Source organism: Pseudomonas sp. 2FE, from assembly GCF_005503735.1.
Taxonomy (GTDB): Bacteria; Pseudomonadota; Gammaproteobacteria; order Pseudomonadales; family Pseudomonadaceae; genus Aquipseudomonas.
In genome coordinates, this window is the sequence record NZ_SCMO01000003.1 from 1 (window position 1) to 56,946 (window position 56,946).

Here is a 56,946-nt window from a genome sequence, read left to right on the forward strand (position 1 = left end):
CTCTATGCATAACGTAGGGCGGACTCAGGAGCGTAGCGAACAGTCCGCCGTTCGAAACCGCTGGCGTACTGCTTCGCGAGTACGCCCTACGGAGCCGACGCTCATCCGCAGCCGGCACTGGAGGCTGTATGCGTAGCCGCGGCGTGTTGCAGACCGAGGTCGAAATCCTCGTGCCGTTCTTCGACGTCGACTCAATGGAAGTGGTCTGGCACGGCCATTACGTCAAATACCTGGAGGTCGCCCGCTGCGCCCTGCTGGACAAGCTCGCGCACAACTACACACAGATGCGCGAGGCCGGCTATGCCTGGCCGATCATCGATATGCAGCTGCGCTACATGCGCGGCGCGCGTTTCGGCCAGTTGCTCAGGGTACGTGCCGATCTGGTCGAGTGGGAGAGCCGCCTGAAGATCAACTACCTGATCAGCGACGCGCAAACCGGTGAGCGCATGACCCGCGGCAGCACAGTGCAGGTAGCGGTGGAAATCGCCACGCGGGAAATGCTGCTGGCCTCGCCAAAAGTATTCGTCGAGGCGGTTGAGCGGGTGTTGCGGTGAGCATGCGAGCAACTCCATTCGCGTTCCTGCTGCTAGCGCTGTTCTGTGCGCCCCTGGCCCAAGCCTTCGACCTTGAGCAGCTCGCCGCCCAGCTGACCAAAGCGGCGGTGGTGCGCGGCGAGTTCATTCAGGAGAAGCACCTGCGCGCGTTGCCGCAACCGCTGACCAGCACCGGCCATTTCGTGCTGGCCAAACAGCACGGCCTGCTCTGGCTGCTGCAAAGCCCGCTGCAACAGGACTATCGCATCAATGCCGCGGGCATTTCCCGGCGCGCGGCCAATGGCTGGCAAGCCCTGCCGCAACAAGGTGCCAGCGCTCAGCAGAACCGCCTGTTCCTCGCCGTACTGCAAGGCGACAGCAGCGGCCTGCAAGATGATTTCGACCTGGCCCTGAGTGGCGACACCGGCGCCTGGCAGCTGAAATTGACGCCGCGGGCCGCACTGCTCAAACAGATATTCACCACGATCCATATCGAAGGCGGCGCCCTGGTACAGCGTATCGAGCTGCTGGAAACCCAGGGCGACAGCACCGTCATGCGCATGCCGGGCAGCGTTGCCGACACAGCGCTGAGCGATGCGGAGCGGCACGACCTTGTTGAATAAAAGCAGGGGGGTGAATAAAGGCTGGAAACTGGCTGAGCGCTGGCTGCCGCGCCTCTTCGCCCTGCTGTTGCTGGCACTGCTGGCGCTGGCCGGTTGGCAGTGGCGCAACGGCCCGCCGGTCTCGGCCAACCTGCTGGAGCTAGTGCCCACAGACGCGCCCGACGCCTTGGAACAGCGCGCCGAACAGCGCATGCAGGAGCCGCTCAACCGTGAGCTGGTGGTACTCATCCGCCACGCCGACAGCCAACGCGCCATCGCCATGGCCGCCGAACTGGGCGCCGCCTGGCAAGCCAGCGGGCTGTTCGAAAAGGTCCAGTGGAACCTGCAAGCCGACTTCCCCGCCCTGCGCCAACAACTGCTGCAAAGCCGACTGGCGTTGCTCGGCGCCGCCGACCGGCAATTGCTGATCGACGCCCCGCAGGCCTTTATCGAGCAGCGTGTGCAGGCGCTGTACGACCCCTTCGCTGGTTTCAGCCTGGTCGGCGCGGACCAGGACTGGCTCGGCCTGACGCAACTGATCCAGCGCAATCTGCCGCGCAACGGCAACGTGACCATCGACCTGAACGGCGCCTTGCTGGCGCAGAGCCAGGGGCAAACCTGGGCCTTTCTACGCGCGCGCACTCTGGGCAGCGCCTTCGATGGCAACCTGCCGCAGCAAGTCGCAGAGCGGGTGGCCAGCGCGCGGCAATTGGTGCAGGCGCAAGGTGGCGAATTACTCGCCACCAGCGGCCTGCTCTATGCGGCCAATGGCCAACGACAGGCCAGCCATGAGATGAGCCTGATCGGCGGAATCGCCAGCGCCGCCGCCCTGTTGCTGATGCTGTTGCTGTTTCGCCGGGTACGCATAGTGCTGGCCTTTATTCCGGCGCTGGTCGGTGTGCTCGCGGGACTGGTCGCCTGCGTCGCGCTGTTCGGGCACATCCATGTACTGACGCTGGTCCTTGGCGCCAGCTTGATAGGCGTGGCCATCGACTACCCGCTGCATTACCTGTCGAAAAGCTGGACCTTGCAGCCCTGGAATAGCTTGACCGCATTGCAAGTGACCCTGCCCGGGCTGAGCCTGGGTTTGGCGACCAATGCCATCGGCTATCTGGCGCTGGCCTTCACCCCATTCCCGGCGCTGCAACAGGTGGCCCTGTTCTCGGCTGCAGGCTTGCTGGGCTCCTACCTCTGCTCGGTGTGCTGGCTGCCGGTATTGATTGGCAACCAGCCGCTGCGCCCCTGGCCGGCGCCGTTGCGCTGGGCAGACCGCCTGCTGGCATTACGTGCGAGCTTGCTAGAGCGCATCGGCACGCCTTGGCTACTCGGCGCCTTCCTGCTGTTTTGCGCCGCTGGCGTGGCACAACTGTCGACCAAGAACGACCTGCGCCAATGGATCAGCAACCCGCCGCAGCTGCTCAGCGAAGCCCAGGCCATCGGCCGCATCATCGACTTCCAGCCGACCAGCCAGTTTTTCCTGGTCCGCGCCGCCGATCAGCAACAACTGCTGCAACGCCAGGCGCAGCTCGGCCAGCGCCTCGATCGACTGGTGGCCCAGGGCCAGCTCGGCAGCTACCTGGCGTTGAGCCAGCTGCTGGCCCCGGCCGCGGAGCAACAACGGCTGCGCCAGGCGCTCGCGCAGTTGCCGGCCCATGCCCAGGCGCTGCAGGCACTGGGCGTCTCGGCACAGGCGTTGGCGGCAGAAATACAGCAGCTGCAGGCATTGCCCGAGCAGGACCTCGAGCAAGCCTTGGCCGGGCCGCTGGGCGAAATCTGGCGGCCGCTATGGCTGGGCGAAGACAGCAGCCAGGCAGGCGTTGCCGGCTTGGTCAGCCTGCAGGGCTTGAGCGACACCGGTTTGCTCGCCGCCCAGGCGCAGGGGTTGCCGGGCGTGCAGCTGGTGGATCGGCTGGGTGAGCTGAATCACCTGTTCGCCAGCACCCAGATCAGTGCGGCGCAACTCAAGCTGCTGTCCTGTCTGTTGATCCTCGCTTTGCTCTGCCTGCCGTTCGGCCTGCATGGCGCGCTGCGTACCTTGGCCGTGTCGCTGCTCGCCGCCTTGGCCAGCCTGGCCAGCCTCGGCTGGCTCGGCCAGCCACTGACCTTGTTCAGCCTGTTCGGCCTGCTGCTGGTCACCGCCATTGGCGTGGATTACGCGATCATCATGCGCGAACGGGTCGGCGGTGCGGCCACCAGCCTGCTCGGCACCCTGCTGGCGGCGCTGACCACCTGGCTATCCTTCGGCCTGCTGGCGCTGTCGAGTACCCCGGCGGTGAGCAATTTTGGCCTGGCCGTCGGCCTCGGTCTGGTGTTCAGCTTCCTGCTGGCGCCCTGGGCGGCCAGTGAAGAACAAGCGCAAGAACAGTTGCAGCCGGAGCTGGCGCGATGAGCATCGGGCTGTTCTGGCTCGCGCTACTGGCGCTATTCGCCGTCGCCACCTGGCTCGGCGCACGGTTCAAGCTGATCCCGATCGTCAGCCAACTCCTGCTGGCCAGCCTGGGTGTCCCGGCCTTGTTGCTGTTCTGGGTCGAGCCGCACTGGCAACTGAGCGCCGCGCAACTGCTCGCACCGGCCTGGCTGCAAGCACTCTACGGACTGAGTTTCGCCCTGCTGCTCGGCCACATCCTCAGCGATGTGATCGACCTGGAGCTGAGCCCGCAAAGCCTGAAGATCGCCCTGCCGAGTTTCGCGCTGCCGTTCTGCTGCGGCCTGGGCTGCGCGCTCTGGCTAATGCCGGCGCAGTCCTGGCCGACGCAGCACTGGCTAAGCAGCGTGGGCATCGGCCTGTTGTTTTCGATCACCGCGATTCCGGTGCTCTACCTCTATCTACAGAACATCGACTACCCGCCGGCCGCCACCAAGCGCCTGCTGCATGCGGCGATCCTGATGGACGTGCTGTGCTGGAGCCTGTTCGCCCTGGCCCAGGGCAGCAGCCAACCCGGGCACCTGCTCTGGCCCCTGCTCGGCGCACTGTTGCCGCTGTTGCTGCACAAAGGGCTGGGGCTGCGCCATGGGCTGTTTTACAGCCTGCCGTTCTTCGCCTTGATGCTGCTATTGCAGCAACTCCAGCTCAACGCCCTGGTCTTCGGCATCGGCTACCTGCTCTGCCTCGCCGGGCTGCAACAGCCCTTCCAACTGCCGCTGCCGAAACCGCTCTGGCAGTGGCTGCAGAACGGCTTGGCGATCCCGCTGATCCTCAGCTGTGGTGTGTTACAGGTCGACTTCGACAATGCCTGGCAAGACTATTCCTGGCTGTACCTCGGCGCCCTGCTGGTGCTGCCGGTACTGAGCAAGTTGGCCGGCAACTGGCTGGGCCTGAGCTGGGCCGATCCGACGGCCTGCCGGCGGGTGAAGTGGCGGGAAAGCCTGCTGCTGAATATCCGCGGGCTGACCGAGATCGTCTTCCTCAACCTGCTCTTGCAACAACAGCTGATCGACGCCCAGGTGTATTTCGGCCTGCTGCTGATGAGCCTGTTTTCCACGCTGCTGCCGGCCCTGCTCGGTATCCGCAAATCACCCGCCGAACAACCCGCGGCAAGGAGCTCGTATGGTGCCGTTTGACCGGGGGCCGAAGCCGCGATGAGCCGCCTGCTCTGGCTGCCCCTGCTGCTGTTGCTGTTGCTGACGGCCTGCGCCCAGCCAGCGCCGTTGCCTAGCGCCGCGCCGGCACTGGCGTGGCCGCTGCAACTGCATGTGCAGCGCGAGCAGGCCGGGCAGACCCAGGACTGGCTATTGGTGGTGCAGAAAGAAGGCCCGGCACTGCGCTGGTCGCTGCTCGACCCACTGGGAATTCCGCTGGCCCGTCAGCTATTGAGCGGCAGTCAGTGGCAAAATGACGGCCTGCTGCCACCCAACCAAGAAGCCCGTGAGCTGTTCGCCGCCCTGCTGTTTGCCCTGACCCCGGAAGTAGAACTGGCGCAGCGCTATGCCGCCGCCGACTGGCAGGTACAGGGCCGGCAACGCAGGCTGCGCGAGGCCGGCAACCCACGCTGGCAGATCCGTTACCAGCAACCCCTGAATTTTCGGCTCGAGACCGCCAAGGGTTTGAGCTATCGCGTCGAGACGCTGCAATGATCAAGCAAGTCCCATCCCGATGACCGCGTACCTGAATGCCCTCGGGCTGCTCTGCGCGCTCGGCAGTGGCAAGCAGGCCGTGGCCGAGCGGCTGTTCGCCGGCGACGCCTCGGGCCTGCGCCGCCAAGACGGCTGGGTGGCGGAACGCAGCCTGCCGGTCGGCGTAATCACCGGCGCCTTACCCGAGCTACCCGGTGTCGGCACGGCACAGGCGACTCGCAACAATCGGCTACTCATGGCGGCCGCCCTGGAGATCGACACGGACATCCAGCTGGCCATCGCCCGCTATGGCCGCGCGCGGATCGGGGTGATCCTCGGCACCAGCACCAGCGGCATCCATGAGGCCACCCAAGGGATTGCCCGCTACCGGCAGGACGGCGAGTTCCCCGCCAGCTATCACTATGGGCAACAGGAACTGGCCGCCCCAGCCGCCTTCCTTTCCGACTGGCTGCAACTGAGCGGCCCGGCCTATGTGATTTCCACCGCCTGCACCTCCAGCGCTCGCGCCCTGCTCAGCGCCCGCCGCCTGCTCGACTCCGGCATCTGCGATGCGGTGCTCTGCGGTGGAGTCGACTCGCTCTGCCAACTGACGCTGAATGGCTTCGGCTCGCTGGAGGCGCTGGCGAGCGAACGCTGCAATCCGTTCTCGCGCAACCGCGCCGGCATCAATATCGGCGAAGCGGCGGTGCTCTTCCTTATGACCAGAGAGCCGATCACGAACGAGTTGAGCCAAGCAGCCGCACCGATAGCCCTGCTCGGCGCCGCGGCCAACTCCGACGCGCACCATATCTCCGCGCCGGACCCCCAGGGCCGGGGCGCCCAGCAGGTGATGCGCGCGGCCCTGGCGGATGCCGGCCTGGCGGCCAAGCAGATTGCTTATCTGAACCTGCATGGCACCGCCACCGGCCATAACGACGCCATGGAAAGCCTGGCGGTCGACGCGGTGTTCCCGGCGGGCGTGCCCTGCTCTTCGACCAAGCCGCTGACCGGCCACACGCTGGGGGCGGCAGGTGCATTGGAGGCCGCGTTCTGCTGGCTGAGCCTGGCCACCGAGAACCACGAGCAGCGCTTGCCGCCGCACCTGTGGGACGGTGAGGCCGACCCGCAACTGCCCGCCCTCAAGCTGACGACGGCGCAGAGCCGCCTGGCTGGCGCCGCGCCACGGCGGATGATGAGCAACTCCTTCGCCTTCGGCGGCAGCAATATCAGCCTGATACTCGGCAACCCAGCGGAGAACACGCCATGAGCCTCTGGCCCATCGTCGAACTGCTGCCGCACGCCGGCGACATGATCCTCCTCGACGAAGTACTCAGCTTCGCCGCGGAAGAAGTGACCACCCGCCTGCGCGTGCGCCCCGGCGGCCTGTTCAACCGGGCCGACGGCAGCCTGCCGGCCTGGGTCGGCATCGAGCTGATGGCGCAGAGCATCGCCGCCTATGCCGGTTGCCAGGCGCGGCAGGCCGGGGCGCCGGTGGAGCTGGGCTTTCTCCTCGGCACCCGCAGTTTCCAGTGCAACGTCGAGGCCTTCCCGGCCGGGGTGGAGTTGCAGATCCACGCCAGCCGCTCGCTACAGGACGACAACGGCATGGGCGTTTTCGAATGCCAGCTGAGCGGCCCCGGTATTCATGCCGAAGCCCGCCTGAATGTGTTTCGCCCACCGCACGTGGCCAGCTACCTTGAAGAACCTGCACATGACTGAATCGATTCTGGTAACCGGCTCCAGCCGTGGCCTTGCAGCCCGCGGCACGAGCCGTCACCGTCAAGACCTTGAAGAGCCTGCACATGACTGAATCTATTCTGGTGACCGGCTCCAGCCGGGGTATCGGCCGCGCCATCGCGCTGCGCCTGGCCCGTGCCGGCTATGACCTGGTGCTGCACTGCCGCAGCGGCCGTGCCGAAGCCGAAGCGGTGCGCGCACAGATCCTCGACCTCGGCCGCCAGGCGCGCATCCTGCAATTCGACGTGGCCGAGCGCGCCGCCTGCCGCGAACAGCTGGAAGCCGATGTCGAAGCCCACGGCGCCTACTACGGGGTGGTCTGCAATGCCGGCCTGACCCGCGACGGCGCCTTCCCGGCGCTCAGCGAAGAGGACTGGGACCTGGTCATGCGCACCAACCTGGACGGTTTCTACAACATCCTGCATCCGCTGATCATGCCGATGATCCGCCGGCGCAAGGCCGGGCGGATCGTCTGCATCACCTCGGTGTCCGGGCTGATCGGCAACCGTGGCCAGGTCAATTACAGTGCCTCCAAGGCCGGCGTGATCGGCGCGGCCAAGGCCCTGGCGATCGAGCTGGGCAAGCGCAAGATCACCGTCAACTGCGTCGCCCCCGGGCTGATCGACACCGCCATGCTGGATGAGCAGGTGCCGGTCGAGGAACTGCTGAAGATGATCCCGGCCCAACGCCTGGGCACGCCGGAGGAAGTCGCCGGCGCGGTGAATTTTTTGATGTCGGATGAAGCGGCCTATATCACCCGCCAAGTCCTCGCGGTCAACGGCGGGCTCTGTTAATGAAGCGCGTGGTCGTCACCGGCATGGCCGGCATCACCTCGCTCGGCAGCGACTGGGCCAGCATCGAGGCGAATTTCCGCGCCAACCGCAGCGGCATTCGGCGGATGCACGAATGGGATCGCTTTACCGAGCTGAACACCCGCCTGGCCGGGCCGATCGACGATTTCGCCGTGCCCAAGGCCTGGACCCGCAAGCAACTGCGCAGCATGGGCCGGGTCTCGCGGCTGGTGGTGCTGGCCGCCGAGCAAGCCCTGGCGGATGCCGGGCTGCTGGATGATGAGTCGATCCGCGACGGACGCATGGGGGTAGCCTGCGGCTCGTCCACCGGCAGCACCGACGAGATCAAGGCGTTCGGCAACATGCTGCTGAACTCGGTGGCGGACGGCCTCAACGCCAGCTCCTACGTGCGCATGATGCCGCACACCACGGCGGCCAATATCAGCATCTTCTTCGGCCTCAAGGGCCGGGTGATCCCCACCTCCAGCGCCTGCACCAGCGGCAGCCAGGGTATCGGCTACGCCTACGAGTCGATCAAGTTCGGCCGCCTGCCGCTGATGCTCGCCGGTGGTGCCGAAGAGCTGTGCCCGACCGAGGCGATGGTCTTCGACGCGCTCTATGCCACCAGCCTGAAGAACGATGCCCCGCACACCTCGCCACGCCCCTATGACAACGACCGCGATGGCCTGGTGATCGGTGAAGGCGCCGGCATCCTGGTGCTCGAAGAGCTGGAGCACGCCCTCGCCCGCGGCGCGCAGATCCATGCCGAGATCGTCGGTTTTGGCAGTAATGCCGACGGCCAGCACGCCACCAAACCGGAACAGCTGACCATGCGCCGGGCGATGGAACTGGCGCTGGAAGATGCCCACCTGCCGCCCGCCGCCATCGGCTACGTCAACGGCCACGGCACCGCCACCGAGCAAGGCGACATCGCCGAGACCCTGGCCACCAGCAGCCTGTTCGGCGCACGCATGCCGATCAGCTCGCAGAAGAGCTTTCTCGGCCACACCCTGGGAGCCTGCGGCGCGCTGGAGTCCTGGTTCAGCATCGAGATGCTCAACCGCGACAGCTACATCCACACCCTCAACCTCGAGCACATCGACCCGCGGTGCGGCGAACTGGACTACCTGCGCGGCGAGGTGCGGCGGATGAGCAACGAGTACGTGATGAACAACAACTTCGCCTTTGGCGGGGTCAACACCTCGTTGATCTTCCGGCGCTGGCGGTAAGCCCCCGACGGCCGTTGCGTGCAGCGCAGGTCCGGCACTGCCGGGGCGTTCGGGTTGCCGAGCTAGTACACTGAGAAGGATAGAGTCGAGCGGCCAGCGACTATGACCGGCAGCGCCCTCGCCACCGTCAGCCGCCGTCCCAGCAGAGGAGGTGCCCGATGTCCAGTCAGCACAGATTCGAGATCCACTATCGCTACCACGACGAACCGCACAGCCGCATAGTCGAGTCGGACGCCGGGCACCTCGACGCTCACCTCGCCGCGCTGCGCCTGATCGCGCTACACCACGCCGACGCCGAGAACAGCCTGCTGATGCCCGCCGCCGATGCCTCGCCCGCAGACATTCTGGAGCAGGCCGAGGTCCTGGGCATCAGCGGCATCCGCATCAACAAACTGCCCCGCGCGCCTAAGCCACACCCCTTAGGGCTCGCTTGACCGCTGCCTGGCGGTAGCCGCCCCGGGGTTATGCGGCGTGATATTGCGCCGAGAGCTCGTGCACCGCCTCGAGAAAGACGCCCGCGTGAGCGGGGTCGACTTCCGGGGTGATGCCGTGACCGAGGTTGAAGACATGGCCGCTGCCCTTGCCGTAGCTGGCGAGAATCCGCTCCACTTCGACACGGATCGCGGCAGGCTGGGCGTACAGCACGCTCGGATCCATGTTGCCTTGCAGGGCCACCTGGTCGCCGACGCGGCGGCGCGCGTCGCCGAGGTCGCAGCTCCAGTCCAGGCCCAGGGCGTCGGCGCCGGTGGCCGCCATCCCCTCCAGCCACAGGCCGCCGTTCTTGGTGAACAGGATCACCGGCACCTTGCGGCCGTCGTGTTCGCGGATCAGGCCCGTGACTATCTTCTGCATATAGGCCAGGGAGAACTCCTGGTACGCCGCAGCGGACAGGTTGCCGCCCCAGGTGTCGAAGATCTGCACGGCCTGGGCACCGGCGAGGATCTGCCCGTTCAGATAAGCGGTCACCGCCTGCGCCAGCTTGTCGAGCAACAGGTGCATGGCTTGCGGGTTGTCGTAGAGCATGGCCTTGGACTTGCGGAAGTCCTTCGATGAACCGCCTTCGACCATATAGGTGGCCAAGGTCCAGGGGCTGCCGGAGAAGCCAATCAGCGGTACGCGGCCATTCAACGCGCTACGGATGGTGCGCACGGCGTTCATCACATAGCCGAGGTCTTGTTCCGGATCGGGAATCGGCAGCGCCTCGACATCGGCCAGCGTACTGATGACCTTCTTGAAGCGCGGGCCTTCACCGGTCTCGAAATACAGCCCCTGCCCCATGGCATCCGGAATGGTCAGGATGTCGGAGAAGAGGATCGCCGCATCCAGTTGCGGGTAGCGATCCAGCGGCTGCAGGGTGACTTCGCAGGCGAACTCGGGGTTCTGCATCAGGCTCATAAAGTCACCGGCTTTGGCGCGGCTGGCGCGGTACTCCGGCAGGTAGCGACCGGCCTGACGCATCATCCACACCGGGGTGACGTCGACGGGTTGCTTGAGCAGGGCACGGAGGAAGCGGTCGTTCTTCAAGGCAGTCATGGCAGCGTCCAGCAAAAAAGTGTGGGCATTTTGTAGGGTGGATTAGCCGTAACACGGCGTAATCCACCACCCACAGGCGAAAAGATCAAGCATTGTCGCAAAGCACAAAACAAAAGGCACGGCGAGTGCCGTGCCTTTTGTCTATCGCGACGATTTGCCACGTGGGTTGCCAGCGGTGGACGTAGGGCGGACTCAGGAGCGAAGCGAACAGTCCGCCCCCGAGTCCAGGCTGGAGACCGCTGGCGTACTGCTTCGCGAGTACGCCCTACAACCCTGCAGGGCTCAGACCCCGAGGTAGTCGAGGATGCCTTCGGCGGCCTGACGGCCTTCGAAGATCGCGGTCACCACCAGGTCGGAACCACGCACCATGTCGCCACCGGCGAAGATCTTTGGGTTGCTGGTCTGGTGCTTGAACTGCGACTGTTCCGGCGCCACCACGCGGCCCTGGTTGTCGATGCTGATCTCGTGCTGCTCGAACCAGTCCGCCGGGCTTGGACGGAAGCCGAAGGCGATGATCACGGCGTCGGCCGGGATGATCTCTTCCGAACCCGGAATCGGCTCAGGGCTGCGACGGCCACGGGCATCCGGCTCGCCGAGACGAGTCTCGACCACCTTCACGCCTTCGACCTTGTCCTCGCCGACGATGGCGATGGGCTGACGGTTGTAGAGGAATTTCACCCCTTCTTCCTTGGCGTTCTTCACCTCTTTACGCGAGCCCGGCATGTTCTCTTCGTCGCGACGATAGGCGCAGGTCACGGCCTTGGCGCCCTGGCGAATCGAGGTGCGGTTGCAGTCCATCGCGGTGTCGCCACCGCCCAGCACCACGATCTTCTTGCCCTTCATGTCGATGAAGTCTTCCGCCGCCTTCTCGAAACCGAGGTTGCGATTGACGTTGGCGATGAGGAAGTCCAGGGCGTCGTAGACGCCCGGCAGATCCTCGCCGGGGAAGCCGCCCTTCATGTAGGTGTAAGTGCCCATGCCCATGAACACGGCATCGTAGTCGGCCAGCAATTGCTCGACGGTTACGTCGGTGCCGACTTCGGTGTTCAGGCGGAACTCGATGCCCATGCCGGTGAAGATTTCCCGGCGACGGCTGAGTACGGCTTTTTCCAGCTTGAATTCGGGAATGCCGAAGGTCAGCAGACCGCCGATTTCCGGGTGCTTGTCGAACACCACCGGACTCACACCATTACGCACCAGTACGTCGGCACAGCCGAGACCGGCCGGACCGGCCCCGATGATCGCGACCTTCTTGCCGGTCGACTTGACCTTGGACATGTCCGGGCGCCAGCCCATGGCGAACGCGGTGTCGGCGATGTACTTCTCCACCGAGCCGATGGTGACCGCGCCGAAGCCGTCATTGAGGGTGCAGGCACCCTCGCACAGACGATCCTGCGGGCACACGCGGCCGCAGACTTCCGGCAGGGTATTGGTCTGGTGGGCCAGTTCGGCGGCGGCCAGAATGTTGCCTTCCGAAACCAGCTTGAGCCAGTTCGGAATGTAGTTGTGCACCGGGCACTTCCATTCGCAATACGGGTTGCCGCACCCCAGGCAGCGATGCGCCTGGTCTGCAGCTTGCGCTGGCTTGAAGGGCTCGTAGATCTCGACGAATTCCTTCTTGCGCTGACGCAAGAGCTTCTTCTTCGGATCTTTGCGCCCGACCTCGATGAACTGGAAGTCGTTGTTCAGACGTTCAGTCATTTCAAAACCTCATCAAGCTGTAGGGCGTGGTCACGCTAATCACGAGTCGCGTTAGCTCTGCGACCACGCCCCCTAGGCGCAAATTATTGTGGGTTGGCACGGGTGCTGGAGAGCAGCGACCCAAGACTGGCAGCCTTCGGCTTGACCAGCCAGAACTTGCGCAGGTAGTCGTCCAGGTTTTCCAGAAGGTTGCGACCCCACTCGCTGGAAGTTTCCTGAACATACTCGGCAAGCACGCGCTGCAGGTGGCTACGGTAGGACTCCATGGCCTCGCCGCTGATCCGCTGGATCTCCACCAGTTCGTGGTTCACCCGGTCGACGAAGCTGTTGTCCTGGTCCAGTACGTAGGCGAAACCGCCGGTCATGCCGGAGCCGAAGTTGTAGCCAGTCTTGCCCAGCACGCAGACAAAACCGCCGGTCATGTATTCGCAGCAGTGGTCGCCGGTGCCTTCCACCACAGTATGCGCGCCTGAGTTACGCACGGCGAAACGCTCACCGGCCGTACCCGCAGCGAACAGCTTGCCGCCGGTGGCGCCGTACAGGCAGGTGTTGCCGATGATGGCGCTGTCCTGGGTCTTGAACGGGCTGCCGGCCGGTGGAACTATGACCAGCTTGCCGCCAGTCATGCCCTTGCCGACGTAGTCGTTGGCGTCGCCTTGCAGATAGAGGTTCAGACCACCGGCGTTCCACACGCCGAAGCTCTGCCCGGCAGTGCCCTTGAAGCGGAAGGTGATCGGCGCCTTGGCCATGCCCTGGTTGCCGTGCACTCGGGCGATTTCACCGGAGACCCGAGCACCGATGGAACGGTCGCAGTTGCAGATGCCCAGCTCGAACTCGGCGCCAGTCAGGCCGTCGATAGCCGGCTTGGCCAACTCGACCATGTGCTCGGCGAGCTGGCCGAGGTCGAACGGCGGGTTGCGATCTACCTGGCAGAACTGCGGCTTGTCGGCCGGGATATGGTCACTGCCGAGCAGCGGAGTCAGATCCAGATGCTGCTGCTTCTCGGTTTCGCCCGGCAGCATTTCCAGCAGATCGGTACGCCCGATCAGTTCTTCCAGGCTACGCACGCCAACTTTGGCCAGCCACTCACGGGTTTCCTCGGCGACGTAGGTGAAGAAATTCACCACCATGTCGACGGTGCCGATGAAGTGATCCTTGCGCAGCTTATCGTTCTGGGTGGCTACGCCGGTGGCGCAGTTGTTCAGGTGGCAGATACGCAGGTATTTGCAGCCCAGGGCGATCATCGGCGCGGTGCCGAAGCCGAAGCTTTCGGCGCCGAGGATGGCCGCCTTGATCACGTCGAGGCCGGTTTTCAGGCCACCGTCGGTCTGCACCCGGACCTTGCCGCGCAGGTCATTGCCGCGCAGGGTCTGGTGCGTTTCGGCCAGGCCGAGTTCCCACGGCGCGCCGGCGTACTTGATCGAGCTGATAGGCGAAGCACCGGTACCACCGTCGTAACCGGAGATGGTGATCAGGTCGGCGTAAGCCTTGGCGACACCGGCGGCAATAGTGCCGACGCCCGCCTCGGCCACCAACTTCACCGAGACCAGTGCGGACGGGTTGACTTGTTTAAGGTCGAAAATCAGCTGCGACAGGTCTTCGATGGAGTAGATGTCATGGTGCGGCGGCGGCGAAATCAGGGTCACTCCGGGCACGGCATAACGCAGGCGCGCGATCAGGCCGTTGACCTTGCCACCCGGCAACTGGCCACCCTCACCGGGCTTGGCGCCCTGTGCGACCTTGATCTGCAGCACTTCGGCGTTGACCAGATACTCCGGCGTAACGCCGAAACGGCCGGTCGCCACCTGCTTGATCTTCGAGCTGCGCACGGTGCCGTAACGGGCCGGGTCTTCGCCACCCTCACCGGAGTTGGAGCGCGCGCCGATGCGGTTCATGGCTTCGGCAATGGCTTCGTGCGCCTCGGGCGACAGGGCGCCGAGGGAAATGCCGGCGGAGTCGAAGCGCTTGAGGATGGCGTCCAGCGGCTCGATGTCGTCGAGCGACAGCGGCTGGTCGGCGACTTTCACCTTGAGCAGGTCGCGGATCATCGACACCGGGCGAGTATCCACCAGGGTTGTGTACTCCTTGAACTTCGCATAGCTGCCCTGCTGCACTGCGGCTTGCAGGGTGTTAACCACATCCGGGTTGTAGGCGTGGTATTCGCCGCCGTAGACGAACTTCAGCAGGCCACCCTGCTGGATCGCTTTACGGTTGTTCCAGGCCTCATTGGCCAGCAGCTTCTGTTCGGCCTCGATATCGACGAAGCGCGCACCTTTGATCCGGCTGGCGACGCCGCGGAAGCTCAACTCGACCACTTCCTCGGACAGGCCGACGGCTTCGAATAGCTGCGCACCGCGGTACGAAGCCACGGTGGAGATGCCCATCTTCGAGAGGATCTTCAGCAGGCCTTTGGAGATGCCTTTGCGGTAGTGCTTGAACACTTCGTAGAGGTCGCCGAGCACTTCACCGGTACGGATCAGATCCGCCAGCACTTCGTAGGCCAGGTACGGGTAAACCGCCGAAGCACCGAAGCCGATCAACACCGCAAAGTGGTGAGGATCGCGGGCGGTGGCGGTTTCCACCAGGATGTTGCAATCGCAACGCAGGCCTTTTTCCACCAGACGGTGATGCGCGGCACCCACGGCCAGCGAGGCATGCATCGGCAATTTACCCGGAGCGATATGCCGGTCGGTCAGCACCAGCAGGGTCTTGCCGCCACGCACGGCCTCTTCCGCCTGATCCGCGACATTGCGTACCGCCGCCTCGAGGCCGAGGCTCTCGTCGTAGTTGAGGTCGATGACCTGCCGCTCGAAGCCCGGCGTTTCCAGGGCCATCAGCGAACGCCACTTGGCCGGCGAGATCACCGGCGAGCTGAGGATGACGCGGCTGGCATGGGCCGGCGATTCCTCGAAGATATTGCGCTCGGCGCCCAGGCAGATCTCCAGCGACATCACGATGGCTTCGCGCAGCGGGTCGATCGGCGGGTTGGTGACCTGGGCGAACTGCTGACGGAAGTAGTCGTAGGTGGAACGCACGCGCCTGGACAGCACCGCCATCGGCGTGTCGTCACCCATCGAGCCGACGGCTTCCTGGCCTTGCTCGGCCAGCGGGCGCAGCACCTGGTCACGCTCCTCGAAGGTGACCTGGAACATCTTCATGTATTGCTTGAGCTGCTCGGCGTCATAGCTGGCCACGCCATGGTCGTCTTCCATGGTCGCCTGAATACGCACAGCGCTCTTGCGCAGCCACTGCTTATAGGGGTGGCGCGACTTCAAGCGGTTGTCGATATCGTCGGTGCTCAGCACCTGACCGGTCTCGGTATCCACGGCAAGCACCTGCCCCGGGCCGACGCGACCTTTGGCGATCACCTCATCCGGCTGGTAACCCCAGACGCCGATCTCGGAGGCGATGGTGATGTAGCCATTGCTCGTGGTGACCCAACGCGCCGGGCGCAAGCCGTTGCGATCGAGCAGGCAGACGGCATAGCGGCCATCCGTCAGCACCACGCCGGCAGGGCCGTCCCACGGCTCCATGTGCATGGAGTTGTATTCGTAGAAGGCACGCAGGTCGGCATCCATGGTTTCGACATTCTGCCATGCCGGCGGAATGATCATACGGATGCCGCGGAACAGGTCCATGCCGCCGGTGACCATCAACTCCAGCATGTTGTCCATGCTGGAGGAGTCCGAACCGACGCGGTTGACCAGCGGCCCCAACTCGTCCAGATCCGGCAGTAGATCGTTGCTGAATTTGGTGCGCCGGGCCTGGGCCCAGTTGCGGTTGCCGGTAATGGTGTTGATCTCGCCGTTGTGGGCGAGAAAACGGAACGGTTGGGCCAGCGGCCACTTCGGCAGGGTATTGGTGGAGAAGCGCTGGTGGAACACGCAGATCGCGGTCTGCAGACGCTCGTCACCCAGGTCCGGGAAGAACTGAGCGAGGTCGACCGGCATCATCAGGCCTTTGTAGATGATGGTCTTGGGCGAGAGGCTGCAGATGTAGTGCTCGCTGTCGGCCGCGTTGGTCACCGAGGAGCGACGCCGGGCGCAGAACAACTTGATCGCGAACTCTTGGTCGCTGAGGCCTTCGCCACCGATGAACACCTGCTCGATCTGCGGCAGGCGCTCCAGGGCCAGGCGGCCCAGCACGCTGATATCCACTGGCACCTTGCGCCAGCCGATCAATTGCAGACCGGCCGCCTGAATCTCGTGATTCATGTTTTCACGGGCGGCGCTGGCCTTGGCTTCGTCCTGATTGAGGAAAACCATGCCCACGGCGTACTGCTTCGGCAGCTCAACGCCGAACTGCTGCTGGGCGATAGCGCGCAGGAAGGCATCCGGCTTCTGCATCAGCAGGCCACAGCCGTCCCCGGTCTTACCGTCGGCGTTGATCCCGCCGCGGTGAGTCATACAGGTCAAGGCTTCGATGGCCGTCTGCAGCAAGTGATGACTCGCCTCGCCCTGCATATGGGCGATCAGGCCGAAGCCGCAGTTATCCTTGAACTCATCAGGATGGTACAGACCTGCTTTCATAGGGACTCTCACCAGGCAAACTTTATCTATTTCAAACACTTACCTTGCGCGCAGGTCATTGCGCCAGCTTTGCGCAGGCAAAAGGGGGGTCATTGTACACAGCCACACAGGGGCTCACAAATGCCTCGCGGCGACACCGCGAAACCTTATGTCGCCTTTTTAAAAGAAAAAGACCGAATGGTCATGCTAAGGACCATCCGGTCATCACGATCAGCGCGCCTGAGCCTCCTGCTGGATACTGGCGAAACTGCGCGGCCAGGGCTTGCTCGCCTGAACCTTGACTGGCAAGGCTTTGATTGCCGCTTGCGCAGCATTCCGAGTCGCAAAACTGCCATAGGTCACCACATACAGCGGCTGCCCTTGGTGCATTTTTTTGAAGTAGCGGTACTCGCCGCCCTGCTGACGCACAAACGCTTGCGCACTGCTCTCCGAACGAGTCCCCAAAATCTGCAGCGCATATTTCGTCCCAGCCTGACTGCGATACCAGACCGCTCCTGCCGCTGGCGCGCTAACGGCCGGCTTTTCCACTGGCTTAGCGACTGGCTTCACCGGCACTGCAACCGGTTTAGGCGCAGGAACAGGAACAGCGGCTGCCGGCTTGGGCGCCGCAGCCACAACAGCGCCTGCCGGCTGGCTCGACACAGGCGCGAGGACGGACGCGGCAACCGGCACAGGCGCAGTCGGAGCCGGCCCCGCCACAACACCCAGCGGCGGCGCGATGCTGGTCGCCGTCAGTGGCGCCAAGCTTGTCGCCGGTTCAGTCGCACCCGCTTCTTCGCCATCCGCCAACCCAGCGGCCTGAGCCAAAGGCTCGCGAATGACTGGCTGCGCTTCACCCACTAAAGGCAGCGGCAACGGTTGAGTCGAGCCGGCAAATTCGATAGCCGGGCCATTTTGATTCGACTCCACTGCTGGCGCTACGCCCTCCGCCACCGGAGTGGCCGTGGAGCCAAGCGGCAATTGGGCCACCGACGGAGCCGTCGGCTCACTATCGGTACGCCCCTGCATTAACCAAGCGGCGCCAACAGCCACAGCGACCACGACCAACGCCAACAAATGCTTCTTTGGCAGATTGAAACTGAAGCCCGAACGCTGAGCGGCACCGCGCCGAGCCAGCATCGCCTCGATCAAGGTATCGCGCGCCACCTGATTGATCGCTCCGGGCCAGCCCGCAGACTGCCGATGGATATCAGCCACCTGCTCATCGGACAGAATCTCCACCCCCTGCCCTGCGCCATCCAGACGCTGTGCCAAATAGTCGCGAGTTTCATCTTCGCTATAAGGCTGCAACTCAATGGCATGGAAACGCTCCTCGCCATCCGCTAGCAACTCAAGACGCGGCAGCAGTGCGGAGTCGCCAAACAAGAACACATGCGGTCGCCCCTCGGCATTCCCGGCGGCCAGCACCAACAAGGCATCCAGCGCGGAATTATCCAGCGCCTCAGCGTCATCGACCAGCAGATAGACCTCTTGCCCAGTCAACGACAGCTGCGCGACCTGAGCTAAAACGGCCTGAACCTCAGACTGCGAAGAGTTCAAACCCTGGGCAATCTGCCGCATCAGCCCGCCAGCATCAGCCGCACCACGGGCAGAGACCACCACGCTATGCACCGCCTGCTTATTGGTGCTAGCCACCAGCGCTTGGCGCAGCAGGGTCTTACCACTCCCCTGCGGCCCACTAACAACCAGCAATAACTGGCTGTAACGCGCCAGATGGTGAAGCTGACCCAGCACCGGCTTGCGTTGCGCCGGGAAAAACTTAAAGCCGGGCACACGCGCCGCAAAAGGATCGTGACTGAACTGGTAATGGCCGAGAAGGGCCTCATCGGCATGCAAACTAGTCATGGGACTCTCAATTTAGTCTTTAAGCTGTTCCACCAACGCGCGGTAATCCGCAGCCAAGGTGGCATCCAAAATCTCGCGCGGAAAATCGCCAGTCACTACGGCATCGCCCATCTGGCGCAACAACACCAAACGCAAGCGACCACCCAGGACTTTCTTATCGACCGCCATGTGCTTGAGAAAATCATCCGCCGTCATATCCTGCGGCGGTATCACCGGCAGCCCTGCCCGCTGAAATAGGCGGATAGCGCGATCGCGCTCAGCGGCCGTAATCCACCCCAGGCGCTTGGACATCTCCAAAGCCATGACAGTGCCAGCGGCAACCGCCTCACCATGCAACCAGACACCATAGCCTTGCTGCGTTTCTATGGCATGCCCGAAGGTGTGGCCCAGGTTAAGGGTCGCGCGCAATCCTGACTCACGCTCGTCAGCCCCGACAACTCGCGCCTTGGCCGCACAGGAGCGCTCAATCGCCTCGGTCAACACCGCCTGATCGAGCCCGCGCAAAGCCTCAATATTGGCCTCAAGCCATACCAGAAAGGGCTCATCGCAGATCAGGCCGTATTTGATGACTTCCGCCAGACCCGCCGACAGCTCACGCGCCGGCAGCGTCGCAAGAGTCGAGGTATCGATCAGCACCGCTTTCGGCTGATAGAAAGCACCCACCATGTTCTTGCCCAGCGGATGATTGATCCCGGTCTTACCGCCCACCGAGGAGTCGACCTGCGAGAGCAAGGTGGTCGGCACCTGAATGAAGTCGACACCGCGCTGATAGCAGGCCGCAGCAAAACCGGCCATATCACCGACCACGCCGCCGCCCAGGGCAATCACCGTGGTGCTGCGCTCATGCCGCGCCGTCAGCAAGCCATCAAAAATAGTCTGCAGCGTCTCCCAGCCCTTGAAGGCCTCACCATCCGGCAAGATGACGGTAGCCACCTCGAAGCCCGCCAACGCCCGAGTCAGCGCATCCAAGTAGAGGGGTGCCACTGTTTCATTGGTAACGACAGCCACTTGCCGCCCAGCGATATGCCGCGCGAACAGCTCGGCCCGGGCAAGCAAATCTGCTCCGATATAGATGGGATAGCTACGTTCGCCAAGCTCGACCTGAAGAGTTTGCATGGGGCCCCCGCGTTAAAAGGGCCCTAGGATAGCGCAATTCCGCTTACGCTTTAACGTGGAGGCAGCGCCTCGAGGCGTTCGAGAATTTCCTGCACCACCATGCGCGGCGGACGCTCGTCGGTTTCAATCACCACATCCGCAATTTCACGGTAAAGCGGATCACGAATACGCATCAACTCACCTAGCACCTTACCCGGGTCAGCCGTGCGCAATAGGGGACGATTCCGATCCCGCGAGGTGCGATCTAACTGCTGCTCCACAGAGGTATGCAGATAGACAACCCGCCCTCCAGTACGAAGCGCAGAGCGGTTTTCTGGCCGCAAGACGGCACCACCACCAGTAGCCAGCACCACCCCATCCAACTCACAGAGCTCGGCAATCACCGCTTGCTCGCGCTCACGAAAGCCAAGCTCGCCCTCGACATCAAAAATCCAAGGAATATTGGCCCCAGTACGCTGCTCAATTTCCTTATCAGAGTCTTTGAACGGCAGTCTCAGCTCTTTAGCAAGCAGCCGCCCGATGGTGCTCTTACCGGCACCCATCGGGCCTACGAGTATCAAATTTCGCACTGAATTAACGGCTCACAGCAATAGCCTGGTTGTTCATGATACGCGGGGTGAGGAACACCAGCAGCTCGGACTTCTTATCCTGCACAACATCACGCCGGAACATGCGCCCCAAGAAGGGCAGATCCCCTAGGAACGGCACTTTATCTACAGACTTGGTCTGAGTATTGGAGAATACCCCACCAATCACGATGGTTTCCCCATCGCTCACCAGAACCTTGGCATTGACTTCGTTTTTCTTGATCGGCGGCACACCTAACACGGCATTTGAAAAGTCTGGCTCATCCTTGGTTACCTTCACCTCCATGATGATGCGATTATCCGGGGTGATTTGCGGAGTCACTTCCAACGACAGCGCCGCCTCTTTGAAGGAAACAGAGGTGGCACCACTGGAGCTGGCCTCCTGGTAAGGAATTTCAGTACCCTTGAGGATTTTCGCCGTTTCCTTATCAGAGGTCACGACCTTAGGTTGGGAGACAACTTCCCCGTTTCCGGTTTTCTCCATCGCCGACAATTCCAGATCAAGAATCGTATTATCCGTAATGAATCCCAGGTTCAACCCAGAAGTGTTACCAGTCACGCCCATATCCACAAACGTACCGGCGTCAATTTCAAGCGGATCAGAACCCTTGACCAGGCTATTGCTTCCGCCCGCGACAAAATTATTATCACCGACACTTACACCGCGCCACTCAACACCCAGCGCCTTGTCATAGTCGACACTCGCCTCGACAATCCGCGCTTCAATCATCACCTGGCGCACTGGAATATCTAGCTGTGCAACTATACGACGTAGTTCATCAAGCTTACTCTGGGTCTGGTAGGCAATAATGCTATTAGTTCTATCATCTACAGTAATAGAGCCCCGCTCATCCGCATTATCGCTACCGCTCGTTACCGACTGGAACAGCTTCGCAATATCTGTAGCCTTCGCATAGTTAACCTGAATCAATTCGCGACTCAGGGGCGCAAGCTCAGCAATTTGCTTCTGCGACTCCAATTCCTGACGCTCACGAGCCGCAATTTCATCCGCCGGCGCAACCAGCAGGACATTACCCACCTTGCGCTTATCGAGGCCTTTGGTTTTCAGTACCAAATCTAACGCTTGATCCCAAGGCACATTCTGCAAGCGTAAGGTAATATTACCTTGCACGGTGTCGCTCGCCACCAAATTCAAATCCGTGAAGTCGGCAATCAACTGCAAGACCGAGCGAACATCAATATCCTGAAAGTTTAAGGAAAGCTTCTCGCCGCTATAGGCAAAACGCTCTGTCTTACGCTTCTCGGCATCCTCTTGAGTTAACGGCTTGACACTGACCGTCAACTTATTATCCGCCTGATAGGCCAAGTAGTCATAGAACCCAGTCGGCTCGATAGTAATAGTTGCCTTATCTCCCGTACCTGCAGCACTGACAAACTGCACAGGAGTGGCGAAATCTTTAACATCCAAACGTACGCGCAGAGATTCCGGCAGCTGAGTTTTCGCAAAACTCAAACTAATTTTACCACCCTGCTCTTGAATATCTGGACTTACAGAAGGATCCGACAGTTCGATAACGACATTACCTTCGCCCTGTTCGCCGCGTTGGAAGTCGATATTGCTAATCGCTTTACCAACGGGCGCGTAGGTTTTCTTCGAAGCCACTTGAGCCTGCACCTTAACAGGCGCAACAACGGGGGTAGCAGCTGCAACATTGCCGGCGCTATCACCCACTACGACATACAGATTATTACCTTCAGCGCGAGTGCTATAGGGAACCAAGGTCGAAAGATTAATAATCAATCGAGTGCGATCCTTCGCCTCAACCACCGTAACGCTGCGAGCATTGCCGACACCCAACTCACGATTCTTCGAACCTAGCTGACTGGTTACGCCCGGCAAATCAAGAGCAATACGTGCGGGCTGTTCGATGGTGTAGCCCCGCGGCGCCATCACCGGCTCGTCAAATGCCAGCTTTAGCTCCACTCGATCACCAGGCAACGCAGCGACATCAAGAGTTTGCAGACTGGCAGCCAGCAGGGCTGGCGACATTACAGCAGCTAACAGGGACATGCAGAGGCGCGAAAGAGAGCTATTCATTCTCAGGTTCCGTTGTACCGACCGGTAATTATTTTTCATACTTCACCCCGCCCTTAAGAGCGCTCCTTGAGAGAGAGGCTTCGCGGCCGCTCCAACCAGCCACCTTCACCATCAGGAACAATTTCGATCACATCGACTTTCGCTTCATTAATTGCCAAGATGCGACCATTGTTGCGCCCCAGGTAATCACCCACTTTCACCCTGTGCACACCGCCAGCACCATTAACCAGAGCGAACATTCCGCTATCGTTAGAGAGTGTTCCTACCATCTCAAAGACTTCAATATTGAAGCCCTCCAGAAACTGTTTAACCCGTGTCTCATCAGGCTTGACCTCTTGAGACCCTTTCGGCCGGCTAACCAGATCAATTTTTACTGGCGGCTGGAACGGAGGCCGCAGTGCAGCAGCGCTGTAAGTAAACGCCTCGTACGGCTGAAATTTTGGCAAGGGCTCAATAGAACCCTTAGGGCGAGCACGAACCTCATCCATATAGGTCTGAAGATCATTGAAATCGCCACTCGATCCACAGCCGGTCAAACTAGCCAGCAACAGACCGCACACCATCAGACGGGGACTCTTCATTTTTGCAGCCCCTTATCGTTATAACGGTAAGTCTTGGCGAGAATACTCATACGCAGCTTTGAGGTGCTGTCTGCACTAAGTGGTTTAATCTCGAAATCATGCAGAGTCACGATTCGAGGCAAGCTGGCCACACCACTGACGAAGGTCGCCAAATCGTGATAAGCACCAACAACAGAAATCTGTATTGGCAACTCGATATAAAACTGTTGCGCAGCTTCCGGCAACAATTTTATTTCCTCAAACTCCAACCCGCTCCCCAAACCTGTACGAGTTATATCCTCCAGCAACCCAGGCACCTCGGTATCACTAGGCAACTGTCGCAAAAGAGCACCAAAAGAGACCTCCATCTCTTTCATTTGCTCTTTATAGGCCTCTAGATTGGCGGCTTGAAAGGCCTTCGTGGAAAACTGCTGCTTGAGGGTCTCTTCCTCACTACGCTGCTGGTCCAACTGCGCTTGCAGATCCTTAAGATGAAAGTTGTAGCCCAATGCCAATACCGCAATCAGCAATATAAAACACGCTACAACTTTAACCGCAGCCGGCCAGGAACCTAGGTTATTAACATCAAGATCCCCAAGGTTAATCTTGCGCAAATTCTCGAGAGAGTCAGCCAGGCTCATTTCTTGGCTCCTTCTGCTTCAATCGACGGCTGCGTTTGCTGCACGGTCAGCTGGAAGACATTTGCCTGATCTAGTGCCCCCGCGGTAATGGCCTTAACCGCAGTCAGGTTAGGTGCATCCAGCCACTGCGAAGCATCCAGATTACGCATCAAATTAGAGACCCGATTATTTGACTCAGCGGCCCCTTCAATGGCGATGTTTTTACCTGCCATTTTCAGCGCACTGAAGTAGACACCGTCAGGTAAAGTACGCGCCAGCTGGTCGAATACCCGCCCAATAATTGGACGGTTACCTTGAAGATCCTGAATAATTTTCATCCGCTCTAGAAGCTGTTGACGGCGCGTCTTAAGCTCACCGATTTCTTTAATTCGCGCATCCAGCACCGCGATTTCTTTACGCACATAGTCATTACGAGCGCTTTGTTGTTCGATGGCGCCATTCAGATACTGATCACCGAGAAAAACCGTGCCGCCGGCCACGATTAATACGCCGGCCAACGTGACCAGAAAGCGTTGCTTGCGCTCCTCGCGCAGCTGCTCCCGCCAGGGAAGTAGGTTGATGCGCGCCATCAGTCGAAACTCCTCATCGCCAGACCACAAGCAATCATCAGCGCCGGAGCATCACTTGCCAAAGCCCCCGCATTGACCTTGCCACTAAGCGCCATATCAGCGAAGGGATTTGCCACCAAGGTTTGCGTGCCGATTTTTTGTTGGATCAGCCGATCCAGATCGGGAATCGAGGCCGTACCACCCGCCAACAGGATGTAATCGACATCATTAAACTGGCCCGCCGCGAAGAAAAACTGCAACGACCGGGAAACCTGCTGCACCACCGCCTCTTTGAACGGCTGCAACACTTCGCTGTCGTAGTCATCTGGAAGGCCGCCCTGCTTCTTGGCAAGTCCAGCCTCCTCTACGGACAACCCATAACGACGCTGAATCTCTTCGGTTAGCTGCTTGCCGCCGAAGAGCTGCTCACGGGTATAAATGGTCCGACCATTGTGCAACACGCTCAGCGTGGTCATGGTCGCGCCGATATCGACGATCGCGACCGTCAGCTCGTCATGCCCGCTCCCCAACTGAGCGGCCAGCAAGCCGTAAGCCCGCTCGAGAGCATAGGCCTCGACATCGACGACCTTCGCCGTCATACCGGACAGCGCAAGCGCCGCCTCACGAACTTCGACGTTCTCCTTACGGCACGCTGCAAGCAGCACATCAACCCGTTCAGAATTGCGCGCCGAAGGCCCCTGCACCTCGAAATCGATCGCGACCTCTTCGAGCGGATAAGGGATGTACTGATCGGCTTCGATCTTCAGCTGGCTCTCCAGATCATCGTCCGAGAGGCCCGCCTCCATCTCGATAGTTTTGGTAATGACGGCCGAACCAGCGACCGCTACCGCTACCGTTTTCACCCCTGTCTTGGCCTTGGCCAAGACTCGAGATAACGCCTGCCCCACGCCTTCCAGCTCAGCGATATTTTTCTCGACCACAGCATTTGGGGGGAGTGGCTCGACAGCATAGGCCTCTACTTTGTAGCGGCTTCCTGAGCGACTCAATTCGAGGAGCTTGACTGAGGTCGAGCTGATATCGATCCCCAGAAGCGTGTTCGCTTTCTTATTGAAGAGCCCTAGCACGACCGATTTCCTATTGGCATCCGCGACTTACGGACTATTTATGTTTTTTCACATTAAATAACAGTCTTGACATAAGCGCAAATGGCTACCCAGGAAAAAAAACGCTTATAATGTGAACAGTTTTTCCCTTTTAACATCGCCTTCCGCTTAACTCTTTCTTTTATCTGGAAATCCAAAAACCTTGATGCGTCTGCTGAAATTTTTCTGGTGGTGCTGTGTCGCCGTTTTTTGTGGGCTGTTGCTCAGTTTCAGCGGCGCTTTTCTCTACCTGAGCCCTAGCCTGCCCTCCGTCGAATCGCTCCGCAGCATTCAACTGCAGATTCCCCTCCGGGTCTATAGCAGCGACGCCAAGCTGATTGCCGAATTTGGCGAGATGCGCCGCTCGCCCATCCGCTTCGCCGACATTCCACCCGATTTCATCAAAGCCCTGCTATCCGCCGAAGATGACAACTTCGCCAATCATTATGGCGTCGACCTTACCAGCCTGATGCGCGCTGCCACGCAATTATTAAAAAGCGGTCAGATTCAGTCTGGCGGCAGCACCATCACCATGCAGGTGGCGAAAAATTTCTTCCTCACGAGCGAAAAGAGCTTTTCGCGCAAGCTCAATGAAATCCTTCTTGCGTTACAAATTGAGCGCGAGCTCAGCAAAGATGAAATCCTTGAGCTCTACGTTAACAAGATCTACCTGGGCAACCGCGCTTACGGCATCGAAGCTGCGGCTCAGGTTTATTACGGCAAGTCTATGCGCGAGCTCAGCCTGGCGCAGATGGCGATGATCGCCGGGCTACCCAAAGCGCCGTCGCGCTTCAACCCATTAGTGAATCCACTGCGCAGCCAAGAGCGTCGCGACTGGATTCTTGGCCGCATGTACAAGCTTGGCAAGATTGACGAGGCGCGCTATCAGGCCGCCCTCCATGAGCCGATCAATGCCAGCTACCATGTCCCCACGCCGGAGCTCGCAGCCCCTTATGTCGCGGAAATGGCGCGCGCCGAAATGGTTGGGCGCTATGGCAGTGATGCCTACACGGAAGGCTTCCACGTCACCACCACGGTCCCCAGCACATTGCAGGAAGCGGCCAACAGCGCAGTCCGCAGCGGACTGATCAATTACGATCAACGTCATGGCTATCGCGGCCCAGAGACGCGCCTCCCAGGCATGACCCGCGAGGCCTGGCAACTGGAGCTAGCCAAACAGAAAACATTGAATGGCCTCGAGCCCGCGATCGTCAGCCAAGTGGAAAAAAGCGGAATTCTAGTGCTGACCCGCAGCGGCCAGGAAGAGGCGGTGAGTTGGGACAGCATGAAATGGGCGCGCCCATTCCTCAACACCAACAGCCTCGGCCCACGCCCACAGCGGCCCGAAGATGTCACCCAGGTTGGCGACCTGATCCGCGTCCTGCGCCAAGAGGATGGCAGCCTGCTCTTCAGCCAGTTGCCTGCCGCGCAAAGCGCGCTGGTCTCTCTTGATCCGCAAAACGGAGCTATCCGCGCCTTGGTGGGCGGTTTCTCCTTCGATCAGAGCAACTACAACCGCGCCGTTCAAGCCAAGCGTCAGCCCGGCTCCAGCTTCAAACCTTTCATTTATAGCGCAGCGCTAGACAAGGGCTACACCGCTGCGACCCTGGTGAATGATGCGCCCATCGTGTTCCAGGAAGCCGGCATGGACGAAGCCTGGCGCCCGCAAAACGACACCAACACCTTCCTCGGCCCCATCCGCCTACGCGAAGCCCTGTACAAGTCGCGCAACCTGGTTTCGATTCGCTTACTGCAAGCCATCGGCATCGAATACACCCTGAACTATGTCAGCCGTTTCGGCTTCAATAAACAGGAATTGCCACGCAACTTCTCCCTAGCCCTTGGCACCGCCAACCTGACACCACTGGAGATCGCCGGCGGCTGGAGTACCTTCGCCAATGGTGGTTACAAGGTGCAACCCTATCTGATCGAGCGCATCCATAGCCGTAACGGCGAGCCACTGTATATCGCCAACCCTGCCAGCGTACCCAGTGGCGCAACAGCCCCGGCCGGCACCGCGACTACAAACGAGCCTTCAGCCACCAGCCGCGAAAGCACGGCCGAAGCGCCTGCACCCAACCTGGTGCCCGTGGTCGCCGAGCGGATTGTCGATGCTCGCACCAGCTACATCCTGACCAGCATGCTGCAGGACGTGATCAAACGCGGCACCGGGCGCCGCGCTCTAGCGATGGGCCGCAGTGATCTGGCCGGCAAAACCGGGACCACCAACGAGTCCAAGGACAGCTGGTTCTCCGGCTACAACGCCGACTACATGACCACGGTCTGGACTGGCTTCGACCAGCCGGAAAGCCTCGGTCGCCACGAGTTCGGCGGCACCGTCGCCTTGCCGATCTGGATGAGCTACATGAGCGCCGCACTCAAAGACAAGCCTACGCACATGCTGCCCGAACCGGAAGGCCTGCTAACCCTGCGGATCGACCCACTGAGTGGTCGCGCCGCTACGCCGGGCACGCCGAATGCCTACTTTGAGTTGTTCAAGAATGAGGATACGCCGCCACCGATGAGCGAACTCGATCCCAACCTCGCAGTACCCGGCAGCCCACTCCCGGCTGACGAAGCCGCGCCGATCGACCTGTTCTGAGGTAGCAGCACGCAATAAAAAGCCCCGCAGATGCGGGGCTTTTTATTGCAAGCGAAAACGACTTAGCCGTTGAACACGTCATCCACCGACTTCAGCGGATAGTGCTTCGGATAGGGCAGCGTCGCCACACCGCTCTCGATCGCAGCCTTGGCCACGGCATCGGAAATCACGGTAATCAGGCGCGCATCCATCGGCTTCGGAATGATGTACTCACGACCGAACGCCAGCTTAATCCCACCATAGGCGTCGCAGACTTCCTGGGGCACCGGCAGCTTGGCCAGTTCGCGCAGAGCCACGGCGGCGGCGATTTTCATCTCTTCGTTGATGCGAGTCGCGCGAACGTCCAGCGCACCACGGAAGATAAAGGGGAAGCCGAGCACGTTGTTCACCTGGTTCGGGTAATCCGAACGGCCGGTGGCCATGATCACATCGTTGCGCGTGGCGTGGGCCAGTTCCGGGGCGATTTCCGGATCCGGGTTCGAGCAGGCGAACACGATCGGATTCGGCGCCATGCGCTTGAGGTCTTCGGCGCCGAGCAGATTGGCCCCGGACAAACCGACGAACACGTCAGCGCCGTCGAGCGCATCCGACAGCGAACGCTTGTCAGTCTCGTGAGCGAACACCGCCTTGTACTGGTTCAGGTCGTCGCGACCAGCGTGGATCACGCCTTTGCGGTCGACCATGTAGATGTTCTCGATATTCGCCCCCATGCTCACCAGCAACTTCATGCAGGAGATGGCTGCCGCGCCGGCGCCGAGGCAGACAATCTTGGCTTCCGGCAGAGTCTTGCCGACGATTTCCAGGGCGTTGAGCATGCCGGCCGCGGTGACGATGGCGGTGCCGTGCTGGTCATCATGGAACACTGGAATGTCGCACTGTTCGATCAAAGCGCGCTCGATCTCAAAGCACTCTGGCGCCTTGATGTCTTCCAGGTTGATGCCACCGAAGGTGATGGAAATACGCTTAACGGTATCGATAAAGGCCTGCGGGCTTTCCGAGTCGACTTCGATATCGAATACGTCGATGCCAGCGAAACGCTTGAACAGCACCCCCTTGCCTTCCATCACCGGTTTGGACGCCAGCGGGCCGAGATTGCCCAGGCCGAGAATCGCCGTACCGTCGGAAATCACCGCCACCAGGTTGCCCTTGCCGGTGTACTTGTAGGCCAGTTCTGGATCGCGGGCGATCTCCCGGACGGGCTCAGCCACACCCGGACTGTAGGCCAGCGACAGATCGCGGGCGGTTGCGGTGGGCTTGGTCAGCTCGACACTCAGCTTCCCGGGACGGGGATTGGCGTGGTAGTCGAGAGCGGCAGTTTTCAGATCAGACATGTTGGCATTTCCGCTTTTTTTGCTGTTGAACAGACAGGCTGCCGAGGATACGCAAGATGCGGAAACCTCACAAGACTGAGCAGTCAGCCGTGTCAAGGCCTCTAGCGTAAGACTTTAAGCCAATCGCCAGGGCGTGGCTCGCCGCTTGGATAGAGATGATTGAGCAGGCGCAAACGGGATTCCGCGTCGGCCGGCAGCTTACTTTCCCGGGCTAGCGCCGTCATGCTTTGCCCGCTTTTGGCCTTAACCATATGCAGCCGCAACGGTTGCGCGAGCTTACGCTCATCATCCTTAAGCGGGCGAAAGCTCTTGATCACCTTGAGGAAGTTAGCGTCCTCGGCTTCCAGCGAGGCCGGCGCCTTGACCGCAGCGACAAAGAGGTAAGCCTGCGAGCCCTTGAAGAGCACCGCCACACGCCTCGCCGCATTTCCAGGAATAACCGCGGTGTAGCCTTGCAGGCCCGCCGGCTGCAGCGGCTCCTCCGCCGCCAGCCGGCGTCCACCCGCGCGCTGCTTGAGAAACTCTGCCGGCGTCTGGCCTGGCTTGGCCTGCTCCAGGCTCATGGCGATAAAAGCCTGCTGATCCGCGCTATGCCCAATCAGCGCATCGGGCCGATTGAGCATCGCCCAACCCTGTGGGTAGTTCAAGGTGAAACCCAGGCCGGCATGATAGAACTGCTGACCGCGGCGCACGCCGGTTGCTTCCGAATCGCCGAACGGTAGGCCCTCCAGGTGCTGCAAAAAAACCTCTTGGTTGACCTCCTGCTGCCCGCTGGCCAGGGCCCGTGCTGGACCTACCACCTGTTGCAGCCGCTGATCGTTACCCGGATGGGTATCGAACAAACCGTGGTAGCCGCTGGCCGGTGCGGGCTGGCCGCTCTTGGCCGCCTGATCGCGGGCGAAGTCGTCCTGGCTCTTCAGCACCTCCACCACTTCGATCATCGCCTGCGGGTCATAGCCGCTGCGCGCCAGGTACTGAGCCCCGAGGCCGTCCGCCTGCAACTCCATGTCGCGGCCATAACCACGGACGAAAGCCGAGCCTAAAGCGCCGGTCAGATCTCCCGCCGCGCCCACCCCGGTACCGATCGCGACCGCCTGCCCCAACAAACCCCAGGCCTGCGACTGGCTCTGCTGCTGCACACTGTGACGAGCGGTGACGTGACCGACCTCATGCCCCAGCACCGCGGCCAATTCGGCTTCCGAACTGAGGTAGGCGAGCAGCCCGCGATGGATATAGATGTAGCCTCCCGGCAGGGCGAAGGCGTTGATATCCGGGCTGTCGATCACCGTGAAGCGATAGCTCAAATTGCTGCGATGGCTGTGTTGAGCCACGCGTTCGCCGACTTGCTGCACATAGGCCTGGAGTTTCTCATCGGCATAACGCGGGTATTGCTTGGCGATTTCCTGGCTGTAACTGCGGCCGAGGTCGAGTTCCTGCCGCTCGCTCATCATCACGAAGTTGCTCTCGCCCGTCGCCGGGTTCAGCGCACAACCGCTCACCGCTGCCAACAGCAGCAGCACGACCGACAAACGCACACTCATGGCAACACCTCAAGCATCGCCGCATGGGTCAGAGGCAACATCCAGCGGGCTTGCCCTGGTTTTACGCCGCCACGGCGGGCGCGGTCAATCACCCAGCCGCGCGCCTCAACCCGCCGGCCAGCCAGGCCCTGCAAGCGCTCGAGATCGAATTGGCCGAGCCACTTCTGCGCGATGTGCAGCACCAGCGAATCGTCCAGTTCGAGCCACAATCCGCCGCGATTGCGTTCGACCTTAGCCACCTGCCCGCGAATCAAGGCGAAGCCTCCAGCGCCCAGTTGCTCCGGTGCCTGCACCGGCGACTTGCGCCAGAGCCCGAGCTGCGCGGCCCGCGCTGCGCGTTCGGCGGCCTGCTGGCAGCTCACCAGCGCCACATTCGGCGCCACCGCCACCAGATAGCCCAAACCCTCGACCAGCAACTGCGCCTCCAGGTTACGCCCCTGGCGGTCATAGGCGTGCGCCAAGGTGCGGCCGTAGTGATCCTGCGTCTCGCGTCCCGGTTGCAAGCCGATACGCCCGTCACTGGCGCCGACCAGCGCTTGCAGGCGGTGCCGGGCCAGCTCGGCAAACGGCTCGGCCGAACGCCCGTGATGCGCAAGCTCGGGGGCATTCAAGCCAATCAGACGCACGCTGCGGCCGTCGCTAAGCTTGAGCGTGTCGCCATCCACCACCCGCTGCACGCCGACGATCGGCAGCCCGGCCGGCGCCGGACAAAACGCCTGGGCCGGGAAAGCGGCGGCGAGAGAAACGAAAAAGGCGCCCGCAAGGGACGCCTTTTTCAACAGCGCGGAGAAGCCCATCAGGCCTTCCGAGACAGCAAAGCCACTTAGGCCTTGGAGCCGAACACACCAAAACGCTGCTTGAACTTGTCGACACGACCGCCCACGTCCAGCACTTTTTGCTTGCCGGTGTAGAACGGGTGGCACTCGTTGCACACGTCCAGGCTCAGCGGCTTGGCCAGGGTGGAGCGAGTTTCGATCACGTTGCCGCAGCTGCAGGTGGCGGTGATGGCTTCGTAGGTCGGATGAATATCGGCTTTCATGGTGTATTCCTCGGGTCTGACGTGCCGCCACCCAACACTATTGTCGAGTACCGCACGGAATTAGGCCGCGGATAATACCAGAGCGCCGCAGCGACGCAAGCCACTCACGCCGCCGGTCGTCGTCGGGCTGCGTGCTAAGATCGCGCCTCGCTTACGTCAACAGAGCCTAGGAGCTCCCTCGCGTGCCCAACGCCATTCTGCGCCTCGCCCTGCCCTCGCCGCTGCGCCGCCTGTTCGACTATCGGGCGCCGGCCGGCCTGCAGCGCGCCGCCTTGCAGCCGGGTATGCGCCTGCGCGTGCCGTTCGGCCGACGCGAGATGATTGGCATCCTGGTCGAAGTAACCGATCACAGCGAGGTGCCCGCAGACAAACTGAAAGCGGCGCTGCAATTGCTCGACGCGCAGTCACCGCTGCCCGCGGCCTTTTTCAAGCTGTGCCTGTGGACGGCACAGTATTACCAGCACAGCCTCGGTGACACCTTCAGCTGGGCACTGCCGACCCTCTTGCGCCAAGGCGAGCCGGCCGAAGCCCGGCAAGAGCGCTTCTGGCATCTGACCGAAGGCGCCCGCCTCGACGATCCGCGCCTGGCGCGCGCCCCGCGGCAACGTGACGCCCTGGCGACCATCGCGCAGCATCCGCATGGTGTGCCGCACCAATTGCTCAGCCACTTGCAGTTGAATAAAGACAGCCTCGAACTGCTGCGCGAGAAAGGCCTGGTCCGCATCGAGGTCCGCCGCCATGCCGCGAGCGAGCGCCACGCCAACTGGCTGGCGCAACCGGAGTTGCCGCTGAACCCCGAGCAACGCGTGGCGACCGAGGCGATTCGGGCCGGCTTCGACAGCTTCAACGCCTTTCTGCTGGCCGGGGTGACCGGCAGCGGCAAGACCGAGGTCTATCTGCAACTGATCCGCGAGACCCTGGAGGCCGGCAAGCAGGCGCTGGTGCTGATTCCGGAGATCAACCTCGGCCCGCAGACCCTGGCGCGTTTCGAACGGCGCTTCAACGCGCGCATCGCCCTGCTGCACTCGGCGGTGAACGACCGCGAGCGGCTGGACGCCTGGCTGGCGGCGCGCGATGGCGAGGCGGACATCATCATCGGCACGCGCTCGGCGCTGTTCACCCCGATGAAGAACCCGGGGCTGATCATCATCGACGAGGAGCACGACGCCTCCTATAAACAGCAGGAAGGGCTGCGCTACCACGCCCGCGATCTGGCCTTGGTCCGTGCACGACAGGAAAACATCCCGATCGTGCTCGGCTCCGCCACCCCTTCGCTGGAAAGCCTGCAGAACGCCCATGCCGGCCGCTACGGCTTGCTGCGCCTGACCCAACGGGCCGGCGGCGCCCAGCAACCACGCTTCTTGCGCCTGGATATCAAGAGCCGGCCGCTGGACAGCGGCATTTCCGGCCCCATGCAGCAGGCCATCGGCCAGACCCTGGCGGCCGGCCAGCAGGTGCTGGTGTTCCTCAACCGCCGCGGCTTCGCGCCGACCCTGCTGTGCCACGACTGCGGCTGGCTCTCCGAATGCCCGCGCTGCGATGCGCGGATGACCGTGCACCAACGCTCGGGCGAGCTGCGCTGCCACCACTGCGGCCATGTCGAACGCCAGCCGAGCAACTGCCCGCAATGCGCCAAGGTCGATCTGCGCCCGGTCGGCGCCGGCACCGAGCGCGCCGAAGAGCGCCTGGCCATCCTCTTCCCGAATGTCCCGGTACTGCGCGTCGACCGCGAAAGCACCTCGCGCAAGGATGCGATGCAGCAACTGTTCACCACCATCCAGCGCGGCGAGCCGTGCATCCTGATCGGCACGCAGATGCTCGCCAAAGGCCACCACTTCCCTCGGGTGACGCTGGTGTCGATTCTGGATGCCGACGGCGGCCTATTCTCCGCCGACTTCCGCGCCAGCGAGCGCATGGCCCAACTGATAGTACAGGTCGCCGGCCGCGCCGGGCGGGCAGAGGAGCCTGGCCGGGTGATCATCCAGACCCACCTGGCCGACCACCCACTATTGGTGCAACTGACCGAACAGGGCTATTTCGCCTTCGCCGAACAGGCCCTGAGTGAGCGCCGCGCCGCCGGCCTGCCGCCTTTTTGCCACCTCGCGCTGCTGCGCGCCGAGGCCCATAAACCCGGGCAGGCGGAAGGTTTTCTCGATGAAGCCTGCACCGAGGCCGAACACCTGCTGCGCGAGCTGAACCTCAGCGGCATCGAACTCCTCGGTCCGGTGCCGGCGCCGATGGAGCGCCGGGCCGGCCGTTATCGCGCGCAATTGTTGCTGCAGGCCAACGCCCGCGCCCCGCTGCATCGTTTGCTCAGCACCTGGTTGTTGGCTCTGGAGAAAATGCCTGCGGGGCGCGCGGTGCGCTGGTCGCTGGATGTCGACCCGATCGACCTGTTCTAGGAGTCTGTCAGCTCCTACAAAAGCACCGCTCAACCCTTCGCCCCGTTAGAACAACCGACCACTGCGGTTGGCAAGGCCGCCACGGCCACGGATAATGGCCAATTTTCCACCCGCTTCCCGGCGCACTGTCGCCCCGATGGCCGCATGAGCAGACCATGAAAGACACCATTCGCCAGTTGATCCAGCAAGCCCTCACCCGCCTCGTCAGCGAAGGCGTGCTGCCGCAAGGCCTCAGCCCGGCGATTCAGGTCGAGAACAGCAAAGACAAAAGCCACGGCGACTTTGCCAGCAATATCGCCCTGATGCTGGCCAAACCGGCCGGGCTGAAGCCGCGCGAGCTGGCCGAGAAGCTGATCGCCGCACTGCCGGCCGCCGCGCAGATCACTAAAGTCGAGATCGCCGGCCCCGGCTTCCTCAACTTCTACCAGGACAGTCAGGCCCTGGCTGGCCGCCTCGACGCCGCCCTGGCCGATACCCAACTTGGCGTGCGCAAAGCCGGCCCGGCGCAACGGGTGGTGGTCGACCTGTCCTCACCGAACCTGGCCAAGGAAATGCACGTCGGCCACCTGCGCTCGACCATCATCGGCGACGGCGTGGCGCGGGTGCTGGAGTTCCTCGGCGACGAGGTGATCCGGCAGAACCACGTCGGCGACTGGGGCACCCAGTTCGGCATGCTGCTGGGCTATCTACAAGAGCAGCAGGAAAAACCGGAAAGCAGTGAAACCGAACTGTCCGACCTGGAAGGCTTCTACCGGGCGGCCAAGCAGCGTTTCGACGAGTTTGCCGAGTTCGCCGACCGTGCCCGTGAGCTGGTGGTGCAGTTGCAGGCCGGCGAGCCCGAGTGCATGCGCCTGTGGCAGCGCTTCAATGAAATTTCCCTGGCGCATTGCCAGCAGGCCTACGAGCGCCTGAACGTCAAGCTGACTCCGGCCGACGTCAAAGGTGAAAGCGCCTACAACGCCGACCTCGCCCAGGTGGTTGCCGACCTCAAGGCCAAAGGCCTGCTGGTCGAGAGCAACGGCGCCCAGTGCGTGTTCCTCGACGAGTTCAAGAACGCCGAAGGCAACCCGCTGCCGGTGATAGTGCAGAAAGCCGGCGGCGGCTATCTGTATGCCACCACCGACCTGGCGGCCATGCGCTACCGCAGCCAGGTACTGAAGGCCGAGCGCGCGTTGTATTTCGTCGACCAACGCCAGGCCCTGCATTTCCAGCAGGTGTTCGAAGTGGCGCGCCGCGCCGGCTTCGTCCACCCCGGCATGCAACTGGAACACATGGGCTTCGGCACCATGAACGGCGCCGACGGCAAACCCTTCAAGACCCGCGATGGCGGCACGGTGAAGCTGATCGACCTGCTCGATGAAGCCGAAGAGCGCGCCTACACGCTGGTCAAAGAAAAGAACCCGGAACTGGCCGAAGACGAGTTGCGCACCATCGCCCGCGTCGTCGGCATCGGCTCGGTGAAATACGCCGACCTGTCCAAGCACCGCACCAGCGATTACAGCTTCAATTTCGAGCAGATGCTCAGTTTCGAAGGCAACACCGCGCCCTATCTGCTCTACGCCTACACCCGCGTGGCCAGCGTGTTCCGCAAACTGGGCAAGGACTATGCACAAGTCGACGGCCAGATCAGCTTGGAGGCCGTGCAGGAACAGGACCTCGCCACCAAACTGACGCAGTTCGGCGAAGTACTGGGCAACGTCGGCGAGAAAGGCACGCCGCACATTCTCTGCACCTACCTCTATGAGCTGGCCGGTTTGTTCTCCAGCTTCTACGAGCACTGCCCGATCCTCACCGCGGAGTCGCCCGCACAGCAGCAAAGCCGCCTGCGCCTGGCCGCACTGAGCGGACGCACCCTCAAGCAAGGCCTGGAGCTGTTGGGTCTGGAAACTCTGGAGCGCATGTAAGTTGGCGGTCAAGAAGAAAGCCGCACCCAAGCGCGGCGCCAGCCGCTATCAAGCGCCACCGCGGCAACCGGTGCCGGGCTGGGTCTGGCTGGCCTGCGGCCTGGCCATCGGCGCCCTGATGGTGTTCTTGATGCAGCTGGAGCCGGGCCGTGGCGAGGTCAAACGGCTCAAGCCCGAGCAGCAAGGCGCCAACACGGCGTCGGCGCCAAAAGCACCGGTTAGCGCGCCAACTCCACAGCAACCGGTGAAGCCGAAGTACGACTTCTACACCCTGCTGCCAGAATCCGAAGTCATAGTCCCACCGGATGCCGTGCCGGAGAAAACCCCGCCAGCACCGACCCCGGCCGAGCTGGCCAAAGCCGACGCGGCCCGCGCCGAAGCGGCGTTGAAAGGTGAAACGCCACCGCCGCTGACCGTGGCCGTCAAAGCCGCGGTGACCCAGTACTTCCTGCAAGCCGGTTCGTTCCGCAAGCAGGAGGATGCCGACAAGGTGCGCGCGCAGATCCTCCTGCTCGGACAAAACGTGCAGGTGGAGTCCGGCACCGTGCGCGAGGAAACCTGGTATCGCGTGCTGGTCGGGCCGTTCAGCAACCGTGAACAGCTCACCAGCGCGCAGAAGAAGCTCGCCGGCAGCGGCTTCAGCAATCTGTTGTTACAGCAACGCCAGAGCCGTTAAGCCGCTCCTCACGCCCGCCGGTTGAAATGCCGGCGGGCGTCCCCCATATGAGTTTCCATTAGGGCATTTCGCCCCGCTGCGTGGAGACTCCCCCTTGACCACCATCGTTTCAGTCCGCCGCCACGGTAAAGTCGTCATGGGCGGCGACGGCCAGGTGTCCCTCGGCAACACCGTGATGAAAGCCAACGCCAAGAAAGTCCGGCGCCTCTACCACGGCCAGGTGATTGCCGGTTTCGCCGGCGCCACTGCGGATGCCTTTACTCTGTTCGAGCGCTTCGAAGGGCAGTTGGAGAAACACCAGGGCCACCTGGTACGCGCCGCCGTCGAGCTGGCCAAAGAATGGCGCACCGACCGCTCACTGAGCCGCCTGGAAGCCATGTTGGCGGTCGCCAATAAAGACGCCTCGTTGATCATCACCGGCAACGGCGACGTGGTCGAACCCGAGGAGGGTCTGATCGCCATGGGCTCCGGCGGCCCGTTCGCCCAGGCCGCCGCCCGCGCGCTACTGATGCACACCGACCTGTCCGCCCATGAAATCGCCGAAACCGCGCTGGGTATCGCCGGTGACATCTGCGTCTTCACCAACCACTACCTGACCATCGAGGAGTTGGACCTCGCTGACTGAGGCCCGCCAAATCTTATGCCTATGACTCCCCGCGAAATCGTCCACGAACTCAGTCGCCATATCATCGGCCAGGACGAGGCCAAACGCGCCGTCGCCATCGCCCTGCGCAACCGCTGGCGGCGCATGCAGCTGCCGGCCGAGCTGCGCGCCGAGGTGACGCCGAAAAACATCCTGATGATCGGCCCAACCGGCGTCGGTAAAACCGAGATCGCCCGCCGCCTGGCCAAGCTGGCCAACGCGCCGTTTATCAAAGTCGAAGCGACCAAGTTCACCGAGGTGGGCTACGTCGGTCGCGACGTCGAGTCGATCATCCGCGACCTGGCCGATGCCGCGATCAAGCTGTTGCGCGAGCAGGAGATCGTCAGAGTCCGCCACCGCGCCGAAGATGCCGCCGAAGAGCGCATCCTCGATGCACTGCTGCCGCCGGCACGTCCCGGCTTCAATGAAGACCCGGTGCCGAGCCATGACTCCAGCACCCGCCAACTGTTCCGCAAGCGCCTGCGCGAAGGCCAGCTGGACGACAAAGACATCGAGATCGAGGTCGCCGAGCATCCGGCCGGCGTCGAAATCATGGCCCCGCCCGGCATGGAGGAAATGACCAACCAGTTGCAAAGCCTGTTCTCCAACATGGGCAAGGGTAAAAAGAAAAGCCGCAAGCTCAAGGTCAAAGAAGCTCTGAAGTTGGTCGGCGACGAAGAAGCCGCGCGCCTGGTCAACGAGGAAGAACTCAAGGCTCGCGCCTTGGAGGCGGTCGAGCAACACGGCATCGTGTTTATCGACGAGATCGACAAGGTCGCCAAGCGCGGCAACTCCGGCGGCATCGACGTTTCCCGCGAAGGCGTGCAGCGCGACCTGCTGCCGCTGATCGAAGGCTGCACGGTGAACACCAAGCTGGGCATGGTGAAAACCGACCATATCCTGTTCATCGCCTCCGGTGCCTTCCACCTGAGCAAGCCGAGCGACCTGGTGCCGGAGCTGCAAGGCCGCCTGCCCATCCGCGTCGAGCTGAAGGCGCTGAGCCCGCAGGACTTAGAGCGCATCCTCACCGAGCCGTACGCCTCGCTGACCGAGCAATACCGCGAGCTGCTGAAGACCGAAGGCCTGGAAATCGAATTCACCGAGGACGCCATCAAGCGCCTCGCCGAGATCGCCTGGCAGGTCAACGAGAAGACCGAGAACATCGGCGCCCGCCGCCTGCACACCGTCCTGGAGCGCCTGCTGGAAGAAGTCTCGTTCAGCGCCTCAGACCTGGCCAGCGCGCACAGCGACAAGCCGATCCATATCGATGCGGCCTATGTGAATAGCCACCTGGGCGAACTGGCGCAAGACGAAGACCTGTCGCGTTATATTCTGTAGGGATGCCCTGCAAGGCGGCTGAAGCGTTAAGCGCTTTAGCCGCCCCACCTCTAGCCGGAGCCTCGAAGATGCGCGTTCCCTCGGCCATCGAGCTGCACAAAGCCTCGAAGACCCTGACCCTTAAATATGGGCCCGACGAGGTCTACAACCTGTCCGCCGAGTTCCTCCGCGTGCACTCACCCTCGGCCGAGGTGCAGGGCCACGGCAAGCCCATACTGCAAGTCGGCAAGCTCGGGGTCGGCCTGAACAAGATCGAGCCGGCCGGGCAGTACGCACTAAAACTGTGCTTCGATGACGGCCATGACAGCGGTTTGTTCACCTGGGATTACCTCGACCAGCTGGCGCAACGCCAGGAACAGCTGTGGGCCGATTACCTCGCCGAGCTGGCGCAGGCCGGAAAATCCCGCGATCCGGCCGAGTCGGTGGTCAAGCTGATGCTCTAAGAGCCTGTTCACGATCTCGCGAGCTAAGGTCAGCCTGTTTTCAACGCCGCATGGCCGACGCGCAGCAGATCATGAACAGGCTCTAAGTCCTGGCTCACCCATGGTTAGGGCGAACTTTCTAATCCGTCTCGGCATACTCTCCCGCGCACACGGCCAACTGACTGGCCTGCTTGCGCAAATTCATAAACTCGGGTAACCAAGGAACTGGCAGGTTCCCTGCATTTGGCATGAGCCACATGCAATGAATGATGCGGAGTTCGCTCCGCCCCCGGTAACCCGAGCAGTACTAGGCCCTAAGCCCTGTGTCACCGCGCACAGCCGCACGCCGGTATCCGTCTCAGGACAATGGAGCGTCGTAGATGAGCAACAAGAGTAACGAAGACCTGCAGCGTCAAGCCTCGGAAAACACCCTAGGGCTCAACCCGGTGATCGGCTTGCGCGGCAAAGACATTCTGGCTTCTGCCCGCATGGTCCTGACCCAGGCCATCAAACAACCTTTGCATAGCGCCAAGCACGTTGCCCACTTCGGCCTGGAGCTGAAAAACGTCCTGCTCGGCAGCTCGGAACTCCAACCGGAAGGCGGTGATCGCCGCTTCGCCGATCCCGCCTGGAGCCAGAACCCGCTGTATAAGCGCTACCTGCAGAGCTACCTGGCCTGGCGCAAAGAACTGCACGACTGGGTTGAGGACAGCAACCTGTCCGAGACCGACACCAACCGCGGCCATTTCGTGATCAACCTGATGACCGAAGCCATGGCGCCGAGCAACAGCATGGCTAACCCGGCGGCGCTCAAGCGCTTCTTCGAAACCGGCGGCAAGAGTCTGCTCGATGGCCTCGCCCACCTGGCCAAGGACATCGTCAACAACGGCGGCATGCCCAGCCAGGTCAACATGGATGCCTTCGAGGTCGGCAAGAACCTGGCTACCACCGAAGGCTCAGTGGTGTTTCGCAACGACCTGCTGGAGCTGATCCAGTACCAGCCAAGCACCGAACAAGTGCACGAGCGCCCGCTGCTGGTGGTGCCGCCACAGATCAACAAGTTCTATGTGTTCGACCTGTCGCAAGAGAAGAGCCTGGCGCGCTTCTGCCTGCGCAACGGCCTGCAGACCTTTATCGTCAGCTGGCGCAACCCGACCAAGGCCCAGCGCGAGTGGGGCCTGTCGACCTACATCGAGGCGCTGAAAGAAGCCATCGACGTGATCCTGGCCATCACCGGCAGCAAGGACGTCAACATGCTCGGCGCCTGCTCCGGCGGTATCACCACCGCCGCCCTGCTCGGCCATTACACGGCGCTCGGTGAGAAGAAGGTCAACGCCTTGACCCTGCTGGTCAGCGTGCTGGACACCAAGCTGGATAGCCAGGTCGCCTTGTTCGTCAATGAACAGACCCTGGAAGCCGCCAAACGCCGCTCCTATCAGGCCGGCGTGCTGGAAGGCAGCGACATGGCCAAGGTGTTCGCCTGGATGCGGCCGAATGACCTGATCTGGAACTATTGGGTCAATAACTACCTGCTCGGCAACGAGCCACCGGTGTTCGATATCCTCTACTGGAATAACGACACCACCCGCCTGCCGGCGGCTTTCCACGGCGACCTAATCGAGCTATTCAAAACCAACCCACTGACGCGGCCACAGGCCCTGGAAGTCTGCGGCACGCCGATCGACCTGAAGCAGGTGACCGCGGACATCTTCTGCCTGGCCGGCACCAACGACCACATCACCCCCTGGGAAGCCTGCTACCGCTCGGCGCGGCTGTTCGGCGGCAAGATCGAATTCGTGCTGTCCAACAGCGGGCATATCCAGAGCATCCTCAACCCACCGGGCAATCCGAAAGCGCGCTTCATGACCAGCGACAAACTGCCGGCTGATGCGAAAGTCTGGCAAGAAGACGCCACCAAACATGCCGACTCCTGGTGGTTGCACTGGCAAGCATGGATGGCCGAACGCTCCGGCAAACTGAAAAAAGCCCCCAGCGTCCTTGGCAACAAAGCCCATCCGGCTGCCGAGGCGGCGCCGGGCACTTACGTGCATGAGCGCTAGGGAAGGATGAACGCTCAGCGTGCAGCCTCGACAACCGAGCCGGCACCCTAACGCAACAGCTTGCGTCACACTGCCCGCGGCACTCGGAAGTGCCGCCCAGCGCTCCAGCCTTTACCGGCCTGGGCGGCAGCCACGAAGCCGGCAAGGGAGGCCAGCTTCGTCATTCTGGGAAAGCGCTGGACCGCGTTCCCAGCAGTTCAATCCATAGGGCTCTGCGCATGCCGTTACCTTTTGTTTTTCGCACCATCGACCTCGACGGCCAGACCATCCGCACGGCTGTCCGCCCAGGCAAGGCGCACCTGACCCCACTGCTGATTTTCAATGGCATCGGCGCCAACCTGGAGCTGGTGTTTCCGTTCGTCCAGGCCCTCGACCCCGATCAGGAAGTGATCGCCTTCGACGTACCGGGAGTGGGTGGCTCCTCGACCCCCAGCCAGCCCTACCGCTTCCCGGGCCTGGCCAAGCTCGCCGCGCGCATGCTCGACTACCTGGATTACGGCCAGGTCAATGCGCTTGGGGTGTCCTGGGGCGGCGCCCTGGCGCAACAGTTCGCCCACGACTATCCCGAGCGCTGCAAGAAGCTGGTGCTCGCTGCCACCTCGGCCGGCGCCGTCATGGTGCCGGGCAAGCCCAAGGTGCTCTGGCGTATGGCCAGCCCACGGCGCTACATCCAGCCGTCTTACGGCGTGCAGATCGCCCCGCACATCTACGGCGGGGCCTTCCGCCGCGACCCCAATCTGGCCCTGGCGCACGCCAGCAAAGTGCGTTCCTCGGGCAAGCTCGGCTACTACTGGCAGCTGTTCGCCGGCCTCGGCTGGACCAGCATCCACTGGCTGCACAAGATCAGCCAGCCGACCCTGGTGCTGGCCGGCGACGATGACCCACTCATCCCCCTCATCAACATGCGCCTGCTGGCCTGGCGGATTCCAAATGCCGAGCTGCACGTGATCGACGACGGTCACCTGTTCTTGATCACCCGGGCCGAGGCCGTCGCGCCGATCATCATGAAGTTTCTGCAGGAGGAGCGGCAGCGCGCGGTCATGCACCCGCAGCCGACCCCGCTGCGCGGTCACTGAACAGCGCTTTGAACCCGCGCACCCATCCGGTACGACGCCGACCCACTTGACCCAATAGCGGGCCTCGTGTAACACAGTCGTTTCTTTGCGCGGTTGTCTGGAATGCACCTCCGGCGCGCCTTGGTACAAGCCTTGCTGCTTGCCAATTGACGTTGAGTCCCTTGATGGTTTGACGACGGAGTGTTGCCTCATGCGAGACAAATCTGCTGCGGACGCTGTGCCCGTACCCGCAGCCTTTATAAATGCGCAGAACGCCATGCTCGGCCTGCGCGGCCGCGATCTGTTTGCCACCGTGCGCTCCCTGGCCCTGCAGGGCCTGCGCCGACCTCTGCACAGCGCCAAGCATGCGCTGGCCTTCGGCGGCCAGCTGGGCCGCGTGCTACTCGGCGACACCTTGCATAAGCACAACCCCGACGATCCACGCTTTGCCGATCCGGCCTGGCGTCTCAACCCCTTCTATCGCCGCAGCCTGCAGGCCTACCTGGCCTGGCAGCAGCAGTTGAACAGCTGGATCGACGAGAGCGACCTGTCGGCGGATGACCGCGCCCGCGCGCGCTTCGTCGCCACCCTGCTCAGCGATGCGCTGGCACCCTCCAACAGCTTGCTCAATCCGCTGGCGATCAAGGAGCTGCTCAACAGTGGCGGCAGCAGCGTGTTCAAGGGCCTGCGCCACTTATACGACGACCTCCTGCACAATCACGGCCTGCCTCGCCAGGTCAGCAAACACGCCTTCGAAGTCGGCCGCAACCTAGCCGCCACTCCGGGTGCGGTGGTATTTCGCAACGAGCTGTTGGAGCTGATCCAGTACACGCCGATGAGCGAAAAGCAGTACGCCCGCCCGCTGCTGATCGTGCCGCCGCAGATCAACAAGTACTACATCTTCGACCTCAGCGCGGAGAAGAGCTTCGTCCAGTTCGCACTGAAGAACGGCTTACAGGTGTTCGCCATCAGTTGGCGCAACCCGGACGCCCGCCATCGCGAGTGGGGCCTATCGAGTTATGTCCAGGCCATCGAAGCAGCCCTCGATGTGACCCGCGCCATCAGCGGCAGCAAAGAGGCCCACCTGATGGGTGCCTGCGCCGGCGGCCTGAGCATCGCCGCCCTGCAAGGTCACCTACAAGCCAAGCGCCAGCTGCGCAAGGTCTCCAGCGCCACCTACCTGGTCAGCCTGCTGGACAGTCAGGTCGACAGCCCAGCCATGTTGTTCGCCGATGAGCAAACCCTGGAAGCCGCCAAACGCCGCTCCTATCAGAAAGGCGTGCTGGATGGCCGCGACATGGCCAAGGTCTTCGCCTGGATGCGCCCGAATGACCTGATCTGGAACTACTGGGTCAACAACTACCTGCTCGGCAAGCAACCTCCAGCCTTCGACATCCTCTACTGGAACAACGACAACACGCGCCTGCCGGCCGCCCTGCATGGCGATCTGCTGGACTTCTTCAAGCACAACCCACTCACCCATCCTGGCGGCCTGGAGGTCTGCGGCACGCCGATCGACCTGCAGAAGGTCACCGTCGACAGCTTCAGCATCGCCGGCATCAACGACCACATCACGCCCTGGGACGCGGTCTATCGCTCGGCCCTGCTGCTCGGCGGCAACAGCCGCTTCGTGCTGTCCAACAGCGGGCATATCCAGAGCATCCTCAACCCGCCGGGCAACCCCAAGGCCAACTATTTCGAGAGCGGCAAACTCAGCTCCGACCCACGCGCTTGGTACTTCGACGCCAAGCAGACCAGCGGCAGTTGGTGGACGCAATGGCTGGAATGGATTCAGCAACGCTCCGGCGAACAACGGGAAACCCAGTTGGCGCTGGGCAACCAGGAGCATCCGCCGATGGAGGCCGCACCCGGCACCTATGTACATGTGCGTTAAGCCTCGACTTAAACCTTGACTTGATCCTTGAGAACACTGGCCGGAGACCGTCCGGCCAGTTACCGTCCGCCTTCCGGCGGCCTGCATAAGAAGATTGGATGAAAACCCGCGACCGCATTCTCGAATGCGCCCTGACACTGTTCAATCAGCAGGGCGAACCCAACGTCTCCACCCTGGAGATCGCCAATGAACTGGAGATCAGCCCGGGCAACCTCTACTACCACTTCCACGGCAAAGAGCCGCTGGTCATGGAGCTGTTCGAACGCTTCCAGAGTGAGCTGGCGCCGCTGCTCGACCCGCCCGCCGATGCACGCCTGGGCGTCGAGGACTATTGGCTGTTCCTGCACCTGATCGTCGAACGCCTGGCGCACTACCGCTTCCTGTTTCAAGACCTGTCCAACCTGGCCGGGCGCCTACCCAAGCTGGCGCGCGGCATCCGCACTTGGCTGAACGCCTTGAAGCGCACCCTCGCTTCACTGCTGGCCCGCTTGAAGGCCGAGAATCAACTGGTCAGCGATACCCAGGCGCTCGGCCTGCTGGTCGAACAGATCACCCTGACCCTGCTGTTCTCCCTCGACTACCAACGTATCCTCGGCAGCAGTGGTGAGATTCGCCTGGTGGTATTCCAAGTGATGATGCTGGTGGCGCCGCACCTACGCGCCGAATCCCGCCAGGCGGCCGAGCATTTGGCGCAGCGCTATTTAGACACCTAAACGCGCGCCGAAACGCAAACGCCCGGCACTAGGCCGGGCGTTTTACTATCCGCCCACATCCACAAAAATCCACAAGCATCTCGCACACCATAGATAAATAGGGGGCTTTGACCTAATCTTACTCCACCAAACGCCAGTCAAACCCACCGAAAGCCGCAATCTAAAGTATGGGCTGAAGTATGGGCTGACGACAAAAAAGCGGAGAGCAGGCATGGGGACGCTGACAGCAAAAACAGTCGATAGGCTTGCGAAAGCCGGCGTAGTCGGTATGACAGGCGACAGTGGCGGCCTGTACTTCAAAGTCGGCAACTCTGGCGGGACAAGCTGGATATTTCGCTACAAGATCGCCGGCAAGAGCCGTGACATGGGCATTGGTAAATACCCAGAAACCACCCTAGCTGATGCACGCGCAAAGGCAGCAGATGCCCGCAAACTGACAAGCAGCGGCCACGATCCGTTAACTGCCCGAGACGCAGAACGCGAGCAAAAACGCTTGGCGGCAGAAGCGGAGCGAGCCAGGGAGGCTAGAAGAGTGACTTTCGAAACACTCGCCACTGACTATCTGGCAGCACATGGTTCGCACTGGTCAGCAGCGTGGCGCAAAGGCTGGCTGCGCAAGCTGGAGCTGTACGCCTTTTCGCATATCGGCAAGCTGCCAGCCGATAAGATCGAAACTGAGCATGTGCTGAAAGTGCTGCAACCAATCTGGGCGACTAAGACACGCACGGCTGACGAAGTGCGCGGACAGCTTGAGCAGATTCTCGACTCAGCAAAGGCACACGACCTGCGCGAAGGTGAAAACCCGGCACGCTGGCGCGGCCACCTAGACAACCTATTGAGCAAAGCTGAGAAAAAGAAGGCGAGAAAGCGCCAGCACTTCGCCGCGATGAAGTGGCAGGACTTAGGCGAGCTGATGACGAAGCTACGCAAGGATGAAAGCCGGGTGGCCGTGGCACTGCAACTGCTGCTGCTTACAGGCGCACGCTCGCACATGGTTCGCTTCGCGGTGTGGGACGAGTTCGACCTACAGGCTCGCACTTGGTCATTACCTGCCAAGCGCATGAAAACGGGCAAGCCTTTTGTCATACCGCTGGCTGATGAGGTTATCGCGTTACTGGAGAGCCTGCCCCCAGTTGGCGAAAGCCCCTACCTATTCCCCGGCATTGGACGCAGCGGGGTTATCCATGATGACGCCATGCGCGACCGACTTATATCGCACGGATACACAGGCGTGACCGTTCACGGCTTCCGTTCGACGTTCCGCGACTGGGCTGGCGAGTGCACCCACTTTCCCCGTGAAATTTGCGAAATGGCTCTGGCGCATGATGAGCGCGACCAGACCGAAGGCGCATATTCACGCACTGATTTTCTCGAAAAGCGGCGCGGACTGATGAGCGAATGGGCGCATTACGCGGACACCCAGCCACCAGCGAAAAACGTCATTCAAGGGGAGTTTAAGCGCGCATGAGCAACGACGAACAGCTTCGACAAATGCGAGAAACACAACGCGCCCAGGTTCGCGAGATTGCCGACTACCTGCGGGATGGCAAACCCCTCACCAAAAGGCAGGCGCAGCTTGCTGCGGGGCTTTTATACGTCGCCGCTGAGCGCCTGTTAGTTGAGCCGTCACCCCCGCCAGGTAGGCCGCCAAAGATACCCGATGACGCTTGCTGGAATTTCGTTTCTCGCACACGAAACGGAGAAGGAAAGAATAAGGTTATCGCGGATCTAGCCCAGCAATACGAAGTAAGCGTTGAGGCAATCAAGAAGAAAATAGGTAATACCGGCACGGCCGAAAGCAAAGCACTGGCCGAGGATAAAATGCGCATCGTTAGCGATTTTTTTGGGCCAGAAGAAAACTAATTACCCAGAGTTAGTTACTGGGGGCAATTTGCCAAAAACGAAATGCTTGACCCGTCCACTACGCGCCAGTTAGCGCAAAGGAGATTTGGTCATGGCCCACACTACTACCCACACCGCTACTCAACCCCGCCACATCATGCGTCTGCCGCATGTAAAAGCTGCCACCGGCTACGGTCGCGCCTGGATCTACCAACTGATGAGCGAAGGCAGATTTCCTCAGGCCCGACGCATAGGAACCCGCGCTGTAGGCTGGGACTCCTTGGAGATAGACGCCTGGGTAGCTGAACAACTGGGGGGCCAAAAATGAAAACGGCCACCCATTCCGAAGAACAAGGCAGCCACTCGCAAGGCAATTATACCAGCACCAGCGTCGCTAATTGCCCAGACTTTGAAGCACCCCCTCTAGAGGCATACGCCGATGCCATGCTTGACCGTGACGTGATCGAGCTGGGAGACCCTTTAGCCGATACATGGGCCTTCCACAGCTATGAAGACATGCGCGACCCAAGCCAGCCCTACACTGGGCCAGAGGTAGTGCATAGCGCATTAGGGCTGGGCGGTAAGCAAAGAAATCAACAGACCGGACAGCAATCGGCAGCCAGCCCAGGGAGCCAGGCCGAAGAAATCTTTGCGGTAGCCGACCCGAAGCCGCTGATGCCAGATATAAAAGATGCCGTGCCGTACCCGGTGGAAGCACTCCCACCGATCATGCGCGATGCCGCACGAGCCATAGCAGAGCATGTGCAAGCACCGCCGGCGCTGGCTGGTCAGTGCGTTATTGGTGCTGCCGCTTACTTGGCACAAACGCGAGTTAATGCGCCGCACATGCACAACTCGAACGGTATGCCTTGCTCACTGTTCTTGCTGACACTGGCCGATTCTGGCGACCGCAAAAGCGAATGCAGGAGACTGGCATTCAAGACGGTGGACGAAGCCGAGGAACAGGCCCGCACAGCGCATCGGCAAATCCACGATGAGATCAACAAAATGGCTGACGGGTTAAAGGGCAAGGATCTTGAGCGGTTCCTTGCTGAGCATCCACCGGCACCCGATCCGCGCACCCAATACAGCGATGCCACATTCGAGCGTATCGTGGGCGATATGATCCGAGGTGTGTCGGCAGCATCATGGGACACTGACGAAGGCGGGCAAGTGCTAGGAGGAGCATCACTCAAGGCAGACACCCGCACTGCAACCCTTGGCGGGCTGGTCAAAGCATTCGACACTGGCACATTCGAGCGCACCCGCGCGATTAGCAACCTTGACGGATCGGGCTTCGCCTACAACCGCCGACTGAGCGTTCATCTGCTGGCGCAAGCTGTGACTGTTGCCGCAGCACTGCATGACCCACTGTTGCGCGGCCAAGGCTTCTTACCGCGCTTTCTGTTCGCCAGCCCTGCCAGCATCGCCGGGACACGCTTTCTCACTGCTGAGCAGCTTAACCGCCAGTCTTATTCAGATCCGCGACTACGCCGCTACTGGGCGCGCTGTGAGGAGATTGCCGCAACCGCTCAAGCAATCAGCCCGGAAACCGGAGAAGTCAAACCGCAAGTCCTTGAGCTGACCCGGGACGCAGAGAACGACTGGCGTGAGTTTTATAACGAAGTGGAAGGGGAACAGTCGCCCCTTGGCAAGTTCGTCAACCTACGCCCATTCGCTGGCCGCGCTGGTGAAATCGCCCGCCGCCTGGCTGCCGTGTTCGCTTGCTTTGAAGGTCAGGGAGAAATCGACAGCGACTGTATGTGCCGTGCTGCCGAGATAGTCCGTTACTCCTTGAGCGAGTGGGCACGCTACACCGACAGCGAAGCGATAGACCCCAGCCTGAAAAAAGCTCAAGACCTGATTGATTGGCTCAAGGACAAAGGGTGGACGGCGTTTAGTAAAACCAAACTATCCCAGTGCGGCCCGACAGGTCTTCGCAGTAACGCAATACTCCGCGCTGACCTGCTAGGCATCCTGGTCGAGCATTACCACTTACTAACCAGTGACGGGAAGATATTCACCGTTAACTGAGTCCCGCTGCTAATGCTAAAGCCGCTAATGTAGCTAACTCACGAAAGGCTAACCGCTCAACAGTTAGCAGCTTTAGCAGGATTAGCATTAGCAGGCAGGGACTAGCTGAAACCCATGAGGCGCTGGCGAAGAACCTGCCTACGACTCATTGCACCGTTCCCAAATCTGACTGCCTTGGCTAGAAAGCGGTCAGCACTCACAGGTACAAATCAATCGTAGTAACCGACCGTTTCCTTCAACTGGTCAGAAAAACCATAGATTTCATCCAGCGAGACAATAGGATGCCGCGTCTCGACCTTTTCCTTGTTGAAAAGGCCAAGGTACTTCTGGCCTCGGTTGAAGTGCAGACGGCATAGGGGTTTGCGATTATTGTCATCGAGAAGAACGCCGAAATAGCTTTGCGTATCACGATGAATAATGCGCTTAGCATCAACCACGGTACGCACGATGGCCTTCACAATATGGAAGCCTTCAAGCTCGTCCAAGCTAGTAACAACAAGGTCTTCAGCTTGTTCAGCTTTCGTTTCTGTAGCAGTAACAGCATCAGAAACAGGAGCTTCAGCGGTATATGAAGGCAGTACAACGCCACTCATAGCTGACTTCAAGCGCTCGTTCACTTGGTCGCTCAGAAACTGTGCTGTTGCCTTCCGAGTAAGCACACCAAACTGGTCACGCACCTTCTGAGTAATGATGCCGTCATACACTTTCGCAGCGAAGAACTTAACAAACTCGTCACTTGGACTAGCGAACTGAGCAGCAATTTCTTTCTTGATCTGGCCGACATACTTCAGCTCACCGGCAGAACTGATAATCGACTCCACATCAAATGCCGACTTAGTGAGCTTTTGCAGTTCAGGCACCACATGCTCATCAATGTCGAGCAGGTCTAGCTCCAAGAATGGCTTCTCATCCATCTTGTTCGGCGCGTCGAGGTCGGTAAAGAACTTGTAAACCTGGCCATTGGTGAGAATTGAAATACGGGCGTTGGTGACATGGAAGTAGCGAAAGAGCTGCGATGCGTGATTCACATTCAGCGCTTCCCCAATCTTTTTGCACTCAATGAGAATCTGTACTTCGCCACCTTTCATAATGGCGTAATCGATCTTTTCACCCTTCTTGGTTCCCACGTCGCACACGTACTCAGGAATCACTTCAGTCGGGTCAAACACGTCATAACCCAAGACAGCATTAATGAAGGGCATAACGAATGCGTTCTTGGTTGCTTCCTCGGTCTGAATCGATGCGCCTTGCTGGCGAATCTTAGCGGCTAAGGCATTCAGCTTTTCAAGAAATTCCATGTCCCACTCCTTTGTATAGACGCCATCATCCTAGTTGCTGGTTTGCCACTACTGCAAGCCGGCAGCTTTAGGCGTGGCACCGCGTGCACCCCATAAAAAAGAACACCGAAACACGGGCCTAGGAGACGCTGGGCTTTTTTGTGCCTGATGCCCTGAGGCGCGGGCGACAGACTCACGCCGAAGTATGGGCCAAGGTATGGGCTGGACAATTAAATAAGCACGACCGCGCACTGCACTAGGCATACATAACGCAAACGCCCGGCACTAGGCCGGGCGTTTTTGATCCTGAAAGACTCAGGACGGGTTGCTTGGCGTCACCGCTGCGGTGGTTGCCGCCGGCGTGGCAGCAGGCGCGGCAGCCGGTGTCGCGACAGGCGCAGCAGGCTTGGCGGCTACTGGCTTAGCGGCCGCAGGCTTCGCTGCGGGTTTGGCCGCTGCTTTTGGCGCGGGTTTCGCGGCAGGCTTGGCTGCAGCTTTAGCTACTGGCTTGGCGGGCGCCTTGGCCGCAGGTTTCGCCGCGGCTTTGGCGGCGGGTTTGGCCGCAGCCTTAACGGCAGGCTTAGCCGCCGGCTTAACCGACTTGGCGGAAATGCCGGTCAGTTTTTCCAGCTGCTTGGTCAGGGTTTCCACCTTGCCGTGCAACTCTTTCACTTCGTTGCGACTCGGCACGCCCAGGCGCGAGATCGCGCTGTTCAGACGCTTATCAAACGCCTCTTCCAGCTCGCCCCACTTGCCCAAGGCCAGGTCTTTAACTTCATCGACCTTGGACCGGGCCGACTTGGCCGAGGACTTCACGGCACCGACTTGTTTCTCGACTTCGCTCTTGGCCAGCTTCTCGGCTTTCTCGCCATCTTGAACCAGGGTGTCGAACAGCTTGTTGCCGTCCTTGCTGATCTTCGAGTAAGCACCTAAGCCGGCCAGCCAGATTTGACGCGAGTACTTTTCAACTTCGCCAATCCAGGAGCTGCTCTGTTTTTCGACTTTCTTTTTAGCGACCATCCCGCTCTCCTTATTGAGTCTTAGCGACACGTGCAACCAATTCATTCAACACGTCCAGCTTAGCAGAGAGCGCATCAACGTCCTGGCGGGAAGGAATGCCGAAACGATTCAGCGCACTGGCAACCCGGCGATCGAAAGCTTGCTCGATTTTGTCGAGTTGCACTTCAACTTTGCCTTTAACGCTGGTCACGTTATGGCTCACGCTGCTCTTCACCGTATCGATCTGGCTATTCGCCGCTTCGACCTGCTCGCCGACCAGTTTCTTCCCTTGCTGCTCAACGCCTTCACCGGCCTTGACCAGCTCTTTCAGGTAGCCTGCGCCTTCCTGACCGGCCTTGGCGTAGGCGCCCAGGCCCGCCAGCCAGATTTGGCGACCGTAATGCTTAACGTCGGTCAGCAGGTTGGTTTTGCTTGCGGCTTTCTTTTTGACAGCAACTTTGGCCATGGTGCACCTCACGCGCAAAAGGTTTGAGGAAACGCCCACGAAATGCAGGCTTGAGCGCAAGGTAGCGAGGAAAATTAGAATCTACATACTAAGCGGCGAAATCAGCCGACTCAGACCAGATATTCATCCAGGCCTTTTTCGATTTCGCGCTTGATCGTGCCGCTCATGGCCGACAGCAACAGCCCCAGACTCAGCTCGACGCGCACCCGGTCGTCACCGACCGCAATCCGCCCCTCGGCACCGCTGCGCTTGAACTCGAGCACATCGCCAGCCCACTGGTAGCGCACCTCGTACTCACTGGCCAGACGCGCGGCGAGTTTCTCCGCTTTCGCACGGGCGGCCTCCCGGCCAAGGGAATGCGAACGTTCGACGGTAATGCGGGCCATGGGCAACTCCTGACTGCGACCTTAGGTCGCGCGACTATAGCAGCCCGCGCCAGCTTGCACGCCAACCACAGGCGTCCGTTGCCAAGACAAAGCCGGTCACCGGGATTAGAATGGCCGGCACTTTCTTCCGGTGACAGCGACATGAACGATCCGCGCAAAGGCAGTGATGCCGAACCGACCACCCACTTCGGCTACCAAAACGTGCCGGAAAGCCAGAAGGCCGACAAGGTCGCCGAGGTTTTCCACTCCGTGGCGGCCAAGTACGACCTGATGAATGACCTGATGTCCGCCGGCGTGCACCGCCTGTGGAAGCGCTTCACCATCGAACTGTCAGGCGTGCGCACCGGCAACCGCGTGCTGGATATCGCCGGCGGCACCGGCGACCTGACCAAGCAATTCGCCCGCCTGGTCGGCCCGACCGGCGAGGTGGTGCTGGCCGATATCAACGCCTCGATGCTGAAAGTCGGCCGCGATCGCCTGCTCGACCTGGGCGTGGCCGGCAACGTCAAATTTGTCCAGGCCGACGCCGAGAAGCTGCCGTTTCCGGACAACCATTTCGACTGCGTGACCATCGCCTTCGGCCTGCGCAACGTCACCCACAAGGAAGACGCCCTGCGCTCGATGCTGCGCGTGCTCAAACCGGGTGGCCGCCTGCTGGTGCTGGAGTTCTCCAAGCCGACCAGCAGCCTGTTGTCCAAGGCCTATGACGTCTATTCGTTCAGCCTGCTGCCGATGATGGGCAAGCTGATCACCAACGACTCGGAAAGCTACCGCTACCTCGCCGAGTCGATCCGCATGCACCCGGATCAGGAAACCCTCAAGGCGATGATGGTCGAGGCCGGTTTCGAGCGCGCCACCTACCACAACATGACTGGCGGCATCGTCGCGCTGCACCGCGGCATCAAGCCCTGATGCTGACTCAGGCTCTGCTGGCCGGCGTTGAGCACGGCGTCAATCGTGTGCTGCGCCTGGACAGCACGGCGCTGCCACGGCTCGAGCGCCTGGCTGGCAAGGTGATCGCGGTGGACTGCCGTGCCCCAACCGCGCAGCTGTTCATTCTCGCCGATGGCGCTGGCCTGCACTTGGCGGCGAACTGGGCAGGCGACGTCGCTTGCCGCCTGCGCGCGCCGGCTGCCAGCCTGCTGCGCCTGGCCACCAGCCAAGAGAAAACCGCCGTGCTGCACAGCCCGGCAGTCGAACTGCAGGGTGACAGCGGCGTATTACTGGAGCTCGCCGGCATCCTTCAGGATCTCGAGCTGGACTGGGAATACGAGCTGGCCCGCTGGCTTGGCCCGCTGGGTAGCCAGTTGCTCGGCGGCCACCTGAAAAGCCGTGTGCGCTGGACCAGCCAAAGCCTCGACAGCCTGCGCCAGAACCTCGCCGACTACCTCAACGAGGAGTCGCGCAGCCTGGTCGGCCAACGCGAAGCCGAAGCACGCTTCGCCGAATTGGATGGCCTCAAACTCGCCCTCGATCGCCTCGACGCGCGCTTCGAACGCCTCACCGTCACACTCCCCCTCACCCAAAAGCCTAGCGAACCCGCATGAAGCTGCTTGCCGTCCGCCGTCTGTTGCGCATCCAGCGCGTGGTCATCCGCTACCGCCTCGATGACTTGCTGCTCGAGCTGCCGTTGCCCTGGTGGCTGCGCGCGCTGAGCTATGCCCTGCCCTGGCGCTGGTTGCCGCGCACGGCGCTGCCGCTCTCGCGCGGCGAGCGGGTGCGCCTGGCGCTGCAAGACCTCGGGCCGATCTTTATCAAGTTCGGCCAATTGCTCTCCACCCGCCGCGACTTGCTCCCCGTGGATATGGCCGACGAACTGGCCAAGCTGCAGGATCAAGTCCCGCCCTTCGACCCCGCCCACTCGCTGGCGCTGATCGAGGAGCAACTGGGCGCCAAGGTCAGTGCGGTGTTTGCACGCTTCGACAGCCAGCCGCTGGCCTCGGCTTCGGTCGCCCAGGTGCACGCCGCGCAGCTGAAAAGCGGCGAGGAAGTGGTGGTCAAGGTGATTCGCCCGGGCCTCAAGCCGGTCATCCGCCAGGATCTGGCCTGGCTGTTCCTGCTGGCCAAACTGGCCGAACGCATCTCCACCGACGCGCGCCGCCTGCACCCGGTCGAGGTGGTCAGCGACTACGAGAAGACCATCTACGACGAACTCGACCTGCTCCGCGAGGCGGCCAACGCCAGCCAGTTGCGGCGTAACTTCGAGGGCTCGCCGCTGCTCTATGTGCCGCAGGTGTACTGGGACTGGTGCCGGCCGCAAGTGCTGGTGATGGAGCGCATCTACGGCATTCAGGTGACCGACCTCGCGACCCTCGCCGATCAGCGCACCGACATGAAACTGCTGGCCGAGCGCGGCGTGGAAATCTTCTTCACCCAGGTGTTTCGCGACAGCTTTTTCCATGCCGACATGCACCCCGGCAACATCTTCGTCAGCACCCGCCAACCGTGGAGCCCGCAATACATTGCGGTCGACTGCGGCATCATCGGCAGCCTGACCCCGGAAGATCAGGACTACCTGGCGCGCAATCTGATCGCCTTCTTCAAGCGCGATTACCGCAAGGTCGCGCAGCTGCATATCGACTCCGGCTGGGTGCCGGCGGAAACCAAGGTGAATGATTTCGAGGCGGCGATTCGCACCGTCTGCGAGCCGATCTTCGAACGGCCGCTGAAAGACATCTCCTTCGGCCTGTTGCTGCTGCGCCTGTTCCAGACCGCGCGGCGCTTCAATATGGAAGTCCAGCCGCAACTGGTGCTGCTGCAGAAGACCCTGCTGAATATCGAAGGGCTGGGTCGCCAGCTCTACCCGGACCTGGATCTGTGGAGCACCGCGCAACCGTTCCTCGAACGCTGGATGCGCGAACGGATCAGCCCGAAAAGCCTGCTGCACAACCTGCAGGCCCAGGTCGAGCAGGTGCCGCACCTGGCGCATATGACTCGCGACCTGCTCGAACGCCTGTCGCAACCCTATCCAACGCCCCCTGCGCCAACCGGGGGCGAACAGCGCGATGGCTGGCTGTTGCGCCTGACCGGTGCCGCGCTGATGGTCGGCGGTGCCAGTCTGGCGGCAACCGCCGCCTCGCTGGCGGCGCTGAGCGCCTGGCCGGCCTGGATCATGCTCGGCGCCGGGCTCTACCTCGTCGTGCGCCGATAGCCAGAGCGGCGACGCGCTGGCACACTGGGCCTATCCCGCTCAGGGTCACGGCGGATAACCCCGCGCGTTATACGCCCCCTAGATATGCATTAACGGCTACGCATTAACGGACAACCCATGAACGACTGGCTGGACGACATTAACTGGAATGCCGAGGGCTTGGTTCCGGCCATCGCCCAGGATCACAAAAGCGGCCGCGTGCTGATGATGGCCTGGATGAACCGCGAGGCGCTGAGCCTCACCGCCAGCGAGAATCGCGCCATCTACTGGTCACGCTCACGCGGCAAACTCTGGCGCAAAGGCGAAGAGTCCGGCCATGTGCAAAAATTGCATGAGCTGCGCCTGGACTGCGATGCCGACGTCGTCATCCTGATGGTCGAGCAGATCGGCGGCATCGCCTGCCACACCGGGCGGGAAAGCTGCTTCTATCGGGTATTCGAAAATGGCGCCTGGAAGATTGTCGAGCCAGTCCTGAAAGACCCACACGCCATCTACAGTGCACCCCACAGCTCAGCAGGACACCGCCATGAGTGACACCCTGACCCGACTGGCCGCAGTACTCGAGGCCCGCAAAGGCGCCGCGGCCGACAGCTCCTACGTGGCCAGCCTGTACCACAAGGGCCTGAACAAGATTCTGGAAAAGGTCGGTGAGGAATCGGTGGAAACCATCCTCGCCGCCAAAGACGCTGCCGTCAGCGGCGACTGCAGCGACCTGATCTACGAAACCGCCGACCTCTGGTTCCACAGCCTGGTCATGCTCGCCGCTCTCGGCCAGCATCCCCAGGCGGTGCTGGATGAGCTGGATCGGCGCTTCGGTCTGTCCGGGCATGCCGAAAAGGCCGCCCGCGAACCTTCGGCATAACGCATTTATTGAGAGGAGCAGCTCCATGGGTATTTTTGACTGGAAACATTGGCTCGTCATTCTGATCGTCGTCGTCCTGATCTTCGGCACCAAGAAGCTCAAGGGCCTGGGCAGCGATATCGGCGAGACGATCAAAGGCTTTCGCAAGGCCATGAGCGACGAGGAGAAACCCAGCGAGCCGCCGGTGCAACCGACCGCGCCGCTGAACCCGCCGCACACCATCGACGCGCAAGCGCAGAAAGTCGAAGAGCCGGCGCGCAAGGACTAGCAGTATGTTCGATATCGGCTTCTCCGAACTGCTGCTGGTCGGCCTGGTTGCGCTGCTGGTGCTCGGCCCCGAGCGCCTGCCCGGGGCGGCGCGCACGGCCGGCCTGTGGATAGGTCGGCTGAAGCGCAGCTTCAACGCGATCAAGCAGGAAGTCGAGCGCGAGATCGGCGCCGACGAGATTCGCCGCCAGCTGCATAACGAGCACATCATGGCGCTGGAGCAGGAGGCGAAAAACCTTATCGCCCCGCCACAGCCGTCGGCTGCCGTCGGCGAGCCTGTCACCAGCGAAACGCTGGTTGCCGAGACGCCGACTGCTGCGCCGCCCGGCAGCGTCGACCTGGCCGTAGCCACGTCCAGCGCCCCCGAAGCCTCTCAACCGCCGCGAGCCCCATGAGCGACCACAAGCCGGAACACGACCAGGAAATGCCGCTAGTCTCGCACCTCACCGAATTGCGTTCGCGCCTGCTGCGCTGTGTGGTGGCGGTGCTGCTGCTGTTCGGCGGGTTGTTCTACTTCGCCCAGGACATCTACACGGTGGTCTCGGCGCCGCTGCGCGCCTACCTGCCGGAAGGCGCGACCATGATCGCCACCGGCGTCGCCTCGCCCTTCCTCACGCCGTTCAAGCTGACCGCCTGGGTCGCGCTGTTCCTCAGCATTCCGGTGATCCTGCACCAGATCTGGGGCTTTATCGCGCCCGGCCTGTACAAGCACGAGAAGCGCGTGGCCATGCCCCTGCTGGTGTCCAGCATCCTGCTGTTCTACGGCGGCATGGCCTTCGCCTACTTCCTAGTATTCCCGCTGATTTTCCACTTCTTCGCCAGCGTCACCCCGGAAGGGGTGGCGATGATGACCGATATCAACGAGTACCTGGATT

Annotated in this window: 51 protein-coding genes and 1 pseudogene (1 of these 52 only partly in view); 33 read left to right on the top strand and 19 right to left on the bottom strand. The window is 61.6% G+C overall.

The genetic code is table 11. The features are described from left to right. The first annotated feature begins 128 nt into the window (after positions 1-128). The 10 genes from FFS12_RS07335 (at position 129) to FFS12_RS07380 (ending at position 9,379) form a co-directional block, all read left to right on the top strand. Entirely contained in the window at positions 129-554 is a 426-nt protein-coding gene (locus tag FFS12_RS07335) for a thioesterase family protein (RefSeq protein WP_137886246.1), read from the top strand. Positions 555-556: 2 nt separating this feature from the next. Beyond that, positions 557-1,156, top strand: a complete 600-nt coding sequence (locus tag FFS12_RS07340) for an outer membrane lipoprotein carrier protein LolA (protein ID WP_137886247.1) — start codon at positions 557-559, stop codon at positions 1,154-1,156. Beyond that, positions 1,128-3,524, top strand: a complete 2,397-nt coding sequence (locus tag FFS12_RS07345; protein WP_137886248.1) for an MMPL family transporter — start codon at positions 1,128-1,130, stop codon at positions 3,522-3,524. The genes FFS12_RS07340 and FFS12_RS07345 overlap by 29 nt, the downstream gene beginning before the upstream one ends. Then, the gene (locus FFS12_RS07350) at positions 3,521-4,696 is read left to right on the top strand and encodes a sodium:proton antiporter (protein ID WP_137886249.1); all 1,176 of its coding nucleotides are present in this window, start codon (positions 3,521-3,523) and stop codon (positions 4,694-4,696) included. The genes FFS12_RS07345 and FFS12_RS07350 overlap by 4 nt, the downstream gene beginning before the upstream one ends. A gap of 18 nt (positions 4,697-4,714) precedes the next feature. Next, the gene (locus FFS12_RS07355) at positions 4,715-5,209 is read left to right on the top strand and encodes a DUF3261 domain-containing protein (RefSeq protein ID WP_137886250.1); all 495 of its coding nucleotides are present in this window, start codon (positions 4,715-4,717) and stop codon (positions 5,207-5,209) included. Between the two features lie 19 nt (positions 5,210-5,228). Continuing rightward, complete coding sequence (locus FFS12_RS07360; RefSeq protein WP_137886251.1) at positions 5,229-6,455, top strand: beta-ketoacyl-[acyl-carrier-protein] synthase family protein; 1,227 nt, start codon at positions 5,229-5,231, stop codon at positions 6,453-6,455. Further along, positions 6,452-6,907 carry a hotdog family protein gene (locus FFS12_RS07365; protein ID WP_137886252.1) on the top strand — a complete coding sequence of 152 codons (456 nt, stop codon included), beginning with the start codon at positions 6,452-6,454 and terminating at the stop codon, positions 6,905-6,907. Before FFS12_RS07360 ends, FFS12_RS07365 begins: the two co-directional genes overlap by 4 nt. Positions 6,908-6,990: 83 nt before the next feature. After that, a complete protein-coding gene (gene fabG, locus FFS12_RS07370; protein ID WP_137886253.1) occupies positions 6,991-7,719 on the top strand; it encodes a 3-oxoacyl-ACP reductase FabG in 729 nt (242 codons plus the stop codon). Further along, positions 7,719-8,945 (top strand): beta-ketoacyl-ACP synthase, encoded by a 1,227-nt coding sequence (locus tag FFS12_RS07375; RefSeq protein ID WP_137886254.1) that lies wholly within the window; start codon positions 7,719-7,721, stop codon positions 8,943-8,945. Before fabG ends, FFS12_RS07375 begins: the two co-directional genes overlap by 1 nt. Before the next feature lie 158 nt (positions 8,946-9,103). Beyond that, on the top strand, positions 9,104-9,379 hold the full coding sequence (locus FFS12_RS07380; protein WP_137886255.1) for a hypothetical protein: 276 nt from the start codon (positions 9,104-9,106) through the stop codon (positions 9,377-9,379). A gap of 28 nt (positions 9,380-9,407) precedes the next feature. Here the strand turns inward: FFS12_RS07380 and hemE are convergent, their stop codons facing one another. From hemE to FFS12_RS07440, 11 genes are all read right to left on the bottom strand, one after another. Beyond that, a complete protein-coding gene (gene hemE / locus FFS12_RS07385) occupies positions 9,408-10,478 on the bottom strand; it encodes a uroporphyrinogen decarboxylase (protein ID WP_137886256.1) in 1,071 nt (356 codons plus the stop codon). 282 nt (positions 10,479-10,760) lie between these two features. Then, positions 10,761-12,179: an FAD-dependent oxidoreductase gene (locus FFS12_RS07390; protein WP_137886257.1), complete on the bottom strand. Its 1,419-nt coding sequence runs from the start codon at positions 12,177-12,179 to the stop codon at positions 10,761-10,763. 83 nt (positions 12,180-12,262) lie between these two features. Next, positions 12,263-16,708 (bottom strand): glutamate synthase large subunit, encoded by a 4,446-nt coding sequence (gene gltB / locus FFS12_RS07395; RefSeq protein WP_137886258.1) that lies wholly within the window; start codon positions 16,706-16,708, stop codon positions 12,263-12,265. Positions 16,709-16,918: 210 nt separating this feature from the next. Beyond that, positions 16,919-18,553: an SPOR domain-containing protein gene (locus FFS12_RS07405; RefSeq protein ID WP_137886259.1), complete on the bottom strand. Its 1,635-nt coding sequence runs from the start codon at positions 18,551-18,553 to the stop codon at positions 16,919-16,921. 12 nt (positions 18,554-18,565) lie between these two features. After that, entirely contained in the window at positions 18,566-19,669 is a 1,104-nt protein-coding gene (gene aroB / locus FFS12_RS07410; RefSeq protein WP_137886260.1) for a 3-dehydroquinate synthase, read from the bottom strand. Positions 19,670-19,719: 50 nt separating this feature from the next. Next, positions 19,720-20,238, bottom strand: coding sequence for a shikimate kinase AroK (gene aroK / locus FFS12_RS07415; protein WP_137818690.1), 519 nt, complete (start codon positions 20,236-20,238; stop codon positions 19,720-19,722). 4 nt (positions 20,239-20,242) lie between these two features. Beyond that, entirely contained in the window at positions 20,243-22,315 is a 2,073-nt protein-coding gene (gene pilQ / locus FFS12_RS07420) for a type IV pilus secretin PilQ (RefSeq protein ID WP_137886261.1), read from the bottom strand. A 53-nt stretch (positions 22,316-22,368) separates the two neighbouring features. Continuing rightward, positions 22,369-22,896 (bottom strand): type 4a pilus biogenesis lipoprotein PilP, encoded by a 528-nt coding sequence (pilP, locus tag FFS12_RS07425; protein ID WP_137886262.1) that lies wholly within the window; start codon positions 22,894-22,896, stop codon positions 22,369-22,371. After that, entirely contained in the window at positions 22,893-23,516 is a 624-nt protein-coding gene (gene pilO / locus FFS12_RS07430) for a type 4a pilus biogenesis protein PilO (protein ID WP_137886263.1), read from the bottom strand. Before pilO ends, pilP begins: the two co-directional genes overlap by 4 nt. Then, positions 23,513-24,085 carry a PilN domain-containing protein gene (locus FFS12_RS07435; protein ID WP_137886264.1) on the bottom strand — a complete coding sequence of 191 codons (573 nt, stop codon included), beginning with the start codon at positions 24,083-24,085 and terminating at the stop codon, positions 23,513-23,515. The genes pilO and FFS12_RS07435 overlap by 4 nt, the downstream gene beginning before the upstream one ends. After that, on the bottom strand, positions 24,085-25,149 hold the full coding sequence (locus FFS12_RS07440; RefSeq protein ID WP_137818695.1) for a pilus assembly protein PilM: 1,065 nt from the start codon (positions 25,147-25,149) through the stop codon (positions 24,085-24,087). Before FFS12_RS07440 ends, FFS12_RS07435 begins: the two co-directional genes overlap by 1 nt. Before the next feature lie 184 nt (positions 25,150-25,333). Between FFS12_RS07440 and FFS12_RS07445 the strand changes: the two genes are divergently transcribed. Next, a complete protein-coding gene (locus tag FFS12_RS07445; protein ID WP_372239454.1) occupies positions 25,334-27,769 on the top strand; it encodes a penicillin-binding protein 1A in 2,436 nt (811 codons plus the stop codon). Between the two features lie 62 nt (positions 27,770-27,831). Here the strand turns inward: FFS12_RS07445 and FFS12_RS07450 are convergent, their stop codons facing one another. From FFS12_RS07450 to rpmE, 4 genes are all read right to left on the bottom strand, one after another. After that, positions 27,832-29,100 carry a malic enzyme-like NAD(P)-binding protein gene (locus FFS12_RS07450; protein ID WP_137886266.1) on the bottom strand — a complete coding sequence of 423 codons (1,269 nt, stop codon included), beginning with the start codon at positions 29,098-29,100 and terminating at the stop codon, positions 27,832-27,834. A gap of 101 nt (positions 29,101-29,201) precedes the next feature. Further along, positions 29,202-30,641 (bottom strand): M48 family metalloprotease, encoded by a 1,440-nt coding sequence (locus FFS12_RS07455; RefSeq protein WP_137886267.1) that lies wholly within the window; start codon positions 30,639-30,641, stop codon positions 29,202-29,204. After that, a complete protein-coding gene (locus FFS12_RS07460) occupies positions 30,638-31,438 on the bottom strand; it encodes a thermonuclease family protein (RefSeq protein ID WP_137886268.1) in 801 nt (266 codons plus the stop codon). Before FFS12_RS07460 ends, FFS12_RS07455 begins: the two co-directional genes overlap by 4 nt. Positions 31,439-31,464: 26 nt before the next feature. Continuing rightward, a complete protein-coding gene (gene rpmE / locus FFS12_RS07465; RefSeq protein ID WP_137818700.1) occupies positions 31,465-31,680 on the bottom strand; it encodes a 50S ribosomal protein L31 in 216 nt (71 codons plus the stop codon). Positions 31,681-31,862: 182 nt separating this feature from the next. Between rpmE and FFS12_RS07470 the strand changes: the two genes are divergently transcribed. The 14 genes from FFS12_RS07470 to FFS12_RS07535 all read left to right on the top strand — a co-directional run bounded on the left by FFS12_RS07470 (position 31,863) and on the right by FFS12_RS07535 (position 48,663). Next, the gene (locus FFS12_RS07470; protein WP_137886269.1) at positions 31,863-34,082 is read left to right on the top strand and encodes a primosomal protein N'; all 2,220 of its coding nucleotides are present in this window, start codon (positions 31,863-31,865) and stop codon (positions 34,080-34,082) included. A 155-nt stretch (positions 34,083-34,237) separates the two neighbouring features. Continuing rightward, positions 34,238-35,986, top strand: a complete 1,749-nt coding sequence (gene argS, locus FFS12_RS07475; RefSeq protein WP_137886270.1) for an arginine--tRNA ligase — start codon at positions 34,238-34,240, stop codon at positions 35,984-35,986. Between the two features lies 1 nt (position 35,987). Further along, complete coding sequence (locus FFS12_RS07480) at positions 35,988-36,662, top strand: SPOR domain-containing protein (protein ID WP_137818703.1); 675 nt, start codon at positions 35,988-35,990, stop codon at positions 36,660-36,662. Between the two features lie 94 nt (positions 36,663-36,756). After that, positions 36,757-37,287 (top strand): ATP-dependent protease subunit HslV, encoded by a 531-nt coding sequence (hslV, locus tag FFS12_RS07485; protein ID WP_137818704.1) that lies wholly within the window; start codon positions 36,757-36,759, stop codon positions 37,285-37,287. A gap of 15 nt (positions 37,288-37,302) precedes the next feature. Then, positions 37,303-38,643, top strand: coding sequence for an HslU--HslV peptidase ATPase subunit (hslU, locus tag FFS12_RS07490; protein ID WP_137886271.1), 1,341 nt, complete (start codon positions 37,303-37,305; stop codon positions 38,641-38,643). A 68-nt stretch (positions 38,644-38,711) separates the two neighbouring features. Continuing rightward, the gene (locus FFS12_RS07495; protein ID WP_137818706.1) at positions 38,712-39,086 is read left to right on the top strand and encodes a gamma-butyrobetaine hydroxylase-like domain-containing protein; all 375 of its coding nucleotides are present in this window, start codon (positions 38,712-38,714) and stop codon (positions 39,084-39,086) included. A 359-nt stretch (positions 39,087-39,445) separates the two neighbouring features. Continuing rightward, on the top strand, positions 39,446-41,125 hold the full coding sequence (gene phaC, locus FFS12_RS07500; RefSeq protein ID WP_137886272.1) for a class II poly(R)-hydroxyalkanoic acid synthase: 1,680 nt from the start codon (positions 39,446-39,448) through the stop codon (positions 41,123-41,125). Between the two features lie 218 nt (positions 41,126-41,343). After that, a complete protein-coding gene (gene phaZ / locus FFS12_RS07505; RefSeq protein ID WP_137886273.1) occupies positions 41,344-42,201 on the top strand; it encodes a poly(3-hydroxyalkanoate) depolymerase in 858 nt (285 codons plus the stop codon). A gap of 190 nt (positions 42,202-42,391) precedes the next feature. After that, positions 42,392-44,074, top strand: a complete 1,683-nt coding sequence (phaC, locus tag FFS12_RS07510; RefSeq protein ID WP_137886274.1) for a class II poly(R)-hydroxyalkanoic acid synthase — start codon at positions 42,392-42,394, stop codon at positions 44,072-44,074. A 98-nt stretch (positions 44,075-44,172) separates the two neighbouring features. Further along, a complete protein-coding gene (locus tag FFS12_RS07515; protein WP_137886275.1) occupies positions 44,173-44,787 on the top strand; it encodes a TetR/AcrR family transcriptional regulator in 615 nt (204 codons plus the stop codon). A gap of 211 nt (positions 44,788-44,998) precedes the next feature. Continuing rightward, positions 44,999-46,255, top strand: a complete 1,257-nt coding sequence (locus FFS12_RS07520) for a site-specific integrase (RefSeq protein WP_137886276.1) — start codon at positions 44,999-45,001, stop codon at positions 46,253-46,255. Continuing rightward, positions 46,252-46,650 carry a hypothetical protein gene (locus FFS12_RS07525; RefSeq protein WP_137886277.1) on the top strand — a complete coding sequence of 133 codons (399 nt, stop codon included), beginning with the start codon at positions 46,252-46,254 and terminating at the stop codon, positions 46,648-46,650. Before FFS12_RS07520 ends, FFS12_RS07525 begins: the two co-directional genes overlap by 4 nt. Positions 46,651-46,741: 91 nt before the next feature. Then, complete coding sequence (locus tag FFS12_RS07530) at positions 46,742-46,957, top strand: AlpA family transcriptional regulator (protein WP_137886278.1); 216 nt, start codon at positions 46,742-46,744, stop codon at positions 46,955-46,957. After that, complete coding sequence (locus FFS12_RS07535) at positions 46,954-48,663, top strand: DUF3987 domain-containing protein (RefSeq protein ID WP_256657309.1); 1,710 nt, start codon at positions 46,954-46,956, stop codon at positions 48,661-48,663. Before FFS12_RS07530 ends, FFS12_RS07535 begins: the two co-directional genes overlap by 4 nt. Before the next feature lie 209 nt (positions 48,664-48,872). Here FFS12_RS07535 and FFS12_RS07540 read toward each other — a convergent pair whose 3' ends face one another. The 4 genes and pseudogenes from FFS12_RS07540 to FFS12_RS07555 form a co-directional block, all read right to left on the bottom strand. Continuing rightward, positions 48,873-49,961: a type I restriction endonuclease gene (locus FFS12_RS07540; RefSeq protein WP_137886279.1), complete on the bottom strand. Its 1,089-nt coding sequence runs from the start codon at positions 49,959-49,961 to the stop codon at positions 48,873-48,875. A 297-nt stretch (positions 49,962-50,258) separates the two neighbouring features. Then, a pseudogene (locus FFS12_RS07545) lies at positions 50,259-50,960 on the bottom strand (phasin family protein); the annotation flags it as partial. 10 nt (positions 50,961-50,970) lie between these two features. Continuing rightward, the gene (locus FFS12_RS07550) at positions 50,971-51,405 is read right to left on the bottom strand and encodes a phasin family protein (protein ID WP_137886281.1); all 435 of its coding nucleotides are present in this window, start codon (positions 51,403-51,405) and stop codon (positions 50,971-50,973) included. Positions 51,406-51,515: 110 nt separating this feature from the next. After that, positions 51,516-51,791 (bottom strand): polyhydroxyalkanoic acid system family protein, encoded by a 276-nt coding sequence (locus FFS12_RS07555; protein ID WP_137886282.1) that lies wholly within the window; start codon positions 51,789-51,791, stop codon positions 51,516-51,518. 141 nt (positions 51,792-51,932) lie between these two features. Here FFS12_RS07555 and ubiE point away from each other — a divergent pair, with 141 nt between their 5' ends. From ubiE to tatC, 8 genes are all read left to right on the top strand, one after another. Then, positions 51,933-52,703, top strand: coding sequence for a bifunctional demethylmenaquinone methyltransferase/2-methoxy-6-polyprenyl-1,4-benzoquinol methylase UbiE (ubiE, locus tag FFS12_RS07560; RefSeq protein WP_137818714.1), 771 nt, complete (start codon positions 51,933-51,935; stop codon positions 52,701-52,703). Further along, entirely contained in the window at positions 52,703-53,338 is a 636-nt protein-coding gene (locus FFS12_RS07565; protein WP_137886283.1) for an SCP2 domain-containing protein, read from the top strand. The genes ubiE and FFS12_RS07565 overlap by 1 nt, the downstream gene beginning before the upstream one ends. Next, complete coding sequence (ubiB, locus tag FFS12_RS07570) at positions 53,335-54,942, top strand: ubiquinone biosynthesis regulatory protein kinase UbiB (RefSeq protein WP_137886284.1); 1,608 nt, start codon at positions 53,335-53,337, stop codon at positions 54,940-54,942. The genes FFS12_RS07565 and ubiB overlap by 4 nt, the downstream gene beginning before the upstream one ends. 117 nt (positions 54,943-55,059) lie before the next feature. Beyond that, entirely contained in the window at positions 55,060-55,476 is a 417-nt protein-coding gene (gene hisI / locus FFS12_RS07575; protein WP_137886285.1) for a phosphoribosyl-AMP cyclohydrolase, read from the top strand. Further along, positions 55,469-55,804, top strand: a complete 336-nt coding sequence (locus FFS12_RS07580) for a phosphoribosyl-ATP diphosphatase (RefSeq protein WP_137818718.1) — start codon at positions 55,469-55,471, stop codon at positions 55,802-55,804. The genes hisI and FFS12_RS07580 overlap by 8 nt, the downstream gene beginning before the upstream one ends. 25 nt (positions 55,805-55,829) lie before the next feature. Continuing rightward, positions 55,830-56,072 (top strand): twin-arginine translocase TatA/TatE family subunit, encoded by a 243-nt coding sequence (locus tag FFS12_RS07585; protein WP_137886286.1) that lies wholly within the window; start codon positions 55,830-55,832, stop codon positions 56,070-56,072. 4 nt (positions 56,073-56,076) lie between these two features. Beyond that, complete coding sequence (gene tatB, locus FFS12_RS07590; protein WP_137886287.1) at positions 56,077-56,466, top strand: Sec-independent protein translocase protein TatB; 390 nt, start codon at positions 56,077-56,079, stop codon at positions 56,464-56,466. Beyond that, positions 56,463-56,946 carry the 5' portion of a twin-arginine translocase subunit TatC gene (gene tatC, locus FFS12_RS07595; protein ID WP_137886288.1) on the top strand. Its footprint extends 317 nt past the window's final position, so only the first 484 of its 801 coding nucleotides appear in the window; the start codon lies at positions 56,463-56,465; its stop codon lies beyond the right edge, outside the window. The genes tatB and tatC overlap by 4 nt, the downstream gene beginning before the upstream one ends.

What these genes read in the sequence shown, in the direction of transcription:
- rpmE (WP_137818700.1), bottom strand. Translation starts at nt 31,680, where the DNA reads ATGAAAGCCGATATTCATCCGACCTACGAAGCCATCACCGCCACCTGC.
- FFS12_RS07525 (WP_137886277.1), top strand. Translation starts at nt 46,252, where the DNA reads ATGAGCAACGACGAACAGCTTCGACAAATGCGAGAAACACAACGCGCC.
- FFS12_RS07335 (WP_137886246.1), top strand. Translation starts at nt 129, where the DNA reads ATGCGTAGCCGCGGCGTGTTGCAGACCGAGGTCGAAATCCTCGTGCCG.
- gltB (WP_137886258.1), bottom strand. Translation starts at nt 16,708, where the DNA reads ATGAAAGCAGGTCTGTACCATCCTGATGAGTTCAAGGATAACTGCGGC.
- FFS12_RS07405 (WP_137886259.1), bottom strand. Translation starts at nt 18,553, where the DNA reads ATGACTAGTTTGCATGCCGATGAGGCCCTTCTCGGCCATTACCAGTTC.
- phaC (WP_137886274.1), top strand. Translation starts at nt 42,392, where the DNA reads ATGCGAGACAAATCTGCTGCGGACGCTGTGCCCGTACCCGCAGCCTTT.
- FFS12_RS07535 (WP_256657309.1), top strand. Translation starts at nt 46,954, where the DNA reads ATGAAAACGGCCACCCATTCCGAAGAACAAGGCAGCCACTCGCAAGGC.
- FFS12_RS07375 (WP_137886254.1), top strand. Translation starts at nt 7,719, where the DNA reads ATGAAGCGCGTGGTCGTCACCGGCATGGCCGGCATCACCTCGCTCGGC.
- argS (WP_137886270.1), top strand. Translation starts at nt 34,238, where the DNA reads ATGAAAGACACCATTCGCCAGTTGATCCAGCAAGCCCTCACCCGCCTC.
- phaC (WP_137886272.1), top strand. Translation starts at nt 39,446, where the DNA reads ATGAGCAACAAGAGTAACGAAGACCTGCAGCGTCAAGCCTCGGAAAAC.
- FFS12_RS07365 (WP_137886252.1), top strand. Translation starts at nt 6,452, where the DNA reads ATGAGCCTCTGGCCCATCGTCGAACTGCTGCCGCACGCCGGCGACATG.
- FFS12_RS07565 (WP_137886283.1), top strand. Translation starts at nt 52,703, where the DNA reads ATGCTGACTCAGGCTCTGCTGGCCGGCGTTGAGCACGGCGTCAATCGT.
- FFS12_RS07455 (WP_137886267.1), bottom strand. Translation starts at nt 30,641, where the DNA reads ATGAGTGTGCGTTTGTCGGTCGTGCTGCTGCTGTTGGCAGCGGTGAGC.
- FFS12_RS07555 (WP_137886282.1), bottom strand. Translation starts at nt 51,791, where the DNA reads ATGGCCCGCATTACCGTCGAACGTTCGCATTCCCTTGGCCGGGAGGCC.
- FFS12_RS07450 (WP_137886266.1), bottom strand. Translation starts at nt 29,100, where the DNA reads ATGTCTGATCTGAAAACTGCCGCTCTCGACTACCACGCCAATCCCCGT.
- pilP (WP_137886262.1), bottom strand. Translation starts at nt 22,896, where the DNA reads ATGAAGAGTCCCCGTCTGATGGTGTGCGGTCTGTTGCTGGCTAGTTTG.
- FFS12_RS07345 (WP_137886248.1), top strand. Translation starts at nt 1,128, where the DNA reads ATGCGGAGCGGCACGACCTTGTTGAATAAAAGCAGGGGGGTGAATAAA.
- tatB (WP_137886287.1), top strand. Translation starts at nt 56,077, where the DNA reads ATGTTCGATATCGGCTTCTCCGAACTGCTGCTGGTCGGCCTGGTTGCG.
- hemE (WP_137886256.1), bottom strand. Translation starts at nt 10,478, where the DNA reads ATGACTGCCTTGAAGAACGACCGCTTCCTCCGTGCCCTGCTCAAGCAA.
- pilQ (WP_137886261.1), bottom strand. Translation starts at nt 22,315, where the DNA reads ATGAATAGCTCTCTTTCGCGCCTCTGCATGTCCCTGTTAGCTGCTGTA.
- phaZ (WP_137886273.1), top strand. Translation starts at nt 41,344, where the DNA reads ATGCCGTTACCTTTTGTTTTTCGCACCATCGACCTCGACGGCCAGACC.
- FFS12_RS07550 (WP_137886281.1), bottom strand. Translation starts at nt 51,405, where the DNA reads ATGGCCAAAGTTGCTGTCAAAAAGAAAGCCGCAAGCAAAACCAACCTG.
- fabG (WP_137886253.1), top strand. Translation starts at nt 6,991, where the DNA reads ATGACTGAATCTATTCTGGTGACCGGCTCCAGCCGGGGTATCGGCCGC.
- aroB (WP_137886260.1), bottom strand. Translation starts at nt 19,669, where the DNA reads ATGCAAACTCTTCAGGTCGAGCTTGGCGAACGTAGCTATCCCATCTAT.
- FFS12_RS07495 (WP_137818706.1), top strand. Translation starts at nt 38,712, where the DNA reads ATGCGCGTTCCCTCGGCCATCGAGCTGCACAAAGCCTCGAAGACCCTG.
- FFS12_RS07445 (WP_372239454.1), top strand. Translation starts at nt 25,334, where the DNA reads ATGCGTCTGCTGAAATTTTTCTGGTGGTGCTGTGTCGCCGTTTTTTGT.
- FFS12_RS07540 (WP_137886279.1), bottom strand. Translation starts at nt 49,961, where the DNA reads ATGGAATTTCTTGAAAAGCTGAATGCCTTAGCCGCTAAGATTCGCCAG.
- FFS12_RS07360 (WP_137886251.1), top strand. Translation starts at nt 5,229, where the DNA reads ATGACCGCGTACCTGAATGCCCTCGGGCTGCTCTGCGCGCTCGGCAGT.
- hisI (WP_137886285.1), top strand. Translation starts at nt 55,060, where the DNA reads ATGAACGACTGGCTGGACGACATTAACTGGAATGCCGAGGGCTTGGTT.
- ubiB (WP_137886284.1), top strand. Translation starts at nt 53,335, where the DNA reads ATGAAGCTGCTTGCCGTCCGCCGTCTGTTGCGCATCCAGCGCGTGGTC.
- hslU (WP_137886271.1), top strand. Translation starts at nt 37,303, where the DNA reads ATGCCTATGACTCCCCGCGAAATCGTCCACGAACTCAGTCGCCATATC.
- FFS12_RS07390 (WP_137886257.1), bottom strand. Translation starts at nt 12,179, where the DNA reads ATGACTGAACGTCTGAACAACGACTTCCAGTTCATCGAGGTCGGGCGC.
- FFS12_RS07530 (WP_137886278.1), top strand. Translation starts at nt 46,742, where the DNA reads ATGGCCCACACTACTACCCACACCGCTACTCAACCCCGCCACATCATG.
- FFS12_RS07520 (WP_137886276.1), top strand. Translation starts at nt 44,999, where the DNA reads ATGGGGACGCTGACAGCAAAAACAGTCGATAGGCTTGCGAAAGCCGGC.
- FFS12_RS07355 (WP_137886250.1), top strand. Translation starts at nt 4,715, where the DNA reads ATGAGCCGCCTGCTCTGGCTGCCCCTGCTGCTGTTGCTGTTGCTGACG.
- FFS12_RS07585 (WP_137886286.1), top strand. Translation starts at nt 55,830, where the DNA reads ATGGGTATTTTTGACTGGAAACATTGGCTCGTCATTCTGATCGTCGTC.
- FFS12_RS07515 (WP_137886275.1), top strand. Translation starts at nt 44,173, where the DNA reads ATGAAAACCCGCGACCGCATTCTCGAATGCGCCCTGACACTGTTCAAT.
- FFS12_RS07435 (WP_137886264.1), bottom strand. Translation starts at nt 24,085, where the DNA reads ATGGCGCGCATCAACCTACTTCCCTGGCGGGAGCAGCTGCGCGAGGAG.
- FFS12_RS07460 (WP_137886268.1), bottom strand. Translation starts at nt 31,438, where the DNA reads ATGGGCTTCTCCGCGCTGTTGAAAAAGGCGTCCCTTGCGGGCGCCTTT.
- FFS12_RS07380 (WP_137886255.1), top strand. Translation starts at nt 9,104, where the DNA reads ATGTCCAGTCAGCACAGATTCGAGATCCACTATCGCTACCACGACGAA.
- FFS12_RS07340 (WP_137886247.1), top strand. Translation starts at nt 557, where the DNA reads ATGCGAGCAACTCCATTCGCGTTCCTGCTGCTAGCGCTGTTCTGTGCG.
- FFS12_RS07350 (WP_137886249.1), top strand. Translation starts at nt 3,521, where the DNA reads ATGAGCATCGGGCTGTTCTGGCTCGCGCTACTGGCGCTATTCGCCGTC.
- ubiE (WP_137818714.1), top strand. Translation starts at nt 51,933, where the DNA reads ATGAACGATCCGCGCAAAGGCAGTGATGCCGAACCGACCACCCACTTC.
- pilO (WP_137886263.1), bottom strand. Translation starts at nt 23,516, where the DNA reads ATGAGCCTGGCTGACTCTCTCGAGAATTTGCGCAAGATTAACCTTGGG.
- FFS12_RS07580 (WP_137818718.1), top strand. Translation starts at nt 55,469, where the DNA reads ATGAGTGACACCCTGACCCGACTGGCCGCAGTACTCGAGGCCCGCAAA.